Below are 57671 nucleotides of genomic sequence, written 5' to 3'. Positions count from 1 at the left end.
TCGGTTGGATTCATCGTAACTTCACGATCGGCAGCTCTGCTTCATCCCGCGATTTTCTCGCTTCCTTGAGGCGACGTATCGGTTTTGCCTCTATGTTGGGCTCAACGTCACCCATTCGCGGCATGATCCCTGGCGTAACCTCCGGTCGGCGCTGAGCGAGCAATGGGCGGGGGCGGAACGCCAGGGGGCAGGTAGCCGTCGGGATCCTTCGATTGCCAGTGCCAATGATCGGCGCACGTCTGCGTCAACGACCGTGTCGCCTTCCAGCCCATGGATTCCTTGGCAAGGGTCGGATCGGCGTAGCAGACGGCAACGTCGCCCGTGCGCCGTTTGCCGATCTCGTAGGGAATCGTCCTCCTTACCGCCTCGAACGTCCGGATCACTTCCTCGGCTCGCATGGTTGGAGCTTCGGCGAAGCTCCGCCTCATTGGAAGCGCGATGGTTAGGTAGCCATTCTGGATTAGCCGAAGGATCGCTTCAGGCGTTCCCGCGAGTCGGACGCGCCAGCAAACTATCAACGGCGGGTACGAGGGGCGCCGGGGCCTACCGCGGAATGCGGCCTTGCGTCCCTAATTCGGCCGGGACTCGCATCCTTCTTCGGTGGCTAACCTGATTGGTCGATCCACAAAGCAGGCCTTTCTATAATCGGGAAATTCGGTCGTTGTCGGGAGCGGAACTATTGCATGCGACGATTTGCTAGGCCGTCGATGTCTGTCAGCGCCTCATCCAAAATGCGAAGCGCAGGCCTCTTGCTGTTCCGTCAAAGGAACAAGGACCTTCAAGTTTTGCTGGGGCACCCGGGAGGCCCGTTTTGGAATCGTAAGGATCAAGGTGCCTGGACCATTCCGAAAGGCCTGATCGGACCAGACGAGACCCCGCGTTCGGCCGCACATCGGGAGTTCGCAGAAGAGACCGGGCACTGTCCGGGCGGCGAAGCCATTCCGCTTGGCAGTGCCAAGCAACCAGGCGGAAAGGTCGTGCACATGTGGGCAATTCAAGACGATTGGGATCCAGCCAATCTTCAGAGCAACACATTCGAGATGGAATGGCCTCCGCGATCTGGGCGACGGCAATCATTCCCTGAGATCGATCGCGCGTCCTGGTTTAGCGTTGCCGAGGCGCGGCTTAAGATACTGAAAGGTCAGGCAGTGTTCCTGAATCGCCTACTAGAAGCACTCGCTAGGGCTGAAGATTAACTAGCAGGACTCGGCTGACGGCCTGGTGGAGCGTCGGCCGGCGGCGGCCAGCGCACCGACGGCTGGCGGGGCTGGGACGGCAGCCACGGTCGCGTGCCATCTGGGCCGGCAAACTTCGGTGAACTGAACACTTCGGCTAGCGATCCGAGCGGAGCTGAAAATGCTGCCAAGGTGCCGGATGCTCCAGGGACGAATTCCCTAGATGCCGCCAATTCGTCGGGTTCGACTACCGGCGCGGCATCACCCCGTGGTTCAATCACTGTTGGCACAAGCGATAATAGGGCTGGCAGCACGAGCTCTTGGTTGCTGATCGACGGAGCGGTCACGCCCGTGCCATCGCTGCCGGAAGACGCAGAAATCCGCGCGGAAGATTCGAAAGTGGACCAGCATCTGTAAAGGATGCTAATCACTATGCCGTTGGTGGTAGCAGGAAGGACCACGTACCCTGATTGTTTGGGATTCGTCGGAATGAGGTAAATGCCGCCGCCGTTGCCCTCCACGTACGGCGGGATTGGCGGGCTTTACACAGAGGGCAGGTCGAGGACCGCTCATGCGTCGTACCCGGTTGGTGATCGCAGACCGACACCCGATCGTTCTGCAGGGCTTGACGTCAGTATTCGCGGCTCATCGTGACATCGAGATTATTGCGTCCTGTCGCGATGGCGCGAGCTGTGTTGAAGCGATTCGGAGTTTGGCACCCGATGTCGCGCTTCTCGAGGACTCATTGCCTGACCTGACGGCATCTGAAATTCTCGCCATTGCCAACGCCGAGAATCTTTCCACCCGGCTGGTTTTCTTCACCGCATCAGTCGAACAAGATCTCGCCGCAGCAATCGCTGCTGGTGCTTGCAGTGCGATTTCGAAGCACGCGAGCCCCGAAACTTTGCTGCATTCCCTGAGATTAGTGGTGGAGGGCATCAGTTTTCTGCCAGAACCGTCCCCAGACTTGGCGCCAAGCGGCAAGGAAGTAAACGACGCCAATGTCGAAGATGTGCTGGCCGTGCTGACGGACCGCGAGCGCGAAATCATGCGTCTGGTGTCCGAAGGCTTGTCGAACAAAGCGATTGCGCGCCGGCTGAATATTTCCCAAGGCACCATCAAGGTGCACCTCCACCACATATATCAGAAGCTTGAGATCAACAATCGGACGGTACTCGCGGCGCTCGCCATATCACGACGATACGGCGGGTTCGGTGCGCTTGCGGCACTGACCTTCGCAACGATGGACGACGTCCAGGCCGCGGACGCGTCGAACGGAACCCTCGTTGCCAGCAGCACCCGCGAGGAGGCCTACGGCATCAGCGGGAGCACCACCGGTGAAACGGTGTTGAACGGCGTAGCGTACGATGTGTCGAGGACCGGTTTCTATGGTACGCTCTACCTCAACGGCGCGACCGGCGTTTACACCTACGTTCCCAGCAATGACGCAGTCAATGCGTTGGCAGCGCCCACAATCGAAACCTCTACAATCACGGTTTCGGACGGCACGCTCTCGGGCAGCCAAACCCATAAGGTCACTATCGGCGTTCCCAATGCCACACCGGGCACGCCGACCGCGACCGGCAAACTCATCGATTCCGACGTCAACAACCCCGCCAATACGTTCACGGCAGTCAGCTCGCCGAGGCTGAGCACTGGCAGCTACGGCACCTTCATGATGACGGTGGCCGGAGTGTGGACCTACACGCTCGACAACGCCAACAGCGCCGTGCAGGCGCTCGATGTCGGCGATACCCTGACCGATACCTTCACGGTGACTACCGCAGGCGGCAGCAAGCAAGCGGTGACGGTTACCATCCGTGGCAGCACCGATGCGGGCCCCAACGATTTCGACAACCTCGCCTTGGGGGACCGCGAAATATCCAATCCGCCAGTCTTCGGGACTCCCCGAGGCGACACCATCGCGGGAGGCGGCGATCAATTTCAAATCGTCTATGCGGGCGCCAGCGAGGATACGGTCAACGACACCGGCAATGATGACCCTCTGCATGCAAGATCCGGCAATGACACGACCTACGGAGGATCCGGAACCGTCAACGGCAACAACGGCGACGACAGCTTCGCCTATCTCGCCGTGGCGGATTCCAGCTCGGCCCAGTTCGATACCACTACCGATTTCAAATCCGGGTCGGACAGGATCAATCTGGCGGCCTTTGGCGCGCCGGCGTTCATGGCGCTCTCTCCGACAGCTAAGACGGTGCCGCCGCATACCATCGCGTGGATCTATGACAGCGCGAACAATCAAACCATCGTGTACGTGAATCAGACCGATCAGGCCCTCGATATAGGCGATGCGGCCCTGCTGGAAATCCGCCTTCAGGGCGCTGCGTTCGTTCAGGAGTCGGATTTCGTCCACGAGCCGGCAACAGCGACCGTCGCGGCCACCGGCGAGGCGATCGATCCGGCGCTGGCCGCGATGACGGCAGGAGACGTTCTGACGACGAGTGGCGCCGAGGCTTCCGTCGAAGCGACTGTCAGCGAGACTGCGCGCGTCACAGATAGCACCTGGACCACAGCCGACGAGAGTTTCAGCTTCCACTTCGCGCGGGAGCGGGTCGCTTCAACCAGTTCTGCCCGATTTGCGAGTCTCGGCCAAGCTCCGGGACATGCGACCGAAGACGGCGGGGATGACGCCGTCACCCTCGCCAGTGCGTCTTCGATCGAGCTTCCGCGCAGTTACACGACCGGGCCAGTGGAGGATCACTTCACGTTCGATCAGGGGCCGATCCACGCAAGCACCGTCGCAATGACGACCAACGATGCCGCCGCCACGCTCGCGGGGGGCACGATCGATCATAGCGGCTTTGCCGTGGCAACCGCATCCGCCGCGTCGCAGCACGCCGAGCATGGCGTAGCGCCGGGAAGCGCTGCCAATCCCGGCCAATCGCAGCGCGACTCGCATACCACTTCTGAAAACGGTCCCGCAGCCGCCGAGCAGCACGCCGCGCATGATGCAACGCCGGGAAGCGCTGCCAATCCCGGCCAATCGCAGCGCGACTCGCATACCACTTCTGAAAACGGTCCCGCAGTCGCCGAGCAGCACGCCGCGCATGATGCAACGCCGGGGCAATCGCAGCGTGATTTGCACGCCGCCTCTAAACACGCCTCCGCAGCCACTGAGCAGCACGCCGCGAATGATACAACACCGGGGAGTGGTGCAAGTCACGGCCAATCGCAGCGTGACTTGCATGCAGCGTCTGCAGACCCGTCCAACAACTCACATTCAGGATCGAACCCGAACGCTGCCAGCAAGGATCAACCTGCCCCCGCCGATGCCGGGCACGCAGAGATGACAGCCGCCCCGGTACTCGGAGATTCATTCCAGTTCAAGAGCGAGATAGCCGCCTCCAACCATGACACTGTGGCAGATGTGGGCAACGGTCAGGCTTCGACCGCGCATGGCCGGCACGTCGCCGGACATGATGAGCTGGCAGCGATCCAGGATGCAGAACCGGCAGGGCTTTCGCTCGCGGAGCAAAACGCCGACGATCACGCCAAGGTCGCGCAGCATCATGTGCCGCACGATCTGATCGTATGACAGTGCTGTTTCCCCAATGCAGCCGACCACCGATTGACCACCGAAACCTCGTGAACAAACGGCGACGAATGCCGTGACCCTTGTGATCGTCGAAGCGCCCAGCAATGTCGAATACATCGTTGGTAGCTACAACGTGGTGAAGACATCCGATCGGGCTACCGACCTGCGAGATAGGTCAATCGAGATACGGTTAGCATTCACGCCCCGCTATGCAGTTGTACTTCAAGGGCGGAAGGATGCCCTCCCACGCGTGCCGTTGACCAGATTCAGGCGATCAATAGCGCAGTTTCGGCAAAGAGTTCGATCATTGCGAGCAAGAACTTCAAGTTAATCGCGGAGCTGAGGCCGGGGAGTAAACTGCTGGCCGCCGAATCTCAGGACACCTCGGCTCGCTGACGGCGCTGGACTCGATGAGGTCGTGCACTCGGTCCGTATCTATCTGATGCGGAAAGCTCGCCGTTACCCGGCGACATGTTAGCGATGTGATTGAGCGACAGCATCGGGTCTGTGCTAACCACGGGGGGCGGATCGGCCCGTGGCTTCCGGTCGGCCGTGCTATGGTATCGTATGATCCAGTCTCCCTCCGAACAAGACCACAGACCGCAACCCGGTGTTCTCGCCGGAAACCTTGGCGAACCGGTCAAGCTATCGGGCTTGCAACTGCAGGGCGTCTCTGCGGAAGCGGCCCGCGGCGGTGAAACCTTCAAGGTCTCGGTCCGGGCCTTGGCAAGCGTGGAAGGAAGGGCATTTTCGAACGAATTGCAGGGTGCCGCGGGCGGCGCTTGCCACGGGCCGCGCGTTACCGCGGCGAACGACGAACCGGCTTTTTGCGCCCGCGCGGGCTGCGAGCAGTCGGCGCCGTCATCTCCGCCTGGAGCAACAGCAGCAGGCAACTGCCGAGCCGCTTCTCCATTTCCCGGTCGTGAATGGATAACGGGCCGGGATCGTTGAGGATGGCGTTGACCAGCGTTCCCAGCACGACCTGAAAGCCGAAGGCGATGGCGCGTGTCTTCGCCGCCTTGTTGCTCCGGCCCATGGCGCCAAGCAGGATTGGCGTGGCGTCCGCCACATTGGCACGCGCCAGTCCCTTGAAGGTCGACCACCGGTCCGGCCTTGTGTCGTCGTGCTGGAGTGCGGCCCGCAGCACGCCTTCGTGCTTGCGTATCCAGCCGATCGTTCCGCGGACCAGCAGGCGGCTGAGGTCGGCGAGATCGCCGGTGGCCAATCGCTGATCCTCCTTCATCCGCGACAGCCTGCTTTCCCCGTCGCGCGCGGCAAGAGCCATCAGCGCATTGAAATAGGCGTCCTTGCTTTCGAACCGGCTGTAGAACGCGCCGACGGTGGCGCCGACCTGCCGGCACAGTGCTTCGATCGACAATTCCGCGAGGCTGTGGGTGCGCAGCATCTCGGCACCGGCCTGGAGCAGCGCGGCCGTGGTCTCGCGGCTGCGCTTCTGCCGCGACGGAGTGACGCCGGGAAGGTCGAGTTCGGCCGATGGCTGCATTCGGAACTTGCGTCTCCACATGAATTAATCATAATCATAATTCGGATTATGATTTTTGGCAATGCGCCGGCTCGCGCGTTGCCGTGAGCCGGGCGAACGGCGGATCAACCGCGGTCGCGTCCAAAAGACGGGGGAGGAAGCATGGCGGCAGGTAACGCAAAACCGTTCGGCGGCACGATCGGCAAGACGGTAGCCGGCTCAAAACCCTGGTGGCCGCAAGCGGCCAAGCCGCCGCAAGGCGCGCCGAACATTCTGGTGGTGCTGTTCGACGACGTCGGCTTTTCCGATTTCGGCTGCTACGGCTCTGCGATCAGGACGCCGACCATCGACAAGCTTGCCGCCGAAGGCCTGCGCTATTCAGGCTTCCACACCACGGCGATGTGTTCGACGACGCGCGCGGCGCTACTGACCGGCCGCAACCATCATTCGGTCGGCGTCGGCTGTCTCGCCAATTTCGATAGCGGCTATCCCGGCTATCGCGGCAAGATCGCGCGCGAGGCGGGGACGCTGGCGGAAATGCTGCGGCCGCACGGCTATCGCAATTACATGGTCGGCAAATGGCACGTCACGCCTTTGACCGAAAGCGGCGCGACCGGGCCGTTCGACGGCTGGCCGTTGGGGCGCGGTTTCGATCGGTTCTACGGCTTCCTTGATGCCGAAACCGATCAGTTTGCGCCGGAGCTCGTATCCGACAATACACATATTGATCCGCCGGGGACATATGAGGACGGCTATCACCTGACGTCCGATCTGATCGACCAGTCGATCCGCTTCATCGCCGACCACACCGCCGACCGTCCGGATGTGCCGTGGCTGACCTGGGTGGCGCTTGGCGCCTGCCACGCGCCGCATCAGGCGCCCATCGATATCATCAAGAGCTACGACCCGATGTTCGCCCATGGCTGGGATGTCGAGCGCGAGCAGAGGATCGCGCGGCAGAAGGCGATGGGAATCGTGCCGCAGGAAACCCGATTGCCCGCGCGCAACGACGGCGTGAAGGCATGGGACGAGCATAGCGCGGACGAAAAGCGCGTGTTCACGCGCCTGCAGGCGGCCTTCGCCGGCATGCTCGATCACGCCGACCAGCATCTGACCCGGCTGATCGGCTTTCTCGATAAGGCCGGCATCCGCGACAACACGCTGATCCTGGTCTTGTCGGACAATGGCGCCAGCCAGGAGGGCGGGCCGTGGGGCTTTGTCAACGCAATGGGGCCGTACAATTTCCGCCCCGAGCCGATGGCGGAAAAACTGCGGCGGATCGACGATATCGGCGGGCCGCACTCGCACAGCAACTTTCCGCATGGCTGGGCGATGGCGTCGAACACGCCGCTGCGCCGCTACAAGCAGAACACCCATGGCGGTGGCATCCGCGATCCCTTTATCCTGACCTGGCCGAAGAAGATTGCAGCGCAAGGCGAGGTGCGCCATCAATTCGTGCACGCCTGCGACCTGACGCCGACCTTGCTCGACCTGATCGGCATCAAGGCGCCCTCGGAAATCGGCGGCGTTCCCCAGATGCCGCTCGAAGGCGAGAGTTTTGTACGCTCTATTGCCGATGCGTCGGCGCCGTCAAAATCATCGCCGCAATACTTTGAAATGTTCGGGCATCGCGGCCTCTGGCATGACGGCTGGAAGGCGGTCTCCTTCCATCCCTCGGGCACGCCGTTCGAGAACGACAAATGGGAGTTGTTCCACCTCGCGCAGGATTTTGCGGAAACGGACGATTTAGCAGCCGAGCATCCCGAGCGGCTTGAGGCGATGATCAAGCTGTGGTGGAACGAGGCCGAGAAGCACAACGTGCTGCCGCTCGACGACCGCTTCGGCCCGCGCTTTGCGGAGAACGCGGCACGTTTCCACGGCGCACGCAACAAGTTCACGTTTCACGCCGGCATGGGACACGTGCCGACCGACGTCGCGCCCGATGTCCGCAGCCGCAGCTACACCATCGAAGCGCACGTGGAAATCGGCGATGAAGGCGCCGAGGGCGTGCTGATCGCCCATGGCGATGCGACCTCGGGCTACAGCCTTTACATCAGGGACGGCCGGCTGGTGCACGATCTCAATATCGGCGGTGGCCATGAGATCGTGACTTCCGATCGCAAGGTGCCGTCAGGCGCGCACCGGCTCGGCTTGCATGTCGAGCGTCTGGTGCGCAAAGAGCCGCCGGCCAAGGGCTCCCGCACCGGCGTGACGGCCTATACGCTTCTGATCGACGGTGAAGCGGCAGGCTCGATCCAGACCCAGCTTGCCTTCAACAATTTCATCTCGTGGTCCGGCCTCGACATCGGCCGCGACCGCTCCAGCCCGGTCTCGCACTACGAGGCGCCGTTCGAATTCACCGGGCAGTTGCTGAAGGTGACGGTCGACATGCATGCCGACCAGAAGCTGGATGGCGACGGCGTAGCTGCGGCGGAGATGGCGCGGCAGTAGCTACCGTCAGTGCGAGGAGCGAAGCGACGAAGCAATCCATGCTTCGACGTGCGGCGCTATGGATTACTTCGCCTTGCTCGCAATGACGGGGTAGAACGAGGGGCCTTACTTAATCTTCTCATACGCCGCGGAGAAATCCGCCAGCGGCATCGGAATCGTAATCGTTTCCTTGGCCATATTCTGGAACGAGACCTTCAACTGTTTGCCGGATTTCAACGCGGCCAGCATGTCAGGCGAAATCTGGGCGTTGGCGTAGCAGCCGCGTGCCTCGCAGGTCTGAACCTGCAGGTCGGACGTCATGCCGTCGTCGACCTGTAGCTTGGCTCCGGCCGGCAGGTTGAGCCCGAGCGGCAATTGCACGATACCGACCGGTGTGCGGGTTTCGGCCGATACGCGGATATTGATCAGCACGATCAACTGACCGGTCTTGGTCAGAACGGCGCTTTGCTCGATCGCGCATTCGAGTGGCGCGCCGCGGCTGGCGCTGCTGCACCGTGCAACCCAGCCGGGAGGCGCGGACGTATTGGCGCCCTCGGCCGGGCCGGCGGTGGGAACTGGCGTTGGCTGCGCCGCGGGCGCAGCATTCTTGGTCTTGAGCGCCTGGGCTTGGCTGTACCCGCACATGCCGAATAGCGCTGCGGCCACAACCGCTAATTTGATTGAAATTTTCACTGAACCGGCTCCGAAGGAAACTACCTTCGGATGTGTCGGTTGCCGGGCAAAGTCAAGTCATTCGGCCGCTTGCTTGACCGAGCCGCGGGCGTCCGGATGCTCATCATGGTGCGAACCGGTCGAACGGCTCCAGCGAGCAAACGCGTTCGAAAGCCGGTCGAGATAGAGATAGACCACCGGCGTCGTGAACAGCGTCAGCGCCTGGCTGACGAGCAGGCCGCCGACCATGGCATAACCGAGCGGCTGGCGAATTTCCGATCCCGTGCCGGTACCGAGCATCAGCGGTACGCCGCCGAGCATCGCCGCCATCGTCGTCATCATAATGGGGCGGAATCGCAATAGCGCCGCCTTTCGGATCGCGGCTTCGGGCTCGAGCTGCTCGTCGCGTTCGGCCGTGATCGCGAAGTCGACCATCATGATGCCGTTCTTCTTCACGATGCCGATCAGAAGCACGATGCCGATCAGGGCGATCAGGCTGAAATCGAATCCGAACAGCATCAGGATGGCGAGCGCCCCGACGCCCGCGGACGGCAGCGTGGATAGAATCGTGAGCGGATGGATGTAGCTTTCGTAGAGAATGCCGAGGATCAGGTACACCACCACGAGCGCTGCGAGGATCAACAGCGGCACCGTGCCGAGCGATTGCTGGAATGCCTGCGCCGTGCCCTGGAAGCTCGAATTGAGCGTCGTCGGCGCGCCGAGTTCGACCATCGCTTGTTGAATCGCGTTGGTGGCCTGGCCCAGTGCCACGCCCTGCGCGAGATTGAAGCTGATCGTGGTTGCCGGGAATTGGCCCTGATGGCTGATCGACAGCGGCCGCACCGGCACGCTGGTCCAGGTGGCAAAGGTCGAAAGCGGCACCTGGTCGCCGGTGGTTGGCGATTTCAGGTAGATCTTGTTCAAGGTGTCGAGGCTGCCCTGCAATTCCGGCACCACTTCGAGCACCACCTTGTAGGTGTTGAGCTGCGTAAAGTACTGCGTCACCTGGCGCTGGCCGAATGCGTCATACAGCGTGTCGTCGATCAGTTGCGGCTGGATGCCGTAACGCGCGGCGGTGTCGCGGTTGATCTTCAGCTCGAGCGTGGTGCCGTTGGTCTGCTGGTCGGTCGCAACATCGCGAAGCTGCGGCAGCGTCTGCATCTTAGACAGGATTTTTGGCGCCCATTCGTTCAGCTCGGCCAGATTGGCGTCCTGCAGCGTGAATTCGAACTGGGTTCGCGTCGGCCGGCCACCGAGGCGAACATCCTGGGCCGCCTGCATGTAGAGACGGGCGCCATCGACCTTCTCGAGCTGCGGACGCAGACGCGCGATGATTTGCTGCGCGGATGCCTTGCGCTCGTCGCGCGGCTTCAGCGTGATGTAGAGATTGCCGTTATTGCCGGCGCGTCCGGAGCCACCGATCACCATTGCGATCGAGGCCACATCGGGGTCGGCCTGCACGATCTTTCCGAGTTCCTCCTGACGACGCTTCATGTCGGCGAATGAGATGTCCTGGCTGGCTTCCGAAGTGGCGGTGATCAGGCCATTGTCCTGCTGCGGGAAGAAGCCCTTCGGGATGATCACAAACAGATAGACCGACAGCCCGAGCGTGGCGAAGAAGATCATCAGGGTCGTCAACTTCCAGCGCAGCGCGAGATCGAGGCCGCGCTCGTAGAAGCGCAGCATCGCGTCGAAGCCGCGCTCGCTCCATTGATAGATCCGGCCGTGTCTGACCTCGCCATGCCCACGCAGGAAGCGCGAGGCCATCATCGGCGTCAGCGTCAGAGATACGACCATCGATACGAAAATGGTCATCGCGAGCACCACCGCGAATTCGCGGAACAGCCGGCCGATGATGCCGCCCATCAGCAATAGCGGAATCAGCACGGCGATCAGCGAGATGCTGATCGACACGATGGTGAAGCCGATTTCGCTGGCGCCCTTGAAGGCAGCAGCCAGCGGCCTTTCGCCTTTCTCGATGTAGCGCGTAATGTTTTCCAGCATCACGATGGCGTCGTCGACCACGAAGCCGACGGCAATCGTGAGCGCCATCAGCGAGAGATTGTCGAGCGAATAGCCGCACACCCACATCAGCGCGCAGGCGCCGAGCAGCGCCAACGGCACCGTCACCGCGGGGATTACCGTCGCCCAGAAATTGCGCAGGAAGATGAAGATCACCATCACGACCAGCGCGATCGTGAGGAGCATGGTGAATTGGACGTCCTCGACCGCGGCACGGATCGTCGTGGTGCGATCACTCATCACCTCGACCTTGATAGCCGGTGGGAGCGCAGCGAGCAGCCGGGGCAGCGTCCCCTTGATCTGGTCGACGGTCTCGATGACGTTGGCGCCGGGCTGCTTGAATATCACCAGGAATACGCCGCGCTTACCATTCGCCCAGGCCGCCTGCTTGGCGTCCTCCGGGCCGGTGACGGCCTGGCCGATATCGCGGATCCGCAACGGACCGCCATTGCGATAGGCGATAATGACGTCGTTCCAGTCCTTGGAATCCGTTAGCTGATCATTGGCGTAAATGGTGTAGGCACGCCGCTCGCCGTCGATATTGCCCTTGGGGCTGTCAACCGTCGTGATCGCGATCTGGCTGCGCACGTCCTCCAGTGACAGGCCCTTGGCGACGAGTTTCGCCGGGTCGATCTGAATGCGGATCGCCGGCTTCTGCTGGCCGCCGATGATGACCTGGGCGACGCCTGAGATCTGGCTGATCTGCTGCGCGAGCTGGGCGTCCACGGAGTCGCTGACGGTCGTGAGCGGCAGTGTGTCCGAAGTCGCCGCCATGATCAGGATCGGCGAATCCGCCGGGTTGACCTTGCGATAGACCGGGGGCGAGGGGAGGTTTTTCGGCAACTGGCCGCTGGCCGCATTGATCGCGGCCTGCACGTCGTTGGCGGCCGCGTCGATCGAGCGGTTGAGATCGAACTGGATATTGACTGCGGTCGTACCGAGATAGCTCGTAGACGTCATCTGCGCGACGCCCGGAATCTGCGCGAACTGACGCTCAAGCGGCTGCGCCACCGACGAGGCCATGGTTTCCGGGCTGCCGCCCGGCAGGTTGGCGGTGACCTGGATGGTCGGGAAGTCGACTTGCGGCAGGGGGGCGACGGGCAACAGCGGGTAGGCGACGAGGCCGATGAACATGATCCCCGCCATCATCAGCGAGGTGCCGATCGGGTAGCGAATGAAGGGCGCGGAGATTCCGCCGCTCATTCCTGGGCAACCTTGGCTTGGGCCGGATCGGAACTGGCGACCGCTGTGGTCACGAGCGATCCGGGCTGAACCTTGAATTGACCTGCCGTGATCACCTGCTCGCCGAGCGAAAGTCCCTCATCGACCACCGAGCGGCCGTCGATCGAGCGCGTCACCTTAATCTTGCGGAGCTCGGCCTTGTTGTCCTGGTTGACCGCGTAGGCGTAGAGACCATCGGCGCCATGTTGAACGGCGTCATCCGGAATCACGGTGGCGTCTTTCAGCGTCGCAACGAGCAGCCGCGTCGAAACCGACTGGCCGGGCCACAGCGCGTGATCCTTGTTGTCGAATACCGCCTTGAGCCTGATCGTCCCGCTCGACGTGTCGACCTGGTTGTTGATCAGCGAGAGCGTGCCGGTGGACAGCACCCGCTTGCCGTCGGTGGAGAGCGCGATGGTCCGGGGAGGAGCGGTGGCCAGCGCTGCCTTGATATCCGGCAGCTGGTCTTCCGGGGCGGTAAAGATCACCGCGATCGGCTCGATTTGGGCAATGGTGACGATGCCGGTCTGTGTTGCGGCGTTGACGATATTGCCGACATCGACCTGGCGCAGCCCGGCGATACCGGAAATCGGTGCCTTGACGGTGGCGTAATCAAGCTGGGTTTGGGCGTTGGAGATCGCTGCCGTGTCGGCCTCAACCTGCGCCGTCAGTTGCGCGACGGTCGAGCGCTGCGTATCGGTCTGTTGCCGGGTCGCGAATTCGCCGAGCCTGGTAGAGCGCTGCAGGTCGAGACTGGCATTGGCGAGATTGGCTGCGTCCTGCGCCTTCTTGGCCTTGGCCTGATCGAGCACGGCCTGGAACGGCCGCGGATCGATCTCGGCCAGGGTATCGCCCTCCTTGACGAGCTGGCCCTCCTGAAAGGCGATCCTGTTGATCTGGCCGTCGACACGGCTGCGCACTACGACGGTGTTGAAGCCTTGCACGGTGCCAAGCCCGGTCAGATAGACCGGAAAATCGGCCTTCTCGACCGGGGCAGTCTTGACGGGGACGGCGGTGCGGGCCGGCGCGCGCTTCCCGGCGTCAGCCTGCGCCAGGTGTTCCTCGCCATGGAATCGCTGCCAGCCCAAATAGCCCAGCCCGGCAATCGCTGCGACCAACAAGACCCAACGGATGGTGCGTGATCTCGACATGCCGACCTACTTGTTTCGGAGAACAGGCAATGGCACCCAGAACGGTTCCCGGCGGAGACAGATATTGTCCCGGCGCCCTCGGGGCGTACATGCACGAGCGCTTGAGAATCCTAAACAATTGGAAAAGGTTGCGGCAGCGCACGCGTGAGGATCGGCATGACGACCGCGTGGCTCGCAATCTCATTCATGGCCGTCGAACGAACCGCAAATTAGAATCGTTTTGATCTGGATGGATTCAAGCGTCGTCTCGCCCCAACCGCGTTGACCCCGAAAGTTTCGCTCGGTACCACGGTGCAGGATTTGTCCGCCGCCTGTCGGTTGCTGCGAGCTGAAATTCATCAGCGGCACGTCCTATCGGAGCCGGACGAAGCGACGGCGGCGAGCTGGTGGTCGAGGATCTCTACGGTTCCCACGAAATCAAGCTCGCGGCCGGTGACCTCGTGTCTTAGTCCTGCGTCTAGTTGCATCTGGTCGCGCCGGTCACGCGGGGTATGCGTGTGGCATCTTTTTCCCGGCTCCAGAGCGTGGTACGGGATGCCTACGCCCGCAGCCTGATCTTCGATCTCGATACCTCGATCCAGGCCCTGGCGGAGCGGCTTGGGCGAGAGATGACCCCGAAACGGTCAAATTGACCGGTATCTATCACCACCTGATCCGCTACTGGGCCGAAGTATGAAGAACATGTCTCTTTCTCGCGTTAAGCTATTTGCGGTGATGTCGGCGCTGGCGATGCTGTCGCTGGCGGCGCCGTCGTCGGCCCAGCAGGGCACGCCTCCCGCGGCGCCGTCCGCGCCTGCGGCCCAGCAGGCGCCCGCCGTATCGCAGGTCCCGGCCACGCCGCCCCAGGCAGCGGCTGCGCCGGCCGCATCCTCGGATGCAGCCGCGACGCCTGCGGAACGCGAGAGCAAATTGCTGAAGTCGGCTGCCGCGGAACTCAAGGAATTGTCGCCGTGGACGATGTTCATGTCGGCCGATGTGGTGGTCAAAGCGGTGATGATCGGCCTTGCCTTTGCTTCGCTGGTGACCTGGACCATCTTCATCGCCAAGATGATTGAACTGAGTGTGGTTCGGCGCAAGGTGCGCAGGGCGCTGGCCAAGATCGCCGACGCGAGGTCGCTGGCGGAAGCGCAATTCGCGCTGGGCGCCAAGGGCAGCGTATTGTCGTCCTTCCTTGCGGCAGCGATGCGCGAGGCACGGCTATCGGCGGGCATCTCGAGCGACGCCGGCATCAAGGAGCGCGCCGCGTCGAGCTTTTCGGAAATCGTGCGCGCCGAGGCGCGGCGGATCCGGCTCGGCATGGGGTTGTTGGCAACTATCGGCGCGACGTCGCCCTTCGTCGGACTGTTCGGCACAGTCTGGGGCATCATGAACAGCTTTATCGGCATTTCGAAATCGCAGACCACGAACCTCGCCGTAGTGGCGCCCGGCATCGCCGAGGCGCTGCTCGCCACCGCCATCGGTCTGGTCGCCGCGATCCCCGCCGTCATCATCTACAATCACTTTTCGCGGGTGACCAAGGGTTACATGGAACTGGTCAGCCGTGCATCGGGCGCCGCGGGACGGCTGCTGTCGCGCGATCTCGACCGCACGCACATCAGTCCGCACGGAAGCTCGCATTCGCGCGCGGCGGCGGCGGAGTAGGCGATGGGCGCGTCAATCGCAGAACACGACCTCGATGACGACAGCGATTTTTCGGAATCGCACGAGATCAACGTCACGCCGTTCATCGATGTCATTCTCGTCCTGCTGATCATCTTCATGGTGGCGGCACCTCTGTCGACCGTCGACCTGCCGATCGATTTGCCGACGTCGACCGCAACCCCGCAGAAGAAGCCGGACAAGCCGACTTATGTCAGCATCAAGCCGGATCTCTCCGTTGCGATCGGGGAGGACTTGGTCAAGCGCGTTGATCTGGTGCGCTCGCTCGATGCGATGCCGGACGCCAGCAAGGAGCGCCACATCTTCCTGCGTGCCGACCGCGCCGTGCCCTATGGCGAGTTGATGAACGTGCTCGAAATCCTGCGCGCCGGCGGCTATTCCAAGCTCAAGCTGGTGGCGCTCGAAGGCGTTCCCGAAGCGGCGGCGCAAGCGGCGCCGGCAAAACCTTGACCGGGCTCGACGACCAAAAACCCTCCCGGCGGCTCTGGATTACAGCCGCGGTGATCGCGCTCGCGCTTCACGTTGGCGGCGCAGCGCTGGCGATTGCGCATTTGCAGACCGAAGAGGCCGATGACGCCCTCGGCGCGACGGCGATCGAGATCGGGCTCGAAATGGCCGCCGTGCGCCGGGAGGTGACCGACCTGCCGCCGGGGCCGGACACCGATGCTTCCGCACACTCTCCGCCGCTCCCTGACCAGAATGCGGAGGCGAAGGAAACCGATCTGCCGCAGGACAAGTCGACCGAGCCCGAAGAGGCCGATCGGGTGGTGACGGAGACCGAGTCCAAGAAGCCGAAAGAGGACGACCCGAAGATCGCGGCGGTGCAGACGCAGGCGTCGCCCGAGTCGGTTGCCTCCGAGGCGACCGCGACGCCAAGTTCCGAGGAGATGCCGGAAGGACAGCGTTCGATCGCGCCGGTGATCGGCACCGGCGAAAGCGCACGGCGTGCGCGCGCGACCTGGCAAAAGGAGCTGGTCGCGCATCTCGACAAGCACAAACGCTACCCGAAGGAACGGCAGCAAAAATCCGCCGAGATCCAGATTCGCTTTACCCTTGACCGCATGGGCCGCGTGCTCTCGACCGATATCGAAAAGGGTTCGGGCGATCCGGCCTTCGACGAGGCGGCGCTAGCGATGGTGCGCCGCTCCGATCCGGTGCCGATGCCGCCACCTGTCATTGCCGACGAAGGCCTGACGTTCACGCTGCCGGTGATCTTCCGCGTCAAGAACAAGAGCTGACGCCCCGCATTCCTGCCATAGCGTTAGATCGGATAATGCTGCGGCCCGGTCTCGATCGTGATCCAGCGCAATTCGGTGAATTCGGCGATGCCGGCCTTGCCGCCGAAGCGGCCATAGCCCGACGCCTTGACGCCACCGAACGGCATCTGCGCCTCGTCGTGAACGGTGGGCCCGTTGACGTGACAGATGCCGGAATCGATGCGCTTGGCGACTTCGAACGCGCGCGCGATGTCGCGTCCGAATACCGCTGCCGATAGCCCGTATTCAGTGTCATTGGCGACGCGAACGGCTTCGTCCACGCCGTTGACGCGCACGACGCAGACCACCGGGCCGAACGACTCCTCGCCGTAGATCCGCATCGACGAGTTGACTCCGTCGATCACGGTTGCCGACATCAGCGTGCCCTCGCTGCGCCCGCCTGCGACCACCTTGGCGCCCTTGCTGACGGCATCGTTGATCAAGGCCTGGATGCGGGCCGCGGCATCGGTGCCGATCAGCGATCCCAGCGGCGCGTTACCCTTGCGCGGATCGCCGGCGACAAGCGATCCGGCTTTCGCCGCGAGCTTCGTTACGAAGGCATCGGCAATCTTCTCGTCGACGACGAGACGCTCGGTCGACATGCAGATCTGGCCCTGGTTCATGAAGGCACCGAACGCTGCAGCGGCAACGGCGGCGTCGATGTCGGCATCGTCGAGCACGATCATCGGCGCCTTGCCGCCGAGTTCGAGCAGGGCCGGCTTGAGGTACTTGGCCGCCACCTGCGCGATGATGCGGCCGACGCGCGTCGATCCCGTGAAATTGACGCGCCGCACGGCTGGATGGCCGATCAGCATTTCGATCAGGGCAGGGGCATCTTCCGGCGCGTTGGTGATGACGTTGAGCACGCCGGGCGGCAGGCCGGCGTCGCGCAGGCATTCGGCGATCAGCCGGTGGGTGCCCGGGCAGATTTCGGAAGCCTTCAGCACCACGGTGTTGCCGCAGGCAAGCGGCAGGGCGATGGCGCGCACGCCGAGAATGACCGGCGCGTTCCACGGCGCCATGCTCAGCACCACGCCGGCGGGCTGGCGCACCGCCATCGCGATACAGCCCGGCTTGTCGGAGGGGATGACTTCGCCCGAAATCTGCGTGGTGATGGCCGCCGCTTCGCGCAGCATGCCGGCGGCCAAGTGAACATTGAAGCCGGCCCAGCCGGCCGTCGCGCCGGTCTCCGCCGCCATCAGCTCGATGAACTGGGGTGCCTTCGACGCCAGAAGATCGGCAGCCTTCAACAGGATCGCGCGCCTGGCGTTCGGACCGGTAGCGGACCATGCGGGGAAGGCGGCGGCTGCAGTGTCGGCCGCGCGCTTCGCATCCGCGATCTGGGCTGCCGCGGCGCGGCTTGCGAGATCGCCGGTGACCGGGTTGAGGCGATCGAACGTCGCGCCGTTCGATGCCGGGACATCCTTGCTCTCGAGCAGCAGCGAAATTTCATACATGGCTTCTCTCCTCACGCGTGGCGTTACGATGATGATGCGGTGGCCGGCGGTACGCCGCCGAGATAGGCACGCTGGACGGCGGGATCGGACTTCAGTTGATCGGCAGTGCCGTGCCCGACGATGACACCGTTTTCGAGCACATAGCCGCGATCGGCGATCCGCAGGCTCTCCTGCGCGTTCTGTTCGACGAGCAGCAATCCGACACCGGCCTCGCGCACCCGCAGCAAGGTGGCGAACAACTCCTGCACCATCGCGGGTGAGAGCCCGAGCGACGGTTCGTCGAGCAACAGGATATCCGGATTGGACATCAGCGCGCGGCCGATAGCGAGCATCTGCTGTTCGCCGCCGCTCATGGTGCGCGCGATCTGGGCGGCGCGTTCGCGCAGGCGTGGAAACAGCGCAAGCACCTGCTCGCGCCGCGCCGCTTCGCCCTCGCGGGCGCGCTTCGGATTGGCGCCGAGCAGAAGATTTTCCTTCACCGTGAGGTCGCCAAAAATGCCGCGGCCTTCCGGCACCAGCGCCAGCCCGCTTTCGACAATGTCGTGGGCGGCAAGCGCGGAGATATCGCGGCCGCCGAGGCGCACCTGCTTGCCGGGAAGCGTACGAACGACGCCCGCGATGGCTTTCAGGAGCGAGGTCTTGCCGGCGCCATTGGCGCCCAGGATCGCTACGACCTCACGGCGGCCGACGCTGAGGGCGACGCCGTCGAGCGCGCGGTGCAGGCCGTAAGCGAGGCTGAGATTTTTGACCTCAAGCATCGGCGGCTACCCCGCCAAGATAGGCCTTCACGACGGCCGCATCACTCAGCACGTCCACAGTGGCGCCTTCGGCGATCTTGCGGCCGCTGCTCATGACGATGCAGCGGTCGCAAAGCGCGCGAACCGCGCTCATCACATGCTCGACCAGCACGATGGTGATTCCGTCAGCCCGCAATGATCGGATCAGGTCGATGCCGATCGCAAGCTCGGATGGATTGAGACCGGCGAGCCATTCGTCGAGCAGCAGCAGTCGCGGCTTTGCCGCGAGGGCGCGTGCGAGTTCCAGGCGCTTGCGGTCGATATAGGTGAGGTCCGCCGCGGGCCGCTGGTCGTGCCCGGCAAGACCGACGCGATCAAGCAGCGTATCGATCCGCAGTTCTGCCTCGGAGGCGGGCAGATGCGGCCTCTGGAACGCCAACCCCGCCTTGATGTTCTCGCGGCAATCCATGCCGTCGAGCACGCGGACGAGCTGGAATGTCCGAGCAAGGCCGAGCCGCGCGATCCGGTACGACGCAAGGCCTGCGATGTTCTGGCCCATCAGGCGGATGGTGCCGGCATCGGGGCGCAGCACGCCCGAGATCAGATTGAGCGCCGTGGTCTTGCCCGACCCGTTGGGGCCGAGCAGGCCCATGATTTCGCCTTGGGCGATCGTAAAGTCGAGATCGTTGACCGCGACGAGCCCGCCGAACGCGCGCCGCAACCCACTGATCGTCAGCACTGGTGTTCCGTTGCCCTGGCTCATGCGGTTGCCTGTTGCGTGGCTTTGCCGCCCGCCGTCGTCGATAGCTTCTCGAACAATCCCGCGACGCCCCTCGGCAGCATGTAGACGATCAGCAGGAAGATGCAGCCGAGGATGATCGTGAACGTGTTCGGAAACCGCGCACTCAGCAGTTCGAACAGTAGCGTCAGCGGCACGGCGCCAAGTACCGGCCCCCACAGCCGGTGCGCGCCGCCGAGCAGCGCCATGATCAGCACCTGAAACGAAATCATCGAATTGAAGGCGATCGACGGCTCGATATAGGTCCAGCGCGGCGCCATGATTGCGCCGACCAGCGTCATGACCGTGGCGCTGATCGTGAACAGGGCGACCTTGGCAAAGGTGGTGTTGATCCCGCAATGTTTGGCGACGGTCTCGTCTTCGCCGATCACCCGCAGCGCAAAGCCGAGGCGCGAGCGCGCGATCAGCCAGCCCAGCAGGAATACGGCGGCCGTGAGCGCGAGCAACTGCCAGTAAATATCGGCCTGCGTGATGTCGACGAAGACATAGCGCCCGAGCACGCGCGACTTGTTGACCTCGAACCAGACCACAAGCTGGCGGATCAGTTCGGTCAATCCAAAGGTGAAAATGACGAAATACACGCCGCTCAAGCGCAGCGTCGAGAGTCCGACGATGGCGGCCACAACGGCGCCGAGCGCGGCTGCGGTCAGCAGTACGAGCGGCCATGGCAAGATCTCGCCGAGCACAGCAACGGTATAGGCGCCGACACCGAAGAAGGCGGTGGTTGCCAATGAGACGTAGCGGGTGGGTCCAGAGAACATGCCCCAGGCCGTCGCCAGCACGGTGTATTGCAAAAGGCTGATGGCGAGCGCGAGGTAGTAGGCATTGCCGAGGCGCGGAACGAGCGCCAGCAACGCAAGCGCTGCGAGCGCTGTGGCACCGAAGCCGGCGATACGCGCGCTCATCGCGTCGCCCTGCCAAACAGGCCGGCCGGCTTCACCAGCAACACGGCGAGGAACAGGGCGAAGTTCACGGCAAGGGTGAGCCCGGGATCGACATAGGAGGCAACCAGCGCCTCGCTGAGACCAAGCGCCAGGCCTGCGACCAGGCAGCCCAGCATGTTGCCGACGCCGCCCATCACGACGACGATCAAGGCCTTCATCGTGAAGACGACGCCGGAGGACGCGCTGAAGGTAAGGAAGGTGCTGACCAGCACGCCGGCGGCGGCGACCAGCGCGCCACCCAATGCAAATGTCAGGGCCGAGGCCTGCGGCACATTGATGGCGACAAGCTGGGCGGCAAAAGGGTCGACGGCGACCGCGCGTACCGCCGTGCCGGCGCGGGTCCGTGTCAGCGCGGCATACAGCGCCAGACCGAGCAGGATGGTGATCCCAAGCGCGGCGAGGCGGTTGGCTGCGACAGTCTCACCAAGAAGCTGCACCGGGAAGGCCAGGAACGAATAGCTGTAATAGGCTCCACCGAACAGCGCGAGCATCAGGCCCTGAATGACGAAGGTGAGGCCAAAGGTTGCGAGAATGCTGTCGACCTCGAGCGCGTCTCGGTTGGGCGCGCGTCGCACCAACGGCGTCAGCAGCAGTTTGTAGATTGCAAAGTTGAGCACGAAAGCGAGGGGGACGACCAGCGCCAGTCCGACAAACGGACTGATCGCCCAGCCCGTGAACAGCCAGTGCGATGCAAAGGCGGCGGCGATCAGGAACTCGCCGTAAGAGAGGTTCATGATGCGCGCAACGCCGTACTGGAGCGTGAGCCCCATGGCGATGAGCGCATACATGCCGCCCAGCATCAGGCCGGTCAGAATGGCGTTGGTCATTGGCGTGCTGGCCGCGTCTCAATCTTGACGTTACGGGGCCACCCAGGCCGGCTTCGGAACGATCGCGGCGCGCGCGCCTTCGTTCTTCGCCGGAGCGATGCCGTAGAACTCGCCATCCTGCCACTGGCCAACCCACCAGTAACGCGTCGGCATGTTGTTCTCGAGCTTGACCTTGCCGATCACGGTGTCGAACGTGCCGGTCTGCAGATCCTTGATCACGGCGGCGCGGTCGATCTTGCCGACGCGCTCGATCGCCTGCTGCAGCATCTGCAGGCTGGCATAAGTGACCGCGCTCGCCCAACGGTCCGGCTCCGCCCCGTTGGCGGCGGCGGCCTTGTGGCGGGCGAGATAGTCCTTGATCGCCGGACTGTCGCCGCTCCAGCCGCCGATGCCCATCACGCCGTCGGTGTTCTTGCCGAATTTTTGCTTGTAGAGCGGGAAGGCGGTGCCGACGCCGGTATAGAAAACCTTCGGATTGAGGCCCGCAATCCGCGATTGCTCGGTCAGCGCCAGCGTATCCGGCGGATAGCTGAAGGCAATGAAGACATCGGGGTTGAGCGCCTTGATCTCGTTGACGATCGGCGCCAGATCCTGCGTGCCGATCGGATAGCTCTTGTCGTAAGCGAGCTTGAACTTCGCGTTGGTGAGTGCCGGCCGCGCGGCCGACGACAGATCGATTCCGAAGCCGTCGGCAATGCTGACCATTGCCACGGTGTCTCCGATCTTCTTTTCGTCGCGCAATTTGTTCAGCAATTCGACCAGCGATTTTGCGGCGTCCGCGCTGGTGCCGAGCAGCCAGAAACTGTTCGGCCAGCGCTTGGCGAGTTCGGGTGCGCGGTCGGTCACGGCTGTGGCGGCGAGGTGCGGATAGCCTTCACGATTGAGCGTCGGACCAACCGCCAAATTGAGGCCGGTGCCCCATGGCGGCAGGATGAAATCGACCTTGTCCTGGTTGATCAACCGCTCGAGCGCCCGCACCGCCTCTTCGGCGTTGGAGCGGTCGTCGTACTGCACGACCTCGATCGGGACGCGCTTGTCGCCGAGCTTGATGCCGCCGGCGGCGTTCACCTCCTTCACCCACAATTCGTAGTTGGGGATGGTGGTGACCGCGGCGCCTCCGGTGTTGGGGCCGGTGCGCGAAATCGCGTAGCCGATCTTGATCGAGGTTTGCGCTTCGGCGATGGCGGTCAGGCCGAGCGTAGCGGCACAGGTGGCGGCCGCCAGCAGGGCGGTGCGCCGCGTCAGGAATGTCATCATCTTCTCCTCCCAGGGTGCGTCGACCGGCGCCATTGAACTGGCGCTCGTGATCGCCCTGACGTTAGGGGAGGTTGCCGGATGCTTGGAATTGGACGAAACCGGGGAAAGATTGTACTTTTCTGGCAAATCTTCCGCTTCACTGGCGGCGGATTGCTCAGGAGCGAATTACTTAAGAGATTTGGGCATGTCGGCATCACCAGGGCTGAACGGACTGCCGGTCGGCGTCGCGCTGGCGGTACGTGCGGAGGCGTTTTCGGCCGCCCTCGCGGCTCGATCATGGGTCATCCGCCAGAAGGTGGAGCGCCGGGCGCATCTATTGTTGCTGCAATCGGACCGCGGCCGGGCTTCATGGCACGGAACGGGCGTCGCGCTCGAAGCGCCGGCGCTGCTCTGGTTGCCGGGCAGCACCGATGCAGCGCTGCACGTTGGTCCCGGCGCGCGTGGCTTCCTGTTGTCGGTGGACGATGCTTTCCTGATCAAGATTATCGCGGGCAGTGCCGAGGCGCTGCATCTGCGCAGGACCACTGAGCGCGTTGCGCTGGTTGCCGGCGAGACGCTTCCTCCACATCTCGACACGATCGCCGAATCCTGCCGCGCGATCGTGGCGGAGTTGCGCGGGCCCAGCTTCGGCGGCGCGACGCTGATCGCGTCACATCTGCTGTTGCTGTGTCTGCAACTCTGCCGGCTCAGTGCCTCGCATGATGAGCGTCACGAGGTTGCAGCGCGTGGCGGTGGTCCGGCGCTGGTCGGCAATTTCCTGCAAATGGTCGAACTGCACTACCGCGACGGCTGGCCGGTGGCGCGCTATGCGGATGCGCTCGGCGTCACATCCGACAAGCTGCACGCCCATTGCCAACGGGAGAAAAACTGCGGCCCGCGCGCGATGATCCATGAGCGCCTGGTGCGCGAGGCCTGTACGCGTCTGCAGCAGCTCGATCTTCCCGTCGAGCAGATCGGATACGGCCTGGGTTTCCGCGATCCCGCCTATTTCAATCGCTTTTTCCGCAAGTATTGCGGCGCATCACCGGGCAGCTATCGTCGGCAGATCCGGCTGGAGCACGCACGCAGCGGTCCGTCTTACGCGGCGTGGCCGTGAAAGCCGCGCCCATCTTTCCGAACTGGAGAGGGTGGATTCGGCATCATGGTCGCCGCGCCAATCCAGCGCGGGCCAACGCAATCACTTCGTTCGAAGCTCAGCGCCAGAAGTAGCGGATGCTGACGTAGACGATGGCGAGGCAGATGAAAATCAGTGCCACCGGCAGCCGCGGTTTTGCCGCCTGGCCGGATGCGGCCTGTTGTTTTGGCCGAGCGGGCGGGCGGCGGAAAGCGGTGACGTTGCCGCTGTCGGTGGCCGGCTCACTCGCGCGCGAAGGAATCTCGGGTGGCGTTCCGGAGCCGCCCATCTCCGCATAGTAGCTCTTGTACATGAGCTGGATGGTGGCCTCGGAAGCGTCCGCCTCGGTCATCTTCGCAAGGAGCAACTGCCTGTAGCCTTCAAGAAAGTTTTGCGCTTCAGCGGGCAGGGCGGTGAAGCCGTTGAGCTTGGCCAGCATTTTCCATGTTGCAAAATCTGCCCTCGCGCGGGTGTCGGCGCGTCGCGCAATCAACATATCGGCAGCTTTTGTCGCCATGGTCCGGGTCGGTTCTTCCCTTGCGGGTTCGTTTCTATTTGAAGCTTAAGCGTTGCCGGTGATGAAGAGAAGCGCGTTGATCACATAACCGGTCAGTGTCCGCAGTATCGCCGAAATAACATCAAGATTTAGGCCGAGCTGCGCGCCGATGATGGGAAGCAGGATCAGAAGGCCGATCAAAATCAGCATCCCATACGGTTCCAGCCGCGACAGCGGGTAAGCCAGCACCCGCGGCAGCAGCCCGACGGCGACCCGACCACCGTCCAGCGGCGGGATCGGCATCATGTTGAAGATCGCCAGCACGATATTGATCAGGAAGGCGTTTTTGAGGTTGTCCGCGGTCCATTTGGCGGCCTCTGCCGGTACCAGAGGCAAGGCATGGAAGGCTAACGCCATGATGATCGCCAGAATGATGTTGGTGGCGGGCCCGGCCAGCGCCACCCAAACCATGTCGAGCCGGGGGTGGTTCAGGTTCCGGAAGTTCACCGGGACCGGCTTGGCATAACCAAACACGAACGGCGAATGCGATAGCAGCAGAATGCCGGGGAGAATGACGGTCCCGAATGGGTCGATATGCTTGAAGGGGTTGAAGCTAACCCGGCCAAGCTCCCATGCGGTCTTATCCCCGAGCCGATACGCCACGAAAGCGTGGGCGGCCTCGTGGAAGGTGATGGCGATGAGGAGTGGGAGCACCCAGACCGATATGCCGTAGAGTGAGATGTTCACGAGACACCGCTCAGTTGAAGGCGATCGGAATAGCGTCGCGCGTTGCACGCCGCACCGAAACCTCATCAAGATGGTTTGAGATGGTAGAGCGCAAGTGGTCCGCGAGCAGCGTGCCCGCCCGTGATAGATTCGCGGTGCGGTGCAGGCAAATGTCTGCGGCCGGCAGTCGCGGCATGCCATCGCGCTCCGACAGGGGGCGTAGCTTCGGCGGAAATGTACCTGCCTTTACGATCGTCACCGCAAGCCCCTGCGCCGCAACCGACTCGACGGCCGCAAGGCTGTGGCTGACGAAAGCCAGCCGCCAGGGCCGCTTGGCGGCATCCAATGCCTCAATTGCCCATTTTCGGAACAGGCAGCCCTGCGGATAAAGCGCAAGCGGCAACGGATTTTGCTGCTCAACGGGGTGAAACGCACCGGTTGCCCAGGCGGCCTGTTCGCGGCGCAGGAATTCACCCTCGCCATGTCCCTCCGGGTGCATCGCAATGACGAGGTCATAGGCCTTGCCGAGGCGCGCGGGCATGGAAGAGGTGAGCCCTATCTCCATCTCGACATGGACCAGCGGGTAACAGGCGGCAAAGCTCGCCAGCACAGGCGGAACGATCAACGTTCCATAGTCGTCCATCACGCCCAGGCGCACAACGCCTTCGATCTTGCGCTCCCGCAACTTACCGACAGCCTCGTCGTTTAGCGTCAGGATACGCCTTGCGTATCCGAGCAGCCCTTCGCCTGCGGAGCTCAAATCGACATTGGCTTTCGTGCGATTGAATAGCTCGACGCCGAGGCGTTCCTCCAGGCGCTTGATCTGCATGCTAACCGCGGATTGGGTCCGATTAAGCTGGGTAGCCGCGCGCGTGAACGAGCGGCTGTCGGCCACCGCCACGAAAGCCTTCAAGAGATCCGGATCGAGGACCGGTGCGCTCATAAGTAAACGTTATTTCCTCTATCATGGAAATTCCATTTCTTGATTACTAAACCCTCCCTACCTTGCACGCAAGCCGGAAGGGGAAAGTGTATGAGCGAGGCATGGGGCGTGTTGGCGGCGATCCTATCGAGCGGCCTGGGCGGGACTTCGATCGGGGCAACGCGCTATCTGGTGAATGCGGTTGATCCGCTGGCGATCGGTTCGTTTCGGTTCGGCATCGGTTTTCTGCTGTTGTTGCCGGCGGCCCTTCTGCAAGGCGCGCAGTGGCCGCGGCGTCCCGACTGGTTGAGCGTTGCCGGGTTGGGTGTGCTGTACTTCGCCCTGTTCCCGATCCTGTTCAATGCGTCTCTGATTTTCACGACAGCGGCGCGAGGCGCCCTGGCCCTGTCGACGCTTCCGTTGCTGACGATGGTGGTGGGAGCGGCGCTCGGCAGCGAGGCCCTTACGGTACGCAAATCGATCGGTGTCGTGATCGCAACGCTCGGGGTCGCCCTGGCGCTTTTGTCGAACCTTGCTTCCGCGCCGCCGGGCGCTTGGCGCGGCGATTTACTGATGATCGCCGCGGCCCTGTGCATGGCGCTCTACAGCATCTGGTCCAAGCCATTCATCGCTCGCTCCGGGCCGATTCCCTTCACGACCGTATCCATGGGCGTCGGGGCTGTGTGTCTTGTCCTGGTCTCGTACTGGCGCGGCAGTTTTGCGCCGGTCGCAGCTTTCGAGGTCCCGCAATGGCTGGCTGCCATTTATCTCGGTGCCTTCGGCAGCGCGTTGACGTTTTATCTGTGGGCGTTCGCGCTGGCGCGCACAACGCCGACGCGCGTCGCGATTTCGGTCACCGTCAATCCGATCACCGCGTCGCTGGTTGGCGCGGCCTTGCTGGACGAACCGCTCCGCTGGAATCTTGTTGCCGGCATCCTCGCGGTGTTCGCTGGCATCTGGGTCGCTACGACTTCGGGCCGGCGTCCTGCAACGCGATTGTCCCGAGTGCCGATTGACTAGTACGTCGCTCGGCCGCCAGAAATATCGAACACCGCACCCGTCGAGAACGCGCAATCTTCCGACGCCAGCCACGCCACCATCGCCGCGAGTTCTTCCACCAGCACAAAGCGCCCCTTCGGAATCTTCGACAGCATGAAATCGATATGCTGCTGGGTGAGCTGGTCGAAGATCGCGGTTTTCGCCGCCGCCGGCGTCACCGCGTTGACGAGGATGTCGTGCTGCGCGAGCTCCTTGCCGAGCGACTTGGTCAGCGCGATCAGGCCGGCCTTCGAGGCCGAATAATGCGCCGCGTTGGGATTGCCTTCCTTGCCGGCGATGGAAGCGATGTTGACGATGCGGCCGTATTTTTGCTGCAGCATCGCAGGCACCACTGCCTTGCAGCAGATGAAGGGGCCGTCGAGATTGATGCGCAGCACCTTGCGCCATTCGTCGAGGTCGGTTTCCCAGACCGTCTTGTTGATGCCGGCGATGCCGGCATTGTTGACGAGGATGTCGATCTTGCCGAGTGTCTTCAGCGTTTCGTCGCGAGTCTTCTCGACAGCGGCGAGGTCGGAGACATCGACCTTGAAGGCGGATACCGCCGGGCCGATTTCCTTCGCGGTACTTTCCGCGAGCGGCAGGTCAAAATCCCAGATCGCGACCTTCGCACCCGATGCGACGAAGCGTTCGGTGATTGCGCGCCCAAAACCCTGCGCCCCGCCGGTGACGACGGCGCAACGGCCGTTCAGATCGATCTTGTTCATCCGAGTGTCCTTTCACTAGATCTTGCCGCGCCGGCGATCTGCTCCCTCGCCCGCTCTTCGCGGGGAGAGGTTAGGATCACAGCGTCCAGCCGCCGTCGATGACGTGCGCGCCGCCGGTCGTGAACGCGCTTTCGTCGCTGGCGAGATAAACGGCGAGCGACGCGATCTCCTCGGCGGTGCCGAGCCGCCCCATCGGCTGCCGCGCGATGAACATCTCGCGCCCGTTGGGGCCTGCTGCCGCCGCACGCTCCAGCATCGAGGGCGTCTCGATGGTGCCGGGGCAGATGCAGTTGCACCTGATACCTTTGGCGACAAAGTCGGTGGCGACCGAGCGCGTCAGCGCCGCGACCGCAGCCTTGGTCGCACCATAGACGTAGCGGTTCGGTGCGGCCTTGAACACGCCGGCGGCGGAAGAGATGTTCACGATCGCGCCGCGGCCATTTTCCAGCATGCCCGGCAGGAATGCGCGGATGGTGCGGTGCATCGACTTGACGTTGAGGTCGAATGAAAAGTCCCAGTCCTCGTCGGAGCAATCCAGCACGGTGCCGTGGTGCACGAAGCCTGCGGCGTTGAGCAGGATGTCGGTCGTGCCGGCGCGCTTGGCCATGGCGGCGACGGCTGCGCTGTCGCGGACGTCGAGCCTTGCCACTTCGGCGATGCCTTCGCTCTTGAGCGCGGTGAGTTTGGCCCCGTCGATATCGGTGGCGAACACCGTCGCCCCTTCGCGCGCAAAAGCCACGGCGCAGGCGCGGCCGATTCCAACGGCCGCGGCAGTGACGAATGCGCGCTTGCCCTTCAGGCGGTCTGACATGGTCTTTTTCTCCTTGTTTCTTCGTTCGTCATTGCGAGGAGCAAAGCGACGAAGCAATCCAGACCGTTTCCGCAGAGGGATTTCTGGATTGCTTCGCTACGCTCGCAATGACGGTGGTTGCCTGATGAGCGATGGCTTAATGATTGTCCCGCGCCACGCCGACCGTGCCCGCGATATTCTGATAGCGCGTGGCGAGCTCCATGCAGGCGCCAGTGGCCTGCTGTCCGACGGTCGAGCGGTAGAGCTCCTGCCACGGCGTCTGGTGGGCCGGGTAGGGGAAGCCGCCCTTGTCCTTCAACTCGGCGCGGCGCTTCTTCAATTCATCGCTCGAGATCAGGATGTTGGCGTCGCCCGTGTTGAGGTCGATGCGAACCTTGTCGCCGGTCCTTAAGATCGCCAGTCCGCCATCGGCGGCGGCCTCGGGCGAGGCGTTGAGGATCGAGGGTGAACCCGAGGTGCCGGACTGCCTTCCGTCGCCGATGCAGGGCAGCGAGAGGATGCCGCGTTTGATCAGCGCCGCGGGCGGCTGCATGTTGACGACCTCGGCGCCGCCGGGATAGCCGATCGGTCCGGCGCCGCGGATGAAGAGCACGCAGTGCTCGTCGATATTGAGCGAGGGATCGTCGATCCGGTCGTGATAGTCCTCCGGTCCCTCGAACACGATGGCGCGCCCCTCGAACGCATTCGGGTCTTTCGGATTGATCAAATAGCGGTCGCGGAATTCCTTCGAAATCACGCTGGTCTTCATGATTGCGGAATCGAACAGGTTGCCGCGCAGCACCAGGAAGCCCGCATCTTTCACCAGCGGCTTGTCGTAGCTCCAGATCACGTCGCCGTCGGGCTTTGGCGCCTCGCGGCAGTTCTCTCCGATGGTACGGCCGTTGACCGTGACGGCGTCTTCATGGATGCGCTTGTGCGCCATCAATTCGCGCACCACCGCCGGCACGCCGCCGGCGCGATGGTATTCCTCGCCGAGATAGAAGCCGGCCGGCTGCATGTTCACCAAGAGCGGGATGTCGTGGCCATGTTTCTGCCAGTCGTCGATCGAGAGCTCGACGCCGATATGCCGCGCCAGTGCGTTGATGTGGATCGGCGCGTTGGTCGAGCCGCCGATCGCCGAATTCACGACGATGCAGTTCTCGAACGCCTTGCGGGTCAGGATGTCGGAGGGCTTGAGATCCTCCCAGACCATTTCGACGATCCGTTTTCCCGTCTCGTAGGCGATCTGACCGCGCTCGCGATGCGGCGCCGGGATCGCGGCGCAGCCCGGCAGCGACATGCCGAGCGCTTCCGCCAGCGAGTTCATGGTCGAGGCGGTGCCCATGGTATTGCAATGGCCGACCGACGGGGTCGAGGACGCCACGAGTTCGATGAAGCCGTTGTAGTCGATCTCGCCGGCGGCAAGCATCTCGCGGGCTTTCCAGACGATGGTGCCGGAGCCGGTGCGCTCGCCGTTGTGCCAGCCGTTCAGCATCGGGCCGCCCGAGAGCACGATTGCGGGCAGATTGACGGTCGCCGCCGCCATCAGGCAGGCCGGCGTGGTCTTATCGCAGCCGGTGGTCAGCACCACGCCGTCGAGGGGATAGCCGAACAGGACTTCGACCAGGCCGAGATAGGCGAGGTTGCGGTCGAGTGCCGCCGTCGGCCGTTTGCCGGTCTCCTGGATCGGATGCGTTGGGAATTCCATGGCGATTCCGCCGGCGGCCCGAATGCCCTCGCGTACGCGATGCGCCAGTTCGAGATGGTGGCGGTTGCACGGGGAGAGGTCGTTGCCGGTCTGGGCGATGCCGATGATCGGCTTGCCGGATTGCAATTCCTCGCGGGTCAGGCCGTAATTGAGGTAGCGCTCGAGATAGAGCGCCGTCATCCCCGGATTATGCGGATTATCGAACCACTCGAGGGAACGTAGTCTTCGGCCCTTGCCATTGGTGGCAGTCTTGTTGTCGTTCTTTTTCATTGGTTCCTCCCGCACTGCAAGCTCGTGGGCGGCTAAAATCACGGCGGCGATCGCACCATGCTGAAAATTTCATCCGCCGCAACGCGCTTCGCCCGTGTCCTGCTGAGCACCCGATCTTAGTTCGGGGCAAAAGATAGCGCTACCATTTTCTATCCACGCTCAATCTATGCCCACAGACCCGGCCATCACGGTGCTTTGTCGCGTTGAGCTTTCACGGATCACCAACTGAAAGCCAAGGTCGAGCACCGGCGTCTGGGGACGACGGCCCTCGATGGCGTCGATCACCATGGTGATGGCGTGCCGACCCATTTCATAGCGATTGGTTCGCACGCTGGTGATCGAGGGGACCGCGGCGGCGGTGAACTCCAGGTCGTTGAAGCCGACAATTGCCAAGTCACGGGGAATCGATATCTGCCGACGCTGGCATTCGAAGAGAACGCCGAGCGCGAGGTCGTCGTTGACGCAGAAGACGGCGTCGATATCGGGCGTCTGGGCAAGGAGGTCGGCGAACAGCGTTCCGCCCAGCGTGACGGTCGTGGGCACGGAAGTGGTGACGATGAGGTTCGGGTCGAACAGCGAGGCCGCTTTCATGGCATCACGATACCCTTCGAACCGCCGCTGCACGCGGGGGTCCATTCGCGCACCGAGAAATCCGATGCGGCGGCGTCCCTGCTCGAGGATGTGCGAAATCGCCGCAGAAGCTGCGTCGTAGTGCGAAAAGCCGACCATCATGTCGACGGGACTGTCGCCGATCTCCATGATCTGCGTGACCGGGCAATTCATCGACTCCAGGATCGTGCGCGATTCCGCGGTTTGGTTGATGCCGGTGACGATCAATCCCGCAGGCTTCTGCGCCCGAAACAGGCGCAGCAGCTTTTCCTCCTGCAGGATACTGTAGCGCGTATTGGCAAGTTGAATGGTATAGCGGCTACCTTCGGAGGAATCGTAGATGCCGCGCAACACATCGGCGAACACGTTGTTGGTGAGAGAAGGAATGACAACGCCGATGACTTCGGTACGGTGCGAGGCCAGCGCCCGCGCGGCGAGATTGGGTACGTAACCCAGTTCCTTCACGGCGCTGTCGACGCGTTCCCGCTTGCTAAGCGACAGCGCTTCGGGGTTCCTGAAAAAACGTGATGCCGTGATTGGGCTGACGCCGGCGAGCTTGGCGACCTCGGTGAGGCGGATTTTGCCAGACTTTGTCTGTTTTCGTCCCATCTTGCGCTCATATCACAACAAATTAGACGTTTGAACAATTATTGACAGCGCTACCATCGGATTGCTAAAAGCCGCCAAACTGCGGATGATAATGACCGTTGAATTCGACTTCCGGCATTAGAGTCGAAAAGACAGCATGGCGTCGTCGCCCGTCTGTGGCGCCACAAAACAGAAAATGAGGGGAGTGAGTTCGATGTCGTCGGTACAGATTCGCGACGTGCGCAAGTCGTTCGGAAACTTTGAAGTTTTGCACGGCGTGTCGATTCCGATCGAGGATGGCGAGTTCGTCGTGCTCGTCGGCCCCTCGGGCTGTGGCAAGTCGACGTTGCTGCGGATGCTTGCGGGCCTCGAAAACATCACCTCCGGCACGATTTCGATCGGCGATCGCGTGGTCAACAATGTCCAGCCCAAAGAGCGCGACATTGCCATGGTGTTTCAGAACTATGCGCTCTATCCGCACATGACGGTCGCCGACAATATGGGCTTTTCGCTCAAGCTGCGCGGCGCCAAGCCCGAGGAAATCTCGACTGGCGTCAAGCGCGCCGCGGAAATCCTGGCACTGACCCCGTTGCTCGATCGCTATCCCCGGCAATTGTCGGGCGGCCAGCGCCAGCGCGTCGCCATGGGCCGCGCCATCGTGCGCGACCCCCAAGTGTTCCTGTTCGACGAGCCCTTGTCCAACCTCGACGCCAAGCTGCGTGTTGCGATGCGCACCGAGATCAAGGAACTGCACCAGCGGCTCAAGACCACGACGGTCTACGTTACCCACGACCAGATCGAGGCCATGACGATGGCCGACAAGATCGTGGTGATGCATGACGGCGTCGTCGAGCAGATGGGCACTCCGCTCGAACTCTATGACACCCCGGCCAACCAGTTCGTCGCGGGCTTCATCGGCTCGCCGGCGATGAATTTCCTTAAAGGCAAGGTGAAGTCGAACGGCGTCGCCGGTTTTGAAGGCCCGAACGGCGTCAAGCTGCCGCTGAAGACGGCGCCCGCCAATTCGGAAGGCCAGCCGGCGGTCTACGGCGTGCGGCCCGAGCATTTCACCATCGCCGATGACGGCGCCGAAGCCGAGATCGTCGTGGTCGAGCCGACCGGCTCGGAAACCCAGGTCTTCGCCAAGCTCGGCGGAGAGCAGGTGGTCGCCGTGTTCCGCGAGCGGCATCAATTCAGTCCGGGCGACAAGGTCCGGCTCAAGCCGGATCCGTCGCTCGTGCATCTGTTCGACGAGACGACCGGCAAGCGACTGAATGGCTGAGCAATAACCAAAATGGGCTGAGCAATAACCAAAAATACTCAAAGGGAGGATGGACTATGAATGACTTTACCCGCCGCTCTCTGCTTCAAGGCGGCACTGCGTTGGCAGCCGCCGGCGCGCTGACCGGACCCGCACTGCTCGATTTCGCTAAGGCCTGGGCGCAAGCCTCGCCGTGGAAGGCGGAGCAGGGCGCCAAGCTCACCGTGATGCGCTGGAAGCGCTTCGTGCCGGCGGAGGACGATGCGTTCAACGCGATGGTCGCCGCGTTCAAGGCCGCGACCGGCACCGAAATGAACGTGTTCTCGGAGTCGTTCGAGGACGTGCAGCCGAAGGCGTCCGTTGCCGCCAACACCGGCTCGGGCCTCGACCTCGCCTGGGGTCTGCACACGCTGCCGCAACTGTTCCCGGCGCAGGTGCTGCAGCTTGAACGACGTTGCCGATTATCTCGGCAAGAAATATGGCGGCTGGACCGATGCGGCGGCGGTGACCTGCAAGCAGGGCAACAACTGGCTTGGCATTCCCGTCGCGACCATCGGCGGCTACATGACCTACCGCAAATCGTCGATGGAAAAGGCTGGTTTCAAGGAATTCCCGAAGGACTTCCCGGGTTTCCTCGAGATGTGCAAGGCACTGAAGAAGAACAACACGCCGGCTGGTTTCCCGCTCGGCCACGCCTCGGGCGACGCCAATGCCTGGCTGCACTGGATCCTCTGGGGTCACGGCGCCTACACCGTCGACAAGGACAACAAGGTCATCATCAACTCGCCCGAGACGGTGAAGGCGCTGGAATATTGCAAGGCCCTGTCCGAGACCTTCATTCCGGGCGTCGCGTCCTGGAACGACTCGTCGAACAACAAGGCGTTCCTGGCCGGCGAACTGCATTGCACCGCCAACGGCATCTCGATCTATGTCGCGGCAAAGGACGATGCGAGCAAAAAGGAACTCACGGAAGACACCTATCATGCGCTGTGGCCGGTCGGTCCGATCGGGAAACCGACCGAACTGCAGCTCGTCGTTCCGATTCTGGCGTTCAAGTTCACCAAATATCCGAACGCGGCAAAAGCCTTCGTCGCCTTCATGCTGGAGAAGGAAAACTATGACAAGTGGCTGATGGGTGCGCGCGGGTATCTCACCCACACGCTCAATGCCTACGATAACTCGCCAGTGTGGACGGTGGACCCGAAGAACCAGGTGTTCAGCCAGGCCAGCAAGCGCGCGCTGCCCGCGTCCGGCATCGGCACGCCGGGCGAGAAGGCGGCGACTGCGATCGCCGACTTCCTGGTGGTCGACATGTTCGCCAACTACGCAACCGGCGCCAAGGATGCCAAGACGGCGATCGCGGAAGCCGAACGGCAATTGAAGCGCATCTATCGCTGACGAACCGGAGCGGACGGCGGGTGCCGCCGTCCGCTCCGTCAATACAGGCGTGATCCGGAAAAGCGGGGGGCGGCTTTTCGGCAAGTCACGCGCAGCAAGAAGCAGTAATCGGGACATCAGGCATGGCTGACATCGCAATCGCGCCACGACGCGCCAAGACGGAGATCCGCGAGGCCAGCGCGTGGGACCAGCTCAAGCACAACCGTAACTGGCTGGGCTTCTGGTTCATGGTGCCGGCGCTGGCCTTCCTGATCTTCTTTCTGGCCTATCCGCTTGGCCTCGGTATCTGGCTCTCATTCACGGATACACGTATTGGCCGGGTAGGGCAGTATGTCGGGACCGAGAATTACGAATGGCTGTGGGATGACGCGATCTTCTGGCTTTCGGTATTCAACACGCTTCTCTACACGTTTATCGCGAGCGCCATCAAATTCGGAATAGGGCTCTATCTGGCGCTGCTGTTGAACGAGAACATGCCGTTCAAGGCGATGCTGCGGGCGCTGGTGCTGATTCCCTTCATCGTGCCGACGGTGCTGTCGGCGCTGGCATTCTGGTGGATCTTCGATTCTCAATTCTCGATCATCTCGTGGTCGTTGAAGCAGATGGGCCTGATCACCCAGAACATCAATTTCCTCGGCGACACGACCTGGGCCCGCATTTGCGTAATCTTCGCCAATATCTGGCGCGGTGTGCCGTTCGTCGCGATCACACTGCTCGCCGGCCTGCAGACCGTGCAGCCGTCGCTCTATGAGGCCGCGACGCTCGATGGCGCGTCGCGCTGGCAGATGTTCCGCTTCATCACCTATCCGCTGTTGACGCCGATCATCGCCGTCGTGATGACTTTCTCGGTGCTGTTCACCTTCACCGACTTCCAGTTGATCTGGGCGATGACGCGGGGCGGTCCGGTCAATGCCACGCATCTGATGGCGACGCTGTCGTACCAGCGCGCGATCATCGCGGGTCAGTTGGGCGAGGGCGCGGCGATCTCGAGCGCGATGATCCCGTTCCTCCTCGCCGCCATCATGGTGTCTTGGTTCGGCCTGCAGCGCCGCAAGTGGCAGCAAGGGGAAAACAATGACTGATCTCCCCACCTCACGGATCGATCTCAAGGCCGTCCTGCATAGCTCGGCGCCAACGATCGCGAGGGACGATCACAGCGAAGGCATGAGCTATCTGCAGTCGGTGCCGCGCCGGCTGGTGACGCTCTATCTGCCGTTGTCGATCATCGTCATCGTGCTGCTGTTCCCGTTCTACTGGATGGGCCTGACGGCGATCAAACCGGATGAGCAGTTGCTCGATCTCGACAAATACAACCCGTTCTGGACCTGGAATCCGACCTTCAAGCACTTTTACAAGCTCTTGTTCGAAAGCCACTATCCGATGTGGCTCTGGAACACGATGTATGTCGCGGTCTGCGCCACCATCCTGTCGATCATCGCGAGCGTGCTCGCGGCCTATGCCATCGTCCGGTTACGCTACAAGGGCGCCAATATGGTCGGCGGCCTGATCTTCCTGGCCTATCTGGTGCCGCCGTCGATCCTGTTCATTCCGCTGGCGACCGTCGTGTTCCAGTACGGCCTGTTCGACTCGCCGATGGCGTTGATCCTGACCTATCCGACCATCCTGATCCCGTTCTCGACCTGGCTGCTGATGGGCTACTTCAAGACCATCCCGTTCGAGCTGGAGGAATGCGCGCTGATCGATGGCGCCAGCCGCTGGCAGATCCTGATCAAGATCGTGCTGCCGCTGGCGATTCCCGGACTGATCTCGGCGTTCATCTTCTGCTTCACGCTGTGCTGGAACGAGTTCATCTATGCGCTGACGTTCCTGCAATCGACCTCCAACAAGACGGTGCCGGTCGCAATCGTCAACGAATTCGTCGATGGCGATATCTATCGCTGGGGCTCGCTGATGGCGGGTGCGCTGGCGGGCTCTTTGCCGCTCGTCATCCTTTACGCCTTCTTCGTCGAGCACTATGTGTCGGCCATGACGGGAGCCGTGAAAGAATAGGCGCGTAAAGGTCCGCATCAAGAAATAGCAAAACTATCGCTGTCGTCCCTGCGAAAGCAGGGACCCATAACCACCGGCGGCAATTGTTGAGACGAAGCCGTCAACCATCCCATCTCGATTGCATCGGCTGCGGCGTATGGGTCCCGGCTCAAGGCCGGGACGACCAAGTATGAAGAGGGAGTAGGGGTCTTGCACATTCTGATTCTCGGCGCCGCCGGCATGGTGGGCCGCAAGCTGACCGAACGGTTGCTGCGCGACGGCCGCCTCGGCAAGCACGACATCACCCGAATGACACTGCAGGACGTGGTGGCGCCCACCAAGCCCAACGCGTCGATCCCTGTACAAGTCGTGGCTTCCGATTTTGCCGATCCCGGCGCGGCGGAGCCACTGATCGCGCATCGACCGGACGTGATCTTCCATCTCGCCGCGATCGTTTCCGGCGAGGCCGAGGCCGAATTCGACAAGGGCTACCGGATCAATCTCGACGGCACGCGATACCTGATCGATGCCATCCGCCACGCCGGCGGCGGTTACAAGCCGCGGCTGGTGTTCACGTCGTCGATCGCAGTGTTCGGCGCGCCTTTCCCGGAAAAGATCGGCGACGAGTTCTTTCATACCCCCCTGACGAGCTATGGCACGCAGAAGTCGATCTGCGAACTCTTGATCAATGACTATACCCGCAAGGGCCTGCTCGACGGCATCTCGATCCGCCTGCCGACGATCTGCGTACGGCCGGGCAAGCCGAACAAGGCGGCCTCCGGCTTCTTCTCCAACATCATTCGCGAGCCGCTCGCCGGCGAGGAGGCCGTATTGCCGGTCTCCGAGGATGTGCGGCACTGGCACGCCTCGCCGAAATCGGCGGTGGGCTTTCTGGTCCACGCCGGCACCATGGATCTTAACGCGATGGGGCCGCGGCGTAACCTCAGTATGCCCGGCATGTCGGTGACCGTCGGCGAACAGATCGCGGCGCTCGACCGCGTCGCCGGCAAGAACGTCACCGCGCGCATCAAGCGCGTGCCCGACCCGACCATCATCGGTATCGTCTCCGGCTGGCCGCGCGATTTTTCCACCGACCGCGCCCTCAAGCTCGGCTTCACCACCGCGGAAAAGACGTTTGACGACATCATCCGGATCCATATCGAGGATGAACTCGGCGGTAAGTTCGCGGCCTGACGCGATCTCACGTCCAATCGCGCGGATGCGGTCATGAGCAAGGTAGCCTGCATCGGCGAATGCATGATCGAGCTGAAGCAGGCTCAAGGGAATGAGGCTGGCCTGTATTCGCGCGGCTACGGCGGCGATACGCTCAATACCGCCGTCTATCTCGCGCGCCTCGGCGCCAGCGCCGACTACATCACTGCGCTCGGCGACGATAGCCTTAGCGATGAGATGATAGCAGGCTGGGCCGCGGAGGGTGTCGGGACGGCGCGCGTGGCGCGGCTGCCCGGCAAACTGCCGGGTCTCTACATGATCGAGACCGACGACAAAGGCGAACGCCGGTTCTTTCATTGGCGCGACAGCGCCGCCGCCCGCAGCCTGATGGATTTGCCGGAGACACCGGAGATACTGAATGCGCTCGCCAGCTACGATGTCATCTATCTCTCGGCCATTACACTGTCGCTCTACAGCCCGGAGGGGCGGGCGCGGCTGTTTGCGGCGATCAAGCGCGCGCGGGAGAGAGGGACGCGTTTTGCGTTCGACACTAATTTTCGTGCGCGCGGCTGGCCCGATCCGGATATCGCGCGCGTGGTCTTTCGCGAAGCCTTTGAGATTTCTGACATCGTTCTGGCCTCGCTTGAGGATTTGTTGCCGCTCTTTCCCTACGAGAGCGACGATGAGTTGCTATCACGCATACCCAGCGCGGAGGTCGTGCTGAAATTGCTCAAACCCGCAACGGTTCTGCGCTTTGAAGGTGTGCTGCATCGGACGCAGGCCGAGCCGCTGCGAGCGCCCGTCGTCGATACCACGGCGGCCGGCGACAGTTTTGCCGCCGCCTATGTTGCCGCGCGCCTTGCCGGCGCGGACCCGGTTGAGGCCGCCCGCGCGGGACACCGCCTCGCCGGCGTTGTGGTATGCCACCCCGGGGCGATCATCCCGCGTGCAGCGATGCCGACCGACCTCATTCCCGCTACCTCTCGCAAGGCATCTCCATGACCGCAGCCACAAGGCAGGAACAGCTCGCCACGATCTTCCAGTCCGCGACGGTGATCCCGGTGCTCACCATCGAGCGGCTGGAAGACGCGGTGCCGCTGGCGCGCGCTCTGGTGGCAGGCGGGGTGCGCGTGCTGGAAGTCACCCTGCGGACGCCGGTCGCCGCGGATGCCGCCAAGGCCATGATCGCAGAGGTGCCGGACGCTATCGTCGGCATTGGCACGATCCTGAACGCCGACGACTTGGCGCGGGCGCGCGCGCTCGGGGCCAAATTCGGTATCAGCCCGGGCGCGACGCCGGAGCTCTTGAAAGCCGCCGCCGCGAGCGACCTGCCATTTGCCCCAGGGATTGCGACCGCGTCCGAGCTGATGCAGGCGCTGGCGGCCGGCTTCGACATCGTTAAATTCTTCCCGGCTGAGCAGTCCGGCGGTATCAAGGCACTTCGGGCGCTGGCGGGACCGTTTCCGAATGTCAGGGTTTGCCCGACTGGCGGCATCGGGGAGGCCAATGCAGCCTCCTGGCTGGCCGAACCAAATGTCGTGGCGGTTGGCGGTTCCTGGCTCTGCCCGCCCGCCGACATCCGATCCGGGAACTGGCCCGGCATAACCGCCATGTGCGCGCGGGCGATGAAATCGCTGAAACCGGCGTGAAGTCTGTTCCCCGATAGGCTACAAAAGCCCTCAGAACCGAAATAGGGAGAACGACCATGACAGCCAGCATCGTCGGATGGGCGCACACGCCATTCGGCAAGTTCGACGCGGAAACCGTCGAGAGCCTCGTGGTCAAGGTTGCGACCGATGCGCTTGCCGACGCCGGCATCTCGGCCGAAGACGTCGACGAGATCGTGCTCGGGCATTTCAACGCGGGCTTCTCACCGCAGGATTTTACCGCCTCGCTGGTGCTGCAGGCCGACCCGAAACTGCGCTTCAAGCCGGCTACGCGGGTCGAAAATGCCTGTGCCACCGGCTCGGCGGCGGTGCACCAGGGTATCCGGGCGATCGCCTCGGGCGCGGCCAGGATCGTGCTGGTGGTCGGCGTCGAGCAAATGACGCGGACGCCGTCGGCCGATATCGGACGCTACCTCCTGAAGGCGTCCTATTTGCCCGAGGATGGCGATACCGTCGGCGGCTTTGCCGGCGTGTTCGGCAAGATCGCGCAAAGCTATTTCCAGAAATACGGCGACCAGTCGGACGCGCTGGCGATGATCGCGGCCAAGAACCACAAGAACGGCGTCGCCAACCCGTATGCGCAGATGCGCAAGGATTATGGCTTCGAGTTCTGCCGCGCCGAGAGCGAGAAGAATCCCTATGTCGCCGGCCCCCTGAAGCGCACGGATTGCTCGCTGGTGTCGGACGGCGCGGCAGCGCTGGTGCTGACGGATTCGGAGACCGCCAAGACGATGGGCAAGGCGGTGAATTTCCGTGCCACCGCGCATGCGCAGGATTTCCTGCCGATGTCCAAGCGCGACATCCTGCAGTTCGAAGGCTGCACGGTGGCCTGGCAGCGCGCGCTGGCGCAGGCCGGCGTTCAACTCTCCGACCTGTCTTTTGTCGAAACCCACGACTGCTTCACCGTCGCCGAACTGATCGAATATGAAGCGATGGGCCTGACGCCACGCGGGCAGGGCGCCCGCGCGATTTTGGAGGGCTGGACCCAGAAGGACGGCAAGCTGCCGGTTAATCCGTCCGGCGGCCTGAAGGCCAAGGGCCACCCGATCGGCGCCACCGGTGTCTCCATGCACGTGATGAGCGCGATGCAGCTCGTCGGCCAGGCGCCCGAGGGCATGCAGCTCAACAACGCAAAACTTGCCGGCATCTTCAATATGGGCGGCGCGGCGGTGGCGAACTACGTCTCCGTGCTGGAGCCCGCGAAGTAGCGTTGCATCATGCCGCGCGAAAGGGAGGCATCCGATCCGTAGGGTGGGCAAGGCGCACCTGCGCCGTGCCCACCATGAGTGCCGAGAGGTGAGACTGGGTGGGCACGCGGAGCCTGCCATCGGGCGCGCATTCGCTCGACCCGGTGGCTTTGCCCACCCTACAGTTTTCCGGAGCGTGCATTATGAGCAACGAAAGTTCGATGTCAGAGGCAGAACTGAACAACCGGATCAGGATTCTGGAAGACAACATCCGCCAGTTGATCGAACAGGCTGCCGCGGCCTCCGGCGAACGGAACGAAGCGCGTATCGCCGACCGGCTCAGTCAGCAGAATGAAGAGTTGGAACGGCTGACCCGGGAACGCGACGCCAGGGCCAAGAAATAACTATCGAAGAAATAGCCATCGAAGAAATAACCGCTATCGCGCATACGCCCATACGCTGAGCGCGCCTTGATCTTCGTAAGCGCCTGCCGTTACTTGGTTCCCAGACAACAATGCGGACCGATGATGGCCGCGTATCGGGAGCAGGCTGATCCATGGGACCATTGGCGGGCATCAAGGTCATCGACATGACGACCGTGCTGATGGGGCCCTATGCTACCCAGATGCTCGGCGATTACGGCGCCGACGTCATCAAGGTTGAATCGCTCGACGGCGACGTGACGCGGCAGATCGGGCCGACCCGTCATCCCGGCATGGGGCCGGTGTTCCTCAACACCAACCGCAGCAAGCGCTCGATCTGCCTCGATTTGAAGAAGCCGGCGGGGCGTGACGCCGTGCTGCGGCTGATCAAATCGGCCGACGTGCTGGTTTACAATGTGCGCCCGCAGGCGATGGCGCGGCTGAATCTCGGCTACGACGTGGTCGCGAAAATCAATCCGCGCCTGATCTACGCCGGCGTATTCGGCTTCGGCCAGGATGGGCCCTATGCAGCAAAACCCGCCTATGACGACCTGATCCAGGGCGCGACCGCACTGCCGGCGCTGATGGCGCAAACGGCAGACGGCGTGCCGCGCTACGTGCCCAATGCGCTGGTCGACCGTATCGTCGGGCTCACCGCGGTGGGCGCGATTTGCGCCAGTCTCGTCGATCGTAACCGCACCGGGCGCGGCCAGCGCGTCGATATTCCGATGTTCGAAACCATGGCCGGTTTCGTGATGGGCGACCACATGGGCGGGCTCACCTATGAACCGCCGCTCGACAAGGGCGGCTATGCCCGGCACCTGTCGCCGGACCGCCGACCTTACAAGACCTCCGACGGCTATATCTGCGTTATCGTCTATAACGACAAGCAGTGGCAGAATTTCTTCGACGCCACCGGCCGTGACGACCTTCGCGTCCACCCGAAATTTGCGACCTTCGCCGGCCGCGCCGCCAATATCGACGCTGTCTATGCCGAGTTGGCGCGCATCCTCGAGACCAAAACCACCGCCGAATGGTCGGCGATCCTGGAGAAGGCCGACGTGCCGGTCATGCCGATGCATGATCTCGAGAGCCTGCTCGGCGATCCCCACATCGTCGCAACCGATTTCTTCCCGGTCGTCGATCATCCGACCGAGGGCCGCATCCGCAACATGAAGCCATCGGCGCGATTTTCCGAAACGCCGATTGAAACCAAGCGGCTGGCGCCGCGCCTCAGCGAGCACGGCGCTGAAATCCTCAGCGAAGCGGGTTTCTCGGCGGACGACATTGCCGCTTTGGTACGCGATGGTGTCACCAAGGCCGTGCCAAACACATAGGACGGACACATGGATTTCGCGCTATCCGCCAACCAGGAATCGATCCGCGACGCGGTCGGCAAAATCTGCTCGCGCTTCGACGATGCCTATTGGCTGAAGAAGGACAAGGAGGGCGGCTACCCCGCCGACTTCCACCGCGCGCTGGCGGATGCCGGCTGGCTCGGCATCTGCATCCCCGACGAATATGGCGGGTCCGGGCTCGGCATTACTGACGCCGCGATCATGATGCGGACGATTGCGGAATCCGGGGCCGGCATGTCGGGTGCGTCCGCTGTGCATATGAACGTGTTCGGGCTCAATCCCGTGGTCGTATTCGGCACCAAGGAGCAATGCACGCGCATGCTGCCGCCGATCATCGACGGCCGCGACAAGTCCTGCTTTGCGGTGACCGAGCCCAACACCGGGCTCAACACCACGCAGTTGAAAACCCGCGCGGTGCGCAAGGGCGACAGATATGTCGTCAACGGGCAAAAAGTCTGGATTTCGACCGCCCAGGTCGCCAACAAGATCCTGCTGCTGGCGCGCACCACGCCGCTGGAAGAGGTGAAGAACCCGACCCACGGTTTGAGCCTGTTCTATACGGATTTCGACAAGCAGCGCGTCACCGTGCACGAGATCGAGAAGATGGGCCGCAAGCCCGTCGATTCAAACGAACTGTTCTTCGAGAATTTTGAAATTCCGGTCGAGGATCGTCTGGGTGAAGAGGGCCGCGGCTTCGAATATATCCTGCACGGCATGAACCCCGAGCGCATCCTGATCGCAGCGGAAGCGGTGGGGCTGGGGCAGGTCGCGCTATCGCGGGCCGCGGCCTATGCGAAGAACCGTGTCGTGTTCAATCGCCCGATCGGCATGAACCAGGGCATCCAGCACCCCTTAGCGAAGAACTGGATGGAACTGGAAGCCGCGTGGCTGATGGTGCTCTCAGCCGGCTGGCAATACGACCAGGGCATGCAGTGCGGTCCGGCCGCCAACGCCGCGAAATATCTCGCCGCCGAAGCCGGCTTTCACGCCTGCGAGCAGGCGGTGATGACGCACGGCGGTTTCGGTTACGCCAAGGAATATCACGTCGAGCGCTATTTGCGGGAATCCCTGATCCCGCGCATCGCGCCGATCAGCCCGCAGCTTATCCTCAGCTTCATCGCCGAGAAGGTGCTGGGGCTGCCGAAGTCGTATTGAGGATGGGAAATCGGTCTACCCACAACGTCATTCCGGGGCGGCGCGAAGCGACGAACCCGGAATCTCGAGATTCCGGGTCTGGTCCTTCGGACCATTCCCGGAATGACGAAGTTCAACGCGGTTAGAGAACCATGAGCTTCATCACCGGCGTCGGACTGACGTCCTATGGCAAGCACGAAGGCTCGTCCTCGCTCGATCTCATGAGCAAGGCGGCCGAGCTTGCCATCGCCGACGCTGGGCTGAAGCGATCCGAGATCGACGGCATTCTTTGCGGCTATTCGACAGTGTCGCCGCACATCATGCTCGCAACCGTGTTCGCCGAGCATTTTGGCATCCAGCCGTCCTACGCACATGCCGTCCAGGTCGGCGGCGCCACCGGGCTTGCCATGACCATGCTGGCGCATCATCTGGTCGACGCCGGCGTCGCAAGGCATATGCTTGTGGTCGGCGGCGAAAACCGTCTCACCGGCCAGAGCCGCGATGCCTCGATCCAGGCGCTGGCGCAGGTCGGCCACCCCGATTACGAGGTGCCACTGGGGCCGACCATTCCCGCCTATTACGGCCTCGTCGCCTCGCGCTACATGCACGAATACGGCGTCACCGAGGAAGATCTCGCCGAGTTCGCGGTTCTGATGCGCGCGCACGCGATGACCCATCCCGGTGCGCAGTTCCACGAACCGATCACGGTCGCCGACGTGATGGCCTCAAAGCCGGTTGCGATGCCATTGAAGCTGCTGGATTGCTGCCCGGTGTCGGATGGCGGCGCGGCGTTCGTCGTCAGCCGCGAGCGCACCGGCGCGACCGGCATTCGCGTGCGCGGCTGCGCGCAAGCGCATACCCATCAGCACGTCACGGCGGCTCCCGCTCTAGGCGAACTCGGTGCCGAAATCGCTGTCGCCAAGGCCAAGGCCGCATCCGGTCTCGCGATCTCGGACGTACGTTACGCCGCGGTCTATGACAGCTTCACCATCACGCTGGCGATGCTGCTGGAAGATCTCGGGCTTGCCGGGCGCGGCGAGGCAGCCGCGCGGGTGCGGGCAGGGCATTTTGGCCGCAACGGCGCCATGCCACTCAACACCCATGGCGGTCTCTTGAGCTACGGCCATTGCGGCGTCGGTGGCGCGATGGCGCATCTCGTCGAGACGCATCTGCAGATGACCGGGCGTGCCGGCTCCCGGCAGGTCCGCGATGGCTCGATCGCGCTGTTGCATGGCGATGGCGGCGTGCTGTCGTCACACGTCAGCATGTTCCTGGAGCGGGTGCGATGAGCGAAAAACGCGCCGACTGGACCAAGGGCGCCGAGGCCATCGTCTATCAATCCTGCCGCGCTTGCGGGAAGGCGCAGTATTTTCACCGCAGTTTCTGCGCCGTCTGTGGCGCACCTGATCCGGTCGAGAAGCGCGCCAGCGGGAGAGCGATGGTCTATGCGACGTCGCTGGTCTGCCGCGCCGCGACGCCGGAAACCCGCGCGCACGTTCCCTACAATATCGTGCTGGTCGATGCGGCCGAGGACTTTCGCATGATGGCCCATGGCGCCAATGATCTCGCGATTGGCGATTACGTTACTGCAAGCTATCGGCTGTTTGCAGGAAGGCTGGTCCCGTATTTCGAGAAAACGAAGTGAGGTTCAGCTAAAATGCTCACGCAACGAAGCAACCCAGAATTACGCGGAACGGGTGAAAAATCTGAGTGCTTCGACGCGTCAACATTCAGTGCCAGTAGAACACAACGCTGGCGATGACGAGCATCGCTGTTACCGCCAGCATCTGCGCAAGTGCTTCCGAGGCCGCCTTCCTGGTGGCTTCCTTCATGCCTAACTCCCTAGACTTGGGCATGAGTCATCGTTGCCCGCGAAGGCCTGATGAGCTCAGTTTGGTTTTACTCGGAACACCCCGCGACGAGTATTCGCTCTTTTGAGTCCCCACTCAGCGAATATCGACAGTCCGGAGAATCGACCAGCATTGAGGCGGCAATTTGGCTCGCTCGTAGCCGGTTTGTGCACGAGAAAGGGAGTTTTTTGGAGCGTGTTTGACGGCTTGAGCGTAGGCCCAACCTGCGACCGCAACGTTTCGACGGTTGATCGGCTCCCTGCTGCAGTGCATGATCTCTCTGTCAGCAAATCAGAAAATCCAAAGCCCAAGGTGACGAATGGCCCGCATCGAATATAGCGATCCTGCCAAGCACAACGATCGCACCCGCGAACTGCTCGGCAAAAACCGCAATGCGAACATCTTCCGGATGATGGCACACTCGCCGAGCTACCTCGAACAATACTGCCGGCTGGGCGGGGCCATCAGGCACAAGGGCGAACTGGACCCGATCGTGCGCGAGCTCGCCATCACCCGCACCGGCATCCTGTGCGAGGCGCCTTACGAGATCGTCGCCCATAAGCGAATTGGCAAGAACGTCGGCGTGACCGACGAGCAGAACGAGGCGCTGGAAAACTGGGAGGCGGCGACCTGCTTCAACGACGTACAGCGCGCCGCGCTCGCCTTCACCGACGAGATCGTCAGGCGTCACAAACCGACGGAGGCAACGTTCAACGCGATTGCAGCCAAGCTGACGCCGGCCGCATTGGTCGAACTGCAGCTTTCGGTCGGCTTCTACATCATGACGTCGAAATTTCTGGAAACCTTTGCCATCGACATGCAGCCGGTGACGGAAGTGGTGGGGTGAGCGGCGGCTGGGTCCGAGAGCCGCTGATCTCAATTCGCGGGGCCGTATCGCCGTAGCGCCTCCAGCGTCAGCCCCTTGCCGACGGCGCCGAAGATGTCGCCTTCGACGATGCGGGCTGAGGGCACGGCTTGGGTGATCGCCTTGTGGACGTGGGCGAGGTTTACCGAGCCGCCGGTCAGGAACACGGAGTCGATATCTTCAGCGGCCAATCCCGCCTGAACGAGGCAGTTCCTGATGCGCGCCGCGATGCGGTCGGCCAACTGCCTGGTATGGTTGACGAGGTCGGGGCGGCCGATTTCGGCGCTGAGACCGGGGGCAACCCACTCCAACGGAATGTCCGCCCGCCGCCTCTCGGACAGGGCGATCTTGGCATCTTCGACTTCCATTGCCAGCGTATGGCCGCGCTGCTCGTGGACCACGCGGATCAGCCGATCGAGAAGTTCCGGCTCGGCCGCCTGCAGCCGCACCTGGCGGATATCCGCCATCACGCGCGGCTCATACATGCGGTTGATGTTCGACCAGGTGGCGAGGTCGTGAAAATAACTCGACGGCACGTCGAGCCCGGCGCGCTTCATGGCGCTGCGGAATCCGAACAGCGGCATGACCACGCCGAGACTGAGCTGACGGTCGAAATCGGTGCCTCCGATGCGGACGCCATCATTGGCGAGAATATCGGCTGTACGATCGGCCTTGCCGTGGCGTTCGGGACCCAGCCGCACGATCGAGAAGTCGGACGTGCCGCCGCCGATATCGGCGATCAATGCCAGTTCCTCGGAAGTGGTTTGCCGCTCATAGTCCAGCGCTGCCGCAATCGGTTCGAACTGAAAAGTGACCTCCTCGAAACCGATCCCCTGCGCAATCGATCGCAGGGTTTGCTCCGCCTTGCGGTCGGCGTCCGGCGCATTATCGACGAAATGTACGGGACGGCCATGAACGACACGGCGCAGTTGGCGGCCCGTGGCCTGTTCCGCGCGACGTTTGACTGCGCCGAGGTAATAGGCAATCACATCACGGAAGCTGACCCGCGCTCGGCCCAGCCGGGTGGTTTCCTCGATCAGCGAGGTACCGAGCACCGATTTGAGGCTGCGCATCAGGCGGCCGGCCGTGCCTTCGACATAGGCTTCCATGGCCCTGCGGCCGATCAGAACGCCGCCATCCGCCTCATAGAAGATCGCGCTGGGAATCGTGCTGTGCGCCGCCTCCAGCGCCACCAGAACCGGCGCCCGGCCTTCCATGGTGCCGAGCGTCGTGTTCGACGTTCCGAAATCAAGACCGCAGATCGACATGGGAGCTCCGGGAGGGAGCGCCCGTTTACACATTACGAGGCCATCAATCCACCCCTATCTCGGCGTGTTTTCCCTTGCGAATCCCGCGTGCGGGTTGTTGACCGATGGGCCCGATCCACAGATCAATTTCTTTCGTGCGGCGGGTTGGCAAATCAATCCGAGATGGTCCATAAGCTGCGTCCCCGCGGCCGGTCCTCCCGCCGCAAACGGCTTTGGAAAGAGGTCGCGTGGCAAATATCAATCGACAGATTGCGCAAGAGCTTGGCGTTCGCGAGGAGCAGATCGCGGCGACGGTCGAACTGCTGGACGGCGGCGCCACGGTGCCGTTCGTGGCGCGCTACCGCAAGGAAATCACCGGCGGGCTCGATGACGCGCAGTTGCGCACCCTGGAAGAGCGCCTGACTTACTTGCGCGAGCTCGAAGCGCGCCGGGTCGCGATCCTTGATTCGATCCGCGAGCAGGGCAAGCTCGACGCTGCGCTGGAAGCACAGATTATGGCGGCCGACACCAAGGGCCGTCTGGAAGATATCTACCTGCCGTTCAAGCCGAAGCGCCGCACCAAGGCCGAGATTGCCAAGGAAGCCGGACTCGAGCCGCTGTCCGAGCTGTTGCTGACCCAGCCGCAGAACGATCCGCAGGTCGTCGCTGCCGGCTTTGTCGACGCCGAAAAGCAGGTGGCGGACGTCGCGGCCGCCCTCGAAGGCGCCCGCGCGATTCTGGTGGAGCGATTCGCCGAAGACGCCGACCTGATCGGACGGCTGCGCGAGGAGATGTGGACCAGCGCGCTGATGATCTCCACCGTACGCAAGGGCAAGAAGCTCGAAGGCGAGAAGTTCAAGGACTATTTCGATTTCAACCAGTCGCTGCACAAGCTGCCTTCACACCGCATCCTCGCGCTGTTCCGCGGCGAGAAGGAAGAAATTCTGGAGCTGCAGATGCAGCCCGAGGCGAATGTGCCCGAGGCCGGCGTCCCCAGCGCCTATGAACTCAAGATCATGCAGCGCTTTGGCATCGCCGATCAGAAGCGCCCGGGCGACCGTTGGCTGGTGGAGACCGCGCGCTGGGCGTGGCGCACCAAGATCCAGGTGCATCTCAACATCGACCTGCGGATGCGGCTATGGACGGCGGCCGAGACCGAGGGCGTGCGGGTCTTCGCCTCGAATTTGCGCGACCTGCTGCTGGCGGCGCCGGCCGGCGCCCGCGTCACCATGGGGCTCGATCCCGGCTACCGCTCCGGCGTCAAGACCGCCATCGTCGATGCGACGGGGAAGGTGGTGGCGACCACGACGATCTATCCGCATGAGCCGCAGCGGCAATGGGATGCGGCACTGGCGACGCTCGGCAAACTCGCGGTCGCGCACCGCGTCGAGCTGATCGCGATCGGCAACGGCACCGCCTCGCGCGAGACAGACAAGTTGGCGACCGAGCTCGTCAAGCTGCTGCCGGATCTCAAGATGTCTAAGATCGTGGTGTCGGAAGCCGGCGCGTCGGTCTACTCCGCCTCGGCCTTCGCGTCGGAAGAGCTGCCGGAGCTCGACGTCACCTTGCGCGGCGCGGTGTCGATCGCGCGGCGCCTGCAGGACCCGCTCGCCGAACTCGTCAAGATCGATCCGAAGGCGATCGGCGTCGGCCAGTATCAGCACGACCTCGGCGAAGCCAAGCTGGCGCGTTCGCTCGATGCCGTGGTCGAGGACTGCGTCAACGCCGTCGGCGTCGATGCTAATACCGCTTCCGCGCCGCTGCTCGCGCGCGTGTCGGGCATTGGTGCGGGGCTTGCGCAAAGCATTGTGCAGCATCGCGACGCCAACGGGCCGTTCAAGTCGCGGAAGGAGCTGAAGGAAGTGCCGCGGCTCGGACCCAAGGCGTTCGAGCAATGCGCCGGCTTCCTGCGCATCAACAATGGCGAAGACCCGCTGGATTCCTCCGGCGTGCATCCCGAAGCCTATCCGGTGGTGCGCCGGATTCTCGCCGCGACCAAGAGCGATATCAAGGCGCTGATCGGCAATGCCGATGTCGTGCGCCAGTTGAAGCCGCAGGCCTTTGTTGACGAAACCTTCGGCCTGCCGACGGTAACCGATATCCTGCGCGAATTGGAAAAGCCCGGCCGCGACCCGCGCCCGGCGTTCAAGGCCGCGGTGTTCAAGGAGGGCGTCGAGGAGATCAAGGATCTCAAGCGCGGCATGATCCTGGAAGGCACGGTGACGAACGTGGCGGCGTTCGGCGCTTTCGTCGATATCGGCGTCCACCAGGACGGGTTGGTGCACATCTCGGCGATGTCGAAGAATTTCATCAAGGACCCGCGCGAGGTCGTGAAGCCGGGCGACATCGTCAAGGTCAAGGTGCTGGAGGTCGAGGTCGCCCGCAAGCGCATCGCGTTGACGCTGCGGCTCGACGACGAAATCGGCGACAAGGGCCCCAAGCTGTCGGATAGCAAGATGCGCGAGTATTCCAAGGCGTCGATGACGTCGTCGTCGCCGCGCAAGCCGCAGGAGCAGGGCGGCGCGCTCGCCGAAGCGCTGCGCCGCGCCGCCGAAAAGAACGGGCGGGGCAAAGCGGGGGCGTAGCGACAGGCGACGGCGTTCCCCGGATGCTGCGCAGCGCCAAAAGCGCGTTCACGCGCGTCTTCGACGCGCTATGGCGGTGCGCTGCTGATCCGGGGTCCATGATGCGGCGCTGTGGGTCCCGGCTCTGCGGAGCAGCGTGAAGAACGCTGCACCGCGTCCGGGACACATGACTAACCCGACGTCAGCAGGTCCAGCTTGGCGTTGGCGAGGATCAGGCGATCGGCGAGCAATTGCGCAAGGTTGCGCATGATGCGCTCGCCGGCGCGCGGGTGCTGTTTTCGGAAGCGCTCGAAATCACTGAGCGAAACTTCATATGCGGTCGCGGCCATGTCAGCCAGCACGTCGGCGGAACGCTGCGGCTCCAGCAGCGCCATTTCGCCAAAGGGCATGCCTGCCGTCAACGTCGCCAGCCTCACGCCGTCGGGCAGGGTGACGTGGACTGCGCCGCTCCGCAAGAAGAACAGCGATGCGGCGACATCGCCGGCGGAGATGATCTTCTCGCCGGTTTGATAGGTCCGGATTGACGCGAGCGAAGCGAGATCGGTCAATTCCTCCTCCGTCAGCCCCGCCAGCAGTGATTGCTCGGAGAGTTCGGTCGCCTCGAAGAAGTCGATAGCGCCGCCGTAGCGATAGACGAGCTGGTCTTCCGCCCATTCGATGGCGGCGTCGAGCAGGTAGTAGTTGCGGATATTGATGAGACCTTCAGTCCATTCCGCGATCATTTTCCAGTCCGGCGACGAGCGCCTGATGCCGGAAAGAATCACCGTGACGTGATGCGCCGCGAGCTCGCGGAATTCCTCGGCGAGCAGGCGGGCGCCGGCGCGGGTCATGGCGGTGACGCGGCGCAGGTCGAAAATGACGAGTTGCGGCCGCGGCCTGGCCGCAAGCTGGCGCGAGACGTAGTCGACGTTTGAAAACGACAGCGTCCCGACCAGCTCGATCACGCGGACATCCTGGTGGTGCGCGGCGAGGATGGTCTGCTCCTGCGCGCGCCGCACGCGCCGCGAGGGGCTGTTGCCGATGTCGTAATCGGCGATGATGCTGTTGCGCGCATCGTCGCTGCGGTTGAGCATGTGAAGGTCGTAATGTGACGATAGCGCCTCGCAGACCTTGATGCCGCGCACGCTGTTGCCGTGCTTGTCGAGTTTTGGCGAATAGCTGCCGAGCCCGAGCCGCGCCGGGAGCGCCGCGAGGATGCCGCCGCCAACCCCGCTCTTGGCGGGGATGCCGATCCGGTAGATCCACTCTCCCGCATAATCATACATGCCGGAGCTCGTCATCACCGAAAGCGTGCGCGAGATGGCATACGGCGTCATCACCTGCTCGCCGGTCACCGGATTGATGCCGCGGTTGGCGAGCGTCGCCGCCATCACCGCGATATCACGCGCCGTCACCAGGATGGCACATTGCCGGAAATAGACCTCCAGCACGGCGGCTACGTTCTCCTTGATCACCGCGTTGGTGCGCAGGAGGTAGCCGATCGCGCGGTTGCGATCGCCGGTCGCGCTTTCGGAAGCATAGACGGCATCGTCGACGTCGAGCTCGCGCCCGGCAAACCGGCCGAGCGCCTGCCTGATGTATTCGAATGCCGCATCGCCCTTGGCCTCGTGGATCAGGCCGGAGCAGGAGATCGCACCGGCATTGACCATCGGATTGAAGGGATGGTTCTCGGCGTTGAGGCGGATCGAGTTGAAGGGATCGCCCGAGGGCTCGACGCCGATGACGCTCTCGACCCGTGCTGCCCCCAGCGTGTCGAGCGCCAGCGCGAACACGAAGGGCTTTGACATCGACTGAATGGTGAAGGGGACCTGCGTGTCGCCGACTTCGTAGACATGGCCGTCGAGGGTGGCGAGGCTGATGCCGAAATGGGCAGGATCGGCCTTGCCGAGTTCAGGGATGTAGTCGGCGACCGCGCCACCGGTCTCGGAGGTGAATTCGGCGTGGCAGGCCTTCAGGAACCGCAGCAACGGCGGTTTCGAACGGGTCCAGGCTGTGGGACTGGTCGTGAACGGAAGAGGCGATTGTTTCATCGCCTCCTGTTGTGCAACGCAATCAGGGTGCGTGCAACCCGTTCGGCGGCGCCAGCGTCTGGCGGCGCACCAGCAGCAGCGCGACCAGCGCCGCAGGAATGAGAATGGCGAGACCGAGCAGGGTCACCTGCATCTGCGACAGCGGCATGATCCCGCCGCCCGGTGTCGCCACTACGAAGCCACCAACTACGAACGACACCCGCAGCGGCCATTCCAACGCGCCGGCGGCCCTGAGATCGCCGACAAAGACCTGATAGCCCTGAATGCCGCCGCAGATAAACAGTGTGCCGAAGCCTGCCAGCGCCATCAGTCCGAGCCCTTCGAGATACGGGCTTGGTCCCTGCAGCACCAGCGCCGGGTTCAACACGAAGAAGAACGGGATGAAATAGATGATGCTGCCGACCCACATCGATTCCCACCCCGTCTTCATTGCTGGCGAGCCGGCGATGCCGGCCGCGGCAAAGGAGGCGATTGCGACCGGCGGCGTGATCGAGGACAGCATGCCCCAATAGAAGATGAACATGTGCACGGCCATGCGGTTGAGGCCGAGTTTTTCCAGCGCAGGCGCCACGAGGATGGCGAGGAAGATGTAGCAGGCCGTCGTCGTCAGCCCGAGCCCGAGCACGAGGCTGGTGAAGGCGCACATCACGAGCAGCAGGAGTGCGTTGTCGCCGGCGATCCGCAACAGGTCGTTGGCGAGGCTCGAGACCACGCCGGTCATCGAGAACGCGCCGATCAAGAGCCCGCATCCGGCAAGGATGCCGACCAGCTCGACGAATGTGCGGCCGTTGACCTCAAGGAACTTGCTGATCGTCCCAAGCGTCCAGCGGGTATCCTTGGAGAAGAGCTGGTTCAGCACCAAAAGAAGCGCAGTAGCGTAGAACGGCGCGTGGCTCTCGCGCTTGAAGTAGAGCAGCATCACGATCAGCAGCGCGATGACGAAAACGTAGTACCAGCCGTCCTTGATCGTGTCCCATACCTTCGGCAGTTCGGCGCGCGGAATGCCCTTCAACCCGTGGCGGGCGGCATAGGAATCCACCTGCATGAACAGGCCGATGTAGTAGAGCGTCGCCGGAATGATCGCAGCAAGCGCGACGTCGGCGTAGCTGACGTTGAGGAACTGCGCGATGACGAACGCGGTCGCGCCCATCACCGGCGGCGCCAGCACGGCGCCGGTCGAGGCGCAGGCCTCGATCGCAGCGGCATAGGAGGCGCGGAAGCCGCTCTTCTTCATGACGGGAATGGTCATGGTGCCGGCGGTCAGCACGTTGGAGATGATCGAGCCCGACATCATGCCGAGCAGGCCGCTGGCAAAGATGCAGACCTTGGCGGCGCCGCCGCGGAAGGTGCCGCACATTGCAAACGACAGGTTGATGAAGAATTTCCCGGCACCCGTCATCATCAGCGCCGTGCCGAACACCAGAAAGCCGATCACGGTATCGGCAAAAGCCTGGATCGGAATGCCGAGCAGGCTTTCGCCCGAAAGCACGTGATACGCCGTCGCTTGTTCGAGTGTCGATTGGGTGCCGCGAAACGGCCCCAGCCACGTCGCATCGGCGAACAGGGGATACACCGTAAACGGCAGCACGCTCAGCAGCAGGCTCCAGCCGCCGGTGCGCCGCAACGCTTCCATCAGCACGACCCACATGATGACGCCGGCGACGATCACGTAGGTCGGCGCGCCGCCGAATTCCCAGCCGGCTTCTGCCGCTTTGCGGACGCTGCGCATCAGGAGGATTGCGCAGGCGAAACTGGCGACAAACAGCAGGATGTCATACCAGGGAATTCGATCGAGCGGCGCGCTCCCGGTCCCCGGAAAGATCAGGAACGTGAACGGCAGCATCAGCGCGATCAGGAGATAGAAGTACTCGGTGTTGAGCTGGGTGTAGCCGAGGAAGAAGCGCAGGGAGAATTGCTGGTTGATGCACAGCAGGATGGTTACCGCAGTTGCAATCACCAGCGTCCAGCGCCACGCCCCGCGCAATGTCCGCACCCGCGTGACTTCGGCTTCCTGCATGTTGGCATGCGGGTCGTCGAACTCAATTCGTTTTGCAGGCGCGGCTACGCTATCACTCGCAGCAGGTGACATCATTCCCCCTAGACGGTGTTCGCCTTGGACCCCAGGCGAGTGAGGCAGCGCTACTCAAAGCCGTTGGGCATGTTCGCCTTCGCCAGCGCCGCGGCGCGTGCCTTCATCCAGCCTTCGAGAAACGCCTTGTCATCCGATGGCGGGCTGGACTTGCCGTAGTCCGTCCATGCGGCGGCCAGCACTTGCTGGCGCTTCAGCAATTCCTTGTTGTAGGCTTCCTGCGCGTCGGTCCATTGACCGGCTTCCTTCAGTGCCCTGGCGGCGCCCGGATGCACCGGGACCACCCAGTTCTTGGTCTGGCGGTCGGCCGCAAGACCGGCCGCGCCCGGCGCGGAGTCCTTATAGGCGTCGTAGCCCGTGATCATCGCCTTGGTGATGGCATAGACTTCGTCGGCGGGCAGCGTCCCGTATGCCATGAAAATCGGGTAGGGATAGTTGCCGAGCTCGATCGGCTTGTCCTTGGAGATGCCGGCGCCGCAGGTCGCGACGTGCGGGAAAAAGAACGAGCCGACCTTTTTCACGCGCTCCCAGCCGGCCTTGTCTTTGTGGGGCAAGGGCGGCCAGATGATGCCGCGCGGTGATGTCTCGAGTTCCTTCGCCGGGCCGGTGATGGTGGTGGCGAAAGCAGCGTCGACGTCGTTGTTGATCATGCCCTTCCACATCGCGCCGTAGCTCGAGAACTCGACGACCTTGACGTCGCTTTGCTTGAGGTCGCCGAAAGCCAGGATGGCGAGCGCGTTCTGATTCAGCGCCGGCGAACCGACCACAAAGCCCACGCGCTTGCCCTTGAGCTGCTTGATCTCGGTCACACCGGAATCCTTGGCGACGCCGAGCGTGGCGGCGTTGCAATCGACCGTGGACAGCACGAGCTGCAAGGGCTGGGGGCCCCATTCCTTGGTACCGAACTCGAACACGCCTTCCTGGGCGAAATAGGTGCCGGAACCCATTGCGGACATGGCCGCGCGCTTGGCGCGCAGCGGCGCCAGTCGCGCCACGTCATTGCCGGCGGGCAGCACGCGAACGTCGGTGCCGTATTTGTCCTTCATCATCTTGCCGACGCCGACGGCGATGTTGAAGCCCGCGGTGCCGGTGTCATAGGCGGTGACCACCATGGTCGGCGGCAGCTTGACGTCTTCCGCATAAGCCGCCGGCAAGGTCAGCCATGAGATGCCTGCAAGGGCGAGTGGTGCGAGCGCCTTCAAGCGGTAGATCATAATTTTCCCCTCAGATTGTTTCGCTATGCGAAAATTCTCTCGTTAGCGTCGATCATGTCATATCGCGGCTGGCGATGGAAACATCACGTGCGTACACGTCAATACCAGAGCTGGACAGATTGTCGCGGAACTCGTTCAAAAAAGTTTATGCCGTGATCCGGTTAAGCTTCGATGATCGCGACAACCTGTCCTTCGGCGATAACGTCGTCGAGTTTGACCAGGATGGCCTTGATCTTTCCTGCCGTCGTCGACGTGACCGGAATTTCCATCTTCATGGCTTCCACGAAAGCGATCTCGTCGCCGTCGCCGACATTGCCACCAGTTGCGACGGGAAGCGCGCACACGCGTCCGGCGACTTCGGTGACAATCTTGATCTCTGGCATGTCCGTTCTCCCGGGGACCGTCTGACGGACAGGCTGTCCTCGTGAACGGCTTTTTGTTGTGGCCGCAGATTGCCTGAGGTAGTTTGTTCTGCAAGTGGAATTTTGTTCCGCAGGGCGGAATTAGGCCATGGAGCCATAACAATGGGAAGACGCTCGGAAAGGCTTAGCAAACAGGGAATGCTCGCCAGCGATCTGGCGGGCGAGGGTGACGTGATCCAGGTGGTGTCGCGGGCGTTCGACGTCCTGCGCTGCTTCGAGGGTCATGAAGCCAGACTAGGTAATCTGGAAATTTCCAGCCGCTGCGGACTGCCGCGGTCGACGGTGTCGCGGCTCACGCACACGCTGACGCGGATGGGCCAGCTCGTTTATCTGCCGCGCGACCAGAAATACCGCATCGGGCCAAGCGCGGTGGCGATGAGCACCTCCATGATGAAGGGGTTGCAGCTTCGCAATCTGATCAGGCTGCGTCTGCAGGACGTCGCCGATCAATTGCCGGGCACCGTCGGCTTCGTGATTCCCGATCGCTATCACCTCGTCTATCTCGAATTCGCGCGCGCGGCGAATGCGCTCGGCCTGCACGAAGGCACTGGCAGCCGCATCTCGATGACCAGCACCGCGGCCGGCTTTGCCTACACCGCAGCGCTCGACACCGACGTCGGCGACGCCCTGATCGCCGAAATGGAGCGCGAGATCCCGGAAAATGCGGGACAGTTGAAGCCGCGCATCGAAGATAACCGCCGCCACCTGCGCGAACACGGCTATGTCGTGGGCTGCGGCACCTGGAGCCCGCATATCAACGGCTGCGCGGTGCCGGTGTGGTCGCCGCAATATCAAACCTTTGTCGTCGTGACGATCGGCCTTCTCGCCGCGATGTTTGACGAGGAGCGGCTGCACCGGGAAGTGGCGCCGCAGATGCTCGAACTCGGCGTCGCGATCGGCGGCCTGCTGGAAGGCGCCGAGGGCGACATCTTCGCCAATCGGATTGAAAGAAAGCCGCTTCCGGTGCCGGCCCATAATAACAACAAGATCATCAGGACGGAGGATACGAATGAACTGGAAGCCGGAGCTCGACGAGCTCGCTCGGCGCGAAGCGTTCGCGCGCGAGATGGGAGGCGTTGACAAGGTCAAGCGCCAGCATGACCAGGGCCGGCTCACGGTTCGTGAGCGCATCGACAAACTGATCGACAAGAGTTCCTTCCACGAGATCGGCGCGATTTCCGGCATCGCCGAATACGACGAAAACAGCGAACTCAAGCACCTGACGCCGGCCAACTGCGTGTTCGGCCGCGGCAGGGTCGACGGCCGCACCGTGGTTGTCGTCGGCGACGATTTCACCGTGCGCGGCGGCTCGGCCGATGCGTCGATCTCGGCCAAGCCGCTGATGGCCGAGGAGATGGCGCATGATTTTCGCCTGCCGATCATCCGCGTCATCGAAGGCTCGGGCGGCGGTGGCTCGGTGAAGACGATCGAGACGCGCGGCGCTGCGAATCTGCCCGGCGGGGTCGGCGGCACGCGCTGGTATTGGTTCACGACGGCGAACATGGCGCGGGTGCCCGTGGTCGCGCTCGGCCTCGGTTCGGTCGCGGGCCTTGGCGCGGCACGGCTTGCCGCCAGCCATTATTCCGTCATGACCCGAAATTCCGCGATGTTCGTCGCAGGCCCGCCGGTCGTAAAACGTCTTGGCCAGGACCTGACGAAGCAGGAGCTTGGCGGCGCCGAGATCCAGACCCGCGCCGGCGGCGTCGATGATGCCGTCGATACCGAGGAGGAGGCGTTCGAACGCGCCAGGCGTTTTCTGTCCTATCTGCCGTCCTCGGTATATGACCTGCCGCCGACCACGCCGTGCACGGATGATTCGGAGCGCGCGGAAGAATCGCTGTTGAAGGCGGTGCCGCGCAACCGCCGCCAGGTCTACAAGATGCGCCCGATCATCGACGCCGTTGTCGACAAGGGTTCGTTCTTCGAAGTGAACGCCAATTTCGGCCGTCCGATCATCACGGGCCTTGCCCGGTTCGAGGGCCGCGCGGTGCTGCTGCTGGCGAGTGATCCCTTTCACTATGGCGGGTCGTGGACGGCGGAGGCATGCCAGAAAGTGGTGCGCTGGGTCGATTTCGCCGAGACCTTCCATCTGCCGGTGGTTTACCTAATGGATTGTCCCGGCTTCATGATCGGGCTCGAGGCCGA

At 63.0% G+C, this 57671-nt stretch carries 47 protein-coding genes and 2 pseudogenes (1 of these 49 only partly in view); 26 read left to right on the top strand and 23 right to left on the bottom strand.

What is annotated here, in order from left to right; all coding sequences use genetic code 11:
* Positions 1–107: 107 nt before the first annotated feature.
* On the bottom strand, positions 108–398 hold the full coding sequence (locus V1277_RS00485; RefSeq protein ID WP_334414593.1) for a hypothetical protein: 291 nt from the start codon (positions 396–398) through the stop codon (positions 108–110).
* Positions 399–707: 309 nt separating this feature from the next.
* On the opposite strand from V1277_RS00485, the gene V1277_RS00480 reads away from it, so the two are divergent.
* Both V1277_RS00480 and V1277_RS00475 read left to right on the top strand, forming a co-directional pair.
* A complete protein-coding gene (locus tag V1277_RS00480; protein WP_442894554.1) occupies positions 708–1196 on the top strand; it encodes an NUDIX domain-containing protein in 489 nt (162 codons plus the stop codon).
* Between the two features lie 550 nt (positions 1197–1746).
* Entirely contained in the window at positions 1747–4734 is a 2988-nt protein-coding gene (locus V1277_RS00475) for a VCBS domain-containing protein (protein WP_334414592.1), read from the top strand.
* Positions 4735–5533: 799 nt separating this feature from the next.
* Here V1277_RS00475 and V1277_RS00470 read toward each other — a convergent pair.
* On the bottom strand, positions 5534–6259 hold the full coding sequence (locus V1277_RS00470) for a TetR/AcrR family transcriptional regulator (RefSeq protein WP_334414591.1): 726 nt from the start codon (positions 6257–6259) through the stop codon (positions 5534–5536).
* Positions 6260–6379: 120 nt separating this feature from the next.
* Here V1277_RS00470 and V1277_RS00465 point away from each other — a divergent pair, with 120 nt between their 5' ends.
* On the top strand, positions 6380–8668 hold the full coding sequence (locus V1277_RS00465; protein ID WP_334414590.1) for an arylsulfatase: 2289 nt from the start codon (positions 6380–6382) through the stop codon (positions 8666–8668).
* Positions 8669–8773: 105 nt separating this feature from the next.
* Here V1277_RS00465 and V1277_RS00460 read toward each other — a convergent pair whose 3' ends face one another.
* Genes V1277_RS00460 through V1277_RS00450 form a run of 3 tightly spaced genes read right to left on the bottom strand, consistent with a single transcriptional unit; the run spans position 8774 to position 13713 of the window.
* Positions 8774–9340, bottom strand: a complete 567-nt coding sequence (locus V1277_RS00460) for an invasion associated locus B family protein (protein ID WP_442894433.1) — start codon at positions 9338–9340, stop codon at positions 8774–8776.
* 57 nt (positions 9341–9397) lie between these two features.
* A complete protein-coding gene (locus V1277_RS00455) occupies positions 9398–12544 on the bottom strand; it encodes a multidrug efflux RND transporter permease subunit (RefSeq protein ID WP_334414589.1) in 3147 nt (1048 codons plus the stop codon).
* A complete protein-coding gene (locus V1277_RS00450; RefSeq protein ID WP_334414588.1) occupies positions 12541–13713 on the bottom strand; it encodes an efflux RND transporter periplasmic adaptor subunit in 1173 nt (390 codons plus the stop codon). The genes V1277_RS00455 and V1277_RS00450 overlap by 4 nt, the downstream gene beginning before the upstream one ends.
* A 351-nt stretch (positions 13714–14064) precedes the next feature.
* Between V1277_RS00450 and V1277_RS00445 the strand changes: the two are divergent.
* The 4 genes and pseudogenes from V1277_RS00445 to V1277_RS00430 form a co-directional block, all read left to right on the top strand.
* A pseudogene (locus V1277_RS00445) lies at positions 14065–14389 on the top strand (PKHD-type hydroxylase); the annotation flags it as partial.
* Positions 14386–15354 (top strand): tonB-system energizer ExbB, encoded by a 969-nt coding sequence (gene exbB, locus V1277_RS00440; protein ID WP_442894432.1) that lies wholly within the window; start codon positions 14386–14388, stop codon positions 15352–15354. The pseudogene V1277_RS00445 and the gene exbB, both read left to right, overlap by 4 nt.
* Positions 15355–15357: 3 nt before the next feature.
* Positions 15358–15822 carry a TonB system transport protein ExbD gene (gene exbD / locus V1277_RS00435; protein WP_334414586.1) on the top strand — a complete coding sequence of 155 codons (465 nt, stop codon included), beginning with the start codon at positions 15358–15360 and terminating at the stop codon, positions 15820–15822.
* Positions 15819–16610, top strand: coding sequence for an energy transducer TonB (locus V1277_RS00430; protein WP_334414585.1), 792 nt, complete (start codon positions 15819–15821; stop codon positions 16608–16610). The genes exbD and V1277_RS00430 overlap by 4 nt, the downstream gene beginning before the upstream one ends.
* 23 nt (positions 16611–16633) lie before the next feature.
* Here V1277_RS00430 and V1277_RS00425 read toward each other — a convergent pair whose 3' ends face one another.
* From V1277_RS00425 to V1277_RS00400, 6 genes are read right to left on the bottom strand one after another with little or no spacing between them, the layout of a single operon-like run.
* On the bottom strand, positions 16634–18085 hold the full coding sequence (locus V1277_RS00425; protein WP_334414584.1) for an aldehyde dehydrogenase: 1452 nt from the start codon (positions 18083–18085) through the stop codon (positions 16634–16636).
* Positions 18086–18108: 23 nt separating this feature from the next.
* Entirely contained in the window at positions 18109–18843 is a 735-nt protein-coding gene (locus V1277_RS00420) for an ABC transporter ATP-binding protein (protein ID WP_334414583.1), read from the bottom strand.
* The gene (locus tag V1277_RS00415) at positions 18836–19585 is read right to left on the bottom strand and encodes an ABC transporter ATP-binding protein (protein WP_334414582.1); all 750 of its coding nucleotides are present in this window, start codon (positions 19583–19585) and stop codon (positions 18836–18838) included. Before V1277_RS00415 ends, V1277_RS00420 begins: the two co-directional genes overlap by 8 nt.
* Positions 19582–20526, bottom strand: a complete 945-nt coding sequence (locus V1277_RS00410; protein WP_334414580.1) for a branched-chain amino acid ABC transporter permease — start codon at positions 20524–20526, stop codon at positions 19582–19584. Before V1277_RS00410 ends, V1277_RS00415 begins: the two co-directional genes overlap by 4 nt.
* Positions 20523–21392, bottom strand: a complete 870-nt coding sequence (locus V1277_RS00405; RefSeq protein WP_334414579.1) for a branched-chain amino acid ABC transporter permease — start codon at positions 21390–21392, stop codon at positions 20523–20525. The genes V1277_RS00410 and V1277_RS00405 overlap by 4 nt, the downstream gene beginning before the upstream one ends.
* A gap of 30 nt (positions 21393–21422) precedes the next feature.
* Positions 21423–22646 (bottom strand): amino acid ABC transporter substrate-binding protein, encoded by a 1224-nt coding sequence (locus tag V1277_RS00400; RefSeq protein ID WP_442894553.1) that lies wholly within the window; start codon positions 22644–22646, stop codon positions 21423–21425.
* A 187-nt stretch (positions 22647–22833) separates the two neighbouring features.
* Here V1277_RS00400 and V1277_RS00395 point away from each other — a divergent pair, with 187 nt between their 5' ends.
* A complete protein-coding gene (locus V1277_RS00395) occupies positions 22834–23745 on the top strand; it encodes a helix-turn-helix domain-containing protein (protein ID WP_334414577.1) in 912 nt (303 codons plus the stop codon).
* 97 nt (positions 23746–23842) lie between these two features.
* Here V1277_RS00395 and V1277_RS00390 read toward each other — a convergent pair whose 3' ends face one another.
* From V1277_RS00390 to V1277_RS00380, 3 genes are all read right to left on the bottom strand, one after another.
* Positions 23843–24259, bottom strand: coding sequence for a hypothetical protein (locus V1277_RS00390; protein WP_334420246.1), 417 nt, complete (start codon positions 24257–24259; stop codon positions 23843–23845).
* Between the two features lie 66 nt (positions 24260–24325).
* Positions 24326–25006 carry a site-2 protease family protein gene (locus tag V1277_RS00385; RefSeq protein WP_334414576.1) on the bottom strand — a complete coding sequence of 227 codons (681 nt, stop codon included), beginning with the start codon at positions 25004–25006 and terminating at the stop codon, positions 24326–24328.
* 10 nt (positions 25007–25016) lie between these two features.
* Positions 25017–25928 (bottom strand): LysR family transcriptional regulator, encoded by a 912-nt coding sequence (locus V1277_RS00380; protein WP_083219157.1) that lies wholly within the window; start codon positions 25926–25928, stop codon positions 25017–25019.
* Between the two features lie 90 nt (positions 25929–26018).
* Here V1277_RS00380 and V1277_RS00375 point away from each other — a divergent pair, with 90 nt between their 5' ends.
* Positions 26019–26927 (top strand): DMT family transporter, encoded by a 909-nt coding sequence (locus tag V1277_RS00375; protein ID WP_334414575.1) that lies wholly within the window; start codon positions 26019–26021, stop codon positions 26925–26927.
* On the opposite strand, the gene V1277_RS00370 is transcribed toward V1277_RS00375, so the two are convergent.
* The 4 genes from V1277_RS00370 to V1277_RS00355 all read right to left on the bottom strand — a co-directional run bounded on the left by V1277_RS00370 (position 26924) and on the right by V1277_RS00355 (position 31656).
* Complete coding sequence (locus V1277_RS00370; protein WP_334414574.1) at positions 26924–27670, bottom strand: SDR family NAD(P)-dependent oxidoreductase; 747 nt, start codon at positions 27668–27670, stop codon at positions 26924–26926. The two genes, V1277_RS00375 and V1277_RS00370, sit on opposite strands and share 4 nt — an antisense overlap.
* A 76-nt stretch (positions 27671–27746) precedes the next feature.
* Positions 27747–28481, bottom strand: coding sequence for an SDR family oxidoreductase (locus V1277_RS00365; protein ID WP_334414572.1), 735 nt, complete (start codon positions 28479–28481; stop codon positions 27747–27749).
* Between the two features lie 136 nt (positions 28482–28617).
* Positions 28618–30438 (bottom strand): IlvD/Edd family dehydratase, encoded by a 1821-nt coding sequence (locus V1277_RS00360; RefSeq protein WP_213285947.1) that lies wholly within the window; start codon positions 30436–30438, stop codon positions 28618–28620.
* A 159-nt stretch (positions 30439–30597) separates the two neighbouring features.
* Complete coding sequence (locus V1277_RS00355) at positions 30598–31656, bottom strand: LacI family DNA-binding transcriptional regulator (RefSeq protein WP_334414571.1); 1059 nt, start codon at positions 31654–31656, stop codon at positions 30598–30600.
* 193 nt (positions 31657–31849) lie between these two features.
* On the opposite strand from V1277_RS00355, the gene V1277_RS00350 reads away from it, so the two are divergent.
* The 14 genes and pseudogenes from V1277_RS00350 to V1277_RS00285 all read left to right on the top strand — a co-directional run bounded on the left by V1277_RS00350 (position 31850) and on the right by V1277_RS00285 (position 45921).
* The gene (locus V1277_RS00350; protein ID WP_334414570.1) at positions 31850–32917 is read left to right on the top strand and encodes an ABC transporter ATP-binding protein; all 1068 of its coding nucleotides are present in this window, start codon (positions 31850–31852) and stop codon (positions 32915–32917) included.
* A 56-nt stretch (positions 32918–32973) separates the two neighbouring features.
* A pseudogene (locus tag V1277_RS00345) lies at positions 32974–34294 on the top strand (ABC transporter substrate-binding protein).
* Positions 34295–34416: 122 nt separating this feature from the next.
* Complete coding sequence (locus tag V1277_RS00340) at positions 34417–35376, top strand: carbohydrate ABC transporter permease (RefSeq protein WP_213249782.1); 960 nt, start codon at positions 34417–34419, stop codon at positions 35374–35376.
* On the top strand, positions 35369–36304 hold the full coding sequence (locus V1277_RS00335) for a carbohydrate ABC transporter permease (protein WP_334414569.1): 936 nt from the start codon (positions 35369–35371) through the stop codon (positions 36302–36304). The genes V1277_RS00340 and V1277_RS00335 overlap by 8 nt, the downstream gene beginning before the upstream one ends.
* 189 nt (positions 36305–36493) lie before the next feature.
* Positions 36494–37477, top strand: coding sequence for a D-erythronate dehydrogenase (gene denD / locus V1277_RS00330; protein ID WP_334414568.1), 984 nt, complete (start codon positions 36494–36496; stop codon positions 37475–37477).
* Positions 37478–37510: 33 nt separating this feature from the next.
* Entirely contained in the window at positions 37511–38458 is a 948-nt protein-coding gene (locus V1277_RS00325) for a sugar kinase (protein WP_334414567.1), read from the top strand.
* Positions 38455–39105, top strand: coding sequence for a bifunctional 4-hydroxy-2-oxoglutarate aldolase/2-dehydro-3-deoxy-phosphogluconate aldolase (gene eda / locus V1277_RS00320; protein ID WP_334414566.1), 651 nt, complete (start codon positions 38455–38457; stop codon positions 39103–39105). Before V1277_RS00325 ends, eda begins: the two co-directional genes overlap by 4 nt.
* Positions 39106–39161: 56 nt before the next feature.
* Positions 39162–40331, top strand: a complete 1170-nt coding sequence (locus tag V1277_RS00315; protein WP_334414565.1) for an acetyl-CoA acetyltransferase — start codon at positions 39162–39164, stop codon at positions 40329–40331.
* Positions 40332–40513: 182 nt separating this feature from the next.
* A complete protein-coding gene (locus V1277_RS00310; RefSeq protein ID WP_334375971.1) occupies positions 40514–40714 on the top strand; it encodes a hypothetical protein in 201 nt (66 codons plus the stop codon).
* A gap of 152 nt (positions 40715–40866) precedes the next feature.
* Positions 40867–42069 (top strand): CaiB/BaiF CoA transferase family protein, encoded by a 1203-nt coding sequence (locus V1277_RS00305; RefSeq protein WP_334414564.1) that lies wholly within the window; start codon positions 40867–40869, stop codon positions 42067–42069.
* Between the two features lie 9 nt (positions 42070–42078).
* The gene (locus V1277_RS00300; RefSeq protein WP_334414563.1) at positions 42079–43245 is read left to right on the top strand and encodes an acyl-CoA dehydrogenase family protein; all 1167 of its coding nucleotides are present in this window, start codon (positions 42079–42081) and stop codon (positions 43243–43245) included.
* Between the two features lie 131 nt (positions 43246–43376).
* Entirely contained in the window at positions 43377–44513 is a 1137-nt protein-coding gene (locus V1277_RS00295; RefSeq protein WP_334414562.1) for a thiolase family protein, read from the top strand.
* Entirely contained in the window at positions 44510–44869 is a 360-nt protein-coding gene (locus V1277_RS00290; protein ID WP_334414561.1) for a Zn-ribbon domain-containing OB-fold protein, read from the top strand. The genes V1277_RS00295 and V1277_RS00290 overlap by 4 nt, the downstream gene beginning before the upstream one ends.
* Positions 44870–45393: 524 nt before the next feature.
* Positions 45394–45921, top strand: coding sequence for a carboxymuconolactone decarboxylase family protein (locus tag V1277_RS00285; RefSeq protein WP_334414560.1), 528 nt, complete (start codon positions 45394–45396; stop codon positions 45919–45921).
* 29 nt (positions 45922–45950) lie between these two features.
* Here V1277_RS00285 and V1277_RS00280 read toward each other — a convergent pair whose 3' ends face one another.
* Positions 45951–47207 carry an Hsp70 family protein gene (locus V1277_RS00280; protein ID WP_334414559.1) on the bottom strand — a complete coding sequence of 419 codons (1257 nt, stop codon included), beginning with the start codon at positions 47205–47207 and terminating at the stop codon, positions 45951–45953.
* A gap of 227 nt (positions 47208–47434) precedes the next feature.
* Here V1277_RS00280 and V1277_RS00275 point away from each other — a divergent pair, with 227 nt between their 5' ends.
* Complete coding sequence (locus tag V1277_RS00275; RefSeq protein ID WP_334414558.1) at positions 47435–49771, top strand: Tex family protein; 2337 nt, start codon at positions 47435–47437, stop codon at positions 49769–49771.
* Between the two features lie 170 nt (positions 49772–49941).
* Here V1277_RS00275 and glsA read toward each other — a convergent pair whose 3' ends face one another.
* The 4 genes from glsA to V1277_RS00255 form a co-directional block, all read right to left on the bottom strand.
* A complete protein-coding gene (gene glsA / locus V1277_RS00270) occupies positions 49942–51801 on the bottom strand; it encodes a glutaminase A (protein ID WP_334414557.1) in 1860 nt (619 codons plus the stop codon).
* A gap of 22 nt (positions 51802–51823) precedes the next feature.
* A complete protein-coding gene (locus tag V1277_RS00265) occupies positions 51824–53890 on the bottom strand; it encodes a TRAP transporter permease (RefSeq protein WP_334414556.1) in 2067 nt (688 codons plus the stop codon).
* A gap of 50 nt (positions 53891–53940) precedes the next feature.
* On the bottom strand, positions 53941–55104 hold the full coding sequence (locus V1277_RS00260; protein WP_334375961.1) for a TAXI family TRAP transporter solute-binding subunit: 1164 nt from the start codon (positions 55102–55104) through the stop codon (positions 53941–53943).
* 161 nt (positions 55105–55265) lie between these two features.
* Positions 55266–55487: an acetyl-CoA carboxylase biotin carboxyl carrier protein subunit gene (locus tag V1277_RS00255; protein WP_057846297.1), complete on the bottom strand. Its 222-nt coding sequence runs from the start codon at positions 55485–55487 to the stop codon at positions 55266–55268.
* 141 nt (positions 55488–55628) lie between these two features.
* Between V1277_RS00255 and V1277_RS00250 the strand changes: the two genes are divergently transcribed.
* Positions 55629–56606, top strand: coding sequence for an IclR family transcriptional regulator (locus tag V1277_RS00250; RefSeq protein ID WP_334414555.1), 978 nt, complete (start codon positions 55629–55631; stop codon positions 56604–56606).
* Positions 56536–57671 carry the 5' portion of an acyl-CoA carboxylase subunit beta gene (locus V1277_RS00245; RefSeq protein WP_334414554.1) on the top strand. Its footprint extends 424 nt past the window's final position, so 1136 of the gene's 1560 nt are visible here — the first part of the coding sequence; the start codon lies at positions 56536–56538; its stop codon lies off the right edge, out of view. Before V1277_RS00250 ends, V1277_RS00245 begins: the two co-directional genes overlap by 71 nt.

This window comes from Bradyrhizobium sp. AZCC 1588 (assembly GCF_036924735.1).
In the GTDB taxonomy this organism is placed as follows: Bacteria; Pseudomonadota; Alphaproteobacteria; order Rhizobiales; family Xanthobacteraceae; genus Bradyrhizobium.
This window is presented reverse-complemented; position numbering and strand designations above follow the sequence as displayed.

Bases quoted from the DNA above. Each gene is read 5' to 3' on its own strand.
- V1277_RS00485 (WP_334414593.1), bottom strand. From the start codon at position 398: ATGCGAGCCGAGGAAGTGATCCGGACGTTCGAGGCGGTAAGGAGGACG.
- V1277_RS00480 (WP_442894554.1), top strand. From the start codon at position 708: ATGTCTGTCAGCGCCTCATCCAAAATGCGAAGCGCAGGCCTCTTGCTG.
- V1277_RS00475 (WP_334414592.1), top strand. From the start codon at position 1,747: ATGCGTCGTACCCGGTTGGTGATCGCAGACCGACACCCGATCGTTCTG.
- V1277_RS00470 (WP_334414591.1), bottom strand. From the start codon at position 6,259: ATGTGGAGACGCAAGTTCCGAATGCAGCCATCGGCCGAACTCGACCTT.
- V1277_RS00465 (WP_334414590.1), top strand. From the start codon at position 6,380: ATGGCGGCAGGTAACGCAAAACCGTTCGGCGGCACGATCGGCAAGACG.
- V1277_RS00455 (WP_334414589.1), bottom strand. From the start codon at position 12,544: ATGAGCGGCGGAATCTCCGCGCCCTTCATTCGCTACCCGATCGGCACC.
- V1277_RS00450 (WP_334414588.1), bottom strand. From the start codon at position 13,713: ATGTCGAGATCACGCACCATCCGTTGGGTCTTGTTGGTCGCAGCGATT.
- exbB (WP_442894432.1), top strand. From the start codon at position 14,386: ATGAAGAACATGTCTCTTTCTCGCGTTAAGCTATTTGCGGTGATGTCG.
- exbD (WP_334414586.1), top strand. From the start codon at position 15,358: ATGGGCGCGTCAATCGCAGAACACGACCTCGATGACGACAGCGATTTT.
- V1277_RS00425 (WP_334414584.1), bottom strand. From the start codon at position 18,085: ATGTATGAAATTTCGCTGCTGCTCGAGAGCAAGGATGTCCCGGCATCG.
- V1277_RS00420 (WP_334414583.1), bottom strand. From the start codon at position 18,843: ATGCTTGAGGTCAAAAATCTCAGCCTCGCTTACGGCCTGCACCGCGCG.
- V1277_RS00415 (WP_334414582.1), bottom strand. From the start codon at position 19,585: ATGAGCCAGGGCAACGGAACACCAGTGCTGACGATCAGTGGGTTGCGG.
- V1277_RS00410 (WP_334414580.1), bottom strand. From the start codon at position 20,526: ATGAGCGCGCGTATCGCCGGCTTCGGTGCCACAGCGCTCGCAGCGCTT.
- V1277_RS00405 (WP_334414579.1), bottom strand. From the start codon at position 21,392: ATGACCAACGCCATTCTGACCGGCCTGATGCTGGGCGGCATGTATGCG.
- V1277_RS00400 (WP_442894553.1), bottom strand. From the start codon at position 22,646: ATGACATTCCTGACGCGGCGCACCGCCCTGCTGGCGGCCGCCACCTGT.
- V1277_RS00395 (WP_334414577.1), top strand. From the start codon at position 22,834: ATGTCGGCATCACCAGGGCTGAACGGACTGCCGGTCGGCGTCGCGCTG.
- V1277_RS00390 (WP_334420246.1), bottom strand. From the start codon at position 24,259: ATGTTGATTGCGCGACGCGCCGACACCCGCGCGAGGGCAGATTTTGCA.
- V1277_RS00380 (WP_083219157.1), bottom strand. From the start codon at position 25,928: ATGAGCGCACCGGTCCTCGATCCGGATCTCTTGAAGGCTTTCGTGGCG.
- V1277_RS00375 (WP_334414575.1), top strand. From the start codon at position 26,019: ATGAGCGAGGCATGGGGCGTGTTGGCGGCGATCCTATCGAGCGGCCTG.
- V1277_RS00370 (WP_334414574.1), bottom strand. From the start codon at position 27,670: ATGAACAAGATCGATCTGAACGGCCGTTGCGCCGTCGTCACCGGCGGG.
- V1277_RS00365 (WP_334414572.1), bottom strand. From the start codon at position 28,481: ATGTCAGACCGCCTGAAGGGCAAGCGCGCATTCGTCACTGCCGCGGCC.
- V1277_RS00360 (WP_213285947.1), bottom strand. From the start codon at position 30,438: ATGAAAAAGAACGACAACAAGACTGCCACCAATGGCAAGGGCCGAAGA.
- V1277_RS00355 (WP_334414571.1), bottom strand. From the start codon at position 31,656: ATGGGACGAAAACAGACAAAGTCTGGCAAAATCCGCCTCACCGAGGTC.
- V1277_RS00350 (WP_334414570.1), top strand. From the start codon at position 31,850: ATGTCGTCGGTACAGATTCGCGACGTGCGCAAGTCGTTCGGAAACTTT.
- V1277_RS00340 (WP_213249782.1), top strand. From the start codon at position 34,417: ATGGCTGACATCGCAATCGCGCCACGACGCGCCAAGACGGAGATCCGC.
- V1277_RS00335 (WP_334414569.1), top strand. From the start codon at position 35,369: ATGACTGATCTCCCCACCTCACGGATCGATCTCAAGGCCGTCCTGCAT.
- V1277_RS00325 (WP_334414567.1), top strand. From the start codon at position 37,511: ATGAGCAAGGTAGCCTGCATCGGCGAATGCATGATCGAGCTGAAGCAG.
- eda (WP_334414566.1), top strand. From the start codon at position 38,455: ATGACCGCAGCCACAAGGCAGGAACAGCTCGCCACGATCTTCCAGTCC.
- V1277_RS00315 (WP_334414565.1), top strand. From the start codon at position 39,162: ATGACAGCCAGCATCGTCGGATGGGCGCACACGCCATTCGGCAAGTTC.
- V1277_RS00310 (WP_334375971.1), top strand. From the start codon at position 40,514: ATGAGCAACGAAAGTTCGATGTCAGAGGCAGAACTGAACAACCGGATC.
- V1277_RS00305 (WP_334414564.1), top strand. From the start codon at position 40,867: ATGGGACCATTGGCGGGCATCAAGGTCATCGACATGACGACCGTGCTG.
- V1277_RS00300 (WP_334414563.1), top strand. From the start codon at position 42,079: ATGGATTTCGCGCTATCCGCCAACCAGGAATCGATCCGCGACGCGGTC.
- V1277_RS00295 (WP_334414562.1), top strand. From the start codon at position 43,377: ATGAGCTTCATCACCGGCGTCGGACTGACGTCCTATGGCAAGCACGAA.
- V1277_RS00290 (WP_334414561.1), top strand. From the start codon at position 44,510: ATGAGCGAAAAACGCGCCGACTGGACCAAGGGCGCCGAGGCCATCGTC.
- V1277_RS00285 (WP_334414560.1), top strand. From the start codon at position 45,394: ATGGCCCGCATCGAATATAGCGATCCTGCCAAGCACAACGATCGCACC.
- V1277_RS00280 (WP_334414559.1), bottom strand. From the start codon at position 47,207: ATGTCGATCTGCGGTCTTGATTTCGGAACGTCGAACACGACGCTCGGC.
- glsA (WP_334414557.1), bottom strand. From the start codon at position 51,801: ATGAAACAATCGCCTCTTCCGTTCACGACCAGTCCCACAGCCTGGACC.
- V1277_RS00265 (WP_334414556.1), bottom strand. From the start codon at position 53,890: ATGTCACCTGCTGCGAGTGATAGCGTAGCCGCGCCTGCAAAACGAATT.
- V1277_RS00260 (WP_334375961.1), bottom strand. From the start codon at position 55,104: ATGATCTACCGCTTGAAGGCGCTCGCACCACTCGCCCTTGCAGGCATC.
- V1277_RS00255 (WP_057846297.1), bottom strand. From the start codon at position 55,487: ATGCCAGAGATCAAGATTGTCACCGAAGTCGCCGGACGCGTGTGCGCG.
- V1277_RS00250 (WP_334414555.1), top strand. From the start codon at position 55,629: ATGGGAAGACGCTCGGAAAGGCTTAGCAAACAGGGAATGCTCGCCAGC.